The 55,065-nt window shown below is 73.1% G+C and carries 62 protein-coding genes (2 of these 62 cut by a window edge); 42 read left to right on the top strand and 20 right to left on the bottom strand.

What is annotated here, in order from left to right; genetic code table 11:
• Nucleotides 1-35 carry the start of a redox-regulated ATPase YchF gene (gene ychF, locus BLASA_RS04065; protein ID WP_014374743.1) on the bottom strand. 1,039 nt of this gene lie to the left of the window's left edge, so the window shows 35 of its 1,074 coding nt (coding positions 1-35); the start codon lies at nt 33-35; its stop codon lies beyond the left edge, outside the window.
• A gap of 24 nt (nt 36-59) precedes the next feature.
• Between ychF and BLASA_RS04060 the strand changes: the two genes are divergently transcribed.
• Nucleotides 60-683: a GDSL-type esterase/lipase family protein gene (locus BLASA_RS04060; RefSeq protein WP_014374742.1), complete on the top strand. Its 624-nt coding sequence runs from the start codon at nt 60-62 to the stop codon at nt 681-683.
• A gap of 56 nt (nt 684-739) precedes the next feature.
• Here the strand turns inward: BLASA_RS04060 and BLASA_RS04055 are convergent, their stop codons facing one another.
• The 4 genes from BLASA_RS04055 to BLASA_RS04040 all read right to left on the bottom strand — a co-directional run bounded on the left by BLASA_RS04055 (nt 740) and on the right by BLASA_RS04040 (nt 4,449).
• Nucleotides 740-1,384 (bottom strand): response regulator, encoded by a 645-nt coding sequence (locus BLASA_RS04055; RefSeq protein WP_041775592.1) that lies wholly within the window; start codon nt 1,382-1,384, stop codon nt 740-742.
• Between the two features lie 73 nt (nt 1,385-1,457).
• Entirely contained in the window at nt 1,458-2,711 is a 1,254-nt protein-coding gene (locus tag BLASA_RS04050) for a sensor histidine kinase (RefSeq protein ID WP_014374740.1), read from the bottom strand.
• On the bottom strand, nt 2,708-3,541 hold the full coding sequence (locus BLASA_RS04045; RefSeq protein WP_014374739.1) for an ABC transporter permease: 834 nt from the start codon (nt 3,539-3,541) through the stop codon (nt 2,708-2,710). Before BLASA_RS04045 ends, BLASA_RS04050 begins: the two co-directional genes overlap by 4 nt.
• Nucleotides 3,538-4,449, bottom strand: a complete 912-nt coding sequence (locus tag BLASA_RS04040) for an ABC transporter ATP-binding protein (protein WP_051004820.1) — start codon at nt 4,447-4,449, stop codon at nt 3,538-3,540. Before BLASA_RS04040 ends, BLASA_RS04045 begins: the two co-directional genes overlap by 4 nt.
• 163 nt (nt 4,450-4,612) lie before the next feature.
• Here BLASA_RS04040 and BLASA_RS04035 point away from each other — a divergent pair, with 163 nt between their 5' ends.
• The 4 genes from BLASA_RS04035 (at nt 4,613) to BLASA_RS04020 (ending at nt 8,744) form a co-directional block, all read left to right on the top strand.
• Nucleotides 4,613-6,118 (top strand): AlkA N-terminal domain-containing protein, encoded by a 1,506-nt coding sequence (locus BLASA_RS04035; protein WP_014374737.1) that lies wholly within the window; start codon nt 4,613-4,615, stop codon nt 6,116-6,118.
• Nucleotides 6,118-6,669: a methylated-DNA--[protein]-cysteine S-methyltransferase gene (locus BLASA_RS04030; RefSeq protein WP_014374736.1), complete on the top strand. Its 552-nt coding sequence runs from the start codon at nt 6,118-6,120 to the stop codon at nt 6,667-6,669. The genes BLASA_RS04035 and BLASA_RS04030 overlap by 1 nt, the downstream gene beginning before the upstream one ends.
• Before the next feature lie 132 nt (nt 6,670-6,801).
• Nucleotides 6,802-7,908, top strand: a complete 1,107-nt coding sequence (locus tag BLASA_RS04025) for a DNA recombination protein RmuC (RefSeq protein ID WP_014374735.1) — start codon at nt 6,802-6,804, stop codon at nt 7,906-7,908.
• A gap of 200 nt (nt 7,909-8,108) precedes the next feature.
• Nucleotides 8,109-8,744 carry a DUF6542 domain-containing protein gene (locus tag BLASA_RS04020; protein WP_014374734.1) on the top strand — a complete coding sequence of 212 codons (636 nt, stop codon included), beginning with the start codon at nt 8,109-8,111 and terminating at the stop codon, nt 8,742-8,744.
• Between the two features lie 74 nt (nt 8,745-8,818).
• On the opposite strand, the gene BLASA_RS04015 is transcribed toward BLASA_RS04020, so the two are convergent.
• The gene (locus BLASA_RS04015) at nt 8,819-9,790 is read right to left on the bottom strand and encodes a 4-hydroxy-3-methylbut-2-enyl diphosphate reductase (RefSeq protein ID WP_014374733.1); all 972 of its coding nucleotides are present in this window, start codon (nt 9,788-9,790) and stop codon (nt 8,819-8,821) included.
• Between the two features lie 142 nt (nt 9,791-9,932).
• Here BLASA_RS04015 and BLASA_RS23280 point away from each other — a divergent pair, with 142 nt between their 5' ends.
• The 3 genes from BLASA_RS23280 to BLASA_RS04000 are packed head-to-tail and all read left to right on the top strand — an operon-like array spanning nt 9,933 to nt 12,698.
• Nucleotides 9,933-11,171 carry a hypothetical protein gene (locus BLASA_RS23280; protein WP_014374732.1) on the top strand — a complete coding sequence of 413 codons (1,239 nt, stop codon included), beginning with the start codon at nt 9,933-9,935 and terminating at the stop codon, nt 11,169-11,171.
• 55 nt (nt 11,172-11,226) lie between these two features.
• The gene (xseA, locus tag BLASA_RS04005) at nt 11,227-12,486 is read left to right on the top strand and encodes an exodeoxyribonuclease VII large subunit (protein ID WP_014374731.1); all 1,260 of its coding nucleotides are present in this window, start codon (nt 11,227-11,229) and stop codon (nt 12,484-12,486) included.
• Nucleotides 12,483-12,698 (top strand): exodeoxyribonuclease VII small subunit, encoded by a 216-nt coding sequence (locus BLASA_RS04000; protein WP_014374730.1) that lies wholly within the window; start codon nt 12,483-12,485, stop codon nt 12,696-12,698. Before xseA ends, BLASA_RS04000 begins: the two co-directional genes overlap by 4 nt.
• Before the next feature lie 7 nt (nt 12,699-12,705).
• Here the strand turns inward: BLASA_RS04000 and BLASA_RS24810 are convergent, their stop codons facing one another.
• Both BLASA_RS24810 and BLASA_RS03995 read right to left on the bottom strand, forming a co-directional pair.
• A complete protein-coding gene (locus BLASA_RS24810; RefSeq protein ID WP_166486465.1) occupies nt 12,706-12,858 on the bottom strand; it encodes a hypothetical protein in 153 nt (50 codons plus the stop codon).
• A gap of 242 nt (nt 12,859-13,100) precedes the next feature.
• A complete protein-coding gene (locus BLASA_RS03995; RefSeq protein WP_051004819.1) occupies nt 13,101-13,730 on the bottom strand; it encodes a DUF4245 domain-containing protein in 630 nt (209 codons plus the stop codon).
• A 143-nt stretch (nt 13,731-13,873) separates the two neighbouring features.
• Here BLASA_RS03995 and glpX point away from each other — a divergent pair, with 143 nt between their 5' ends.
• On the top strand, nt 13,874-14,917 hold the full coding sequence (gene glpX / locus BLASA_RS03990) for a class II fructose-bisphosphatase (RefSeq protein ID WP_051005128.1): 1,044 nt from the start codon (nt 13,874-13,876) through the stop codon (nt 14,915-14,917).
• A gap of 183 nt (nt 14,918-15,100) precedes the next feature.
• Here the strand turns inward: glpX and BLASA_RS25770 are convergent, their stop codons facing one another.
• Both BLASA_RS25770 and BLASA_RS03980 read right to left on the bottom strand, forming a co-directional pair.
• Complete coding sequence (locus BLASA_RS25770) at nt 15,101-15,367, bottom strand: DUF1707 SHOCT-like domain-containing protein (RefSeq protein ID WP_014374725.1); 267 nt, start codon at nt 15,365-15,367, stop codon at nt 15,101-15,103.
• 55 nt (nt 15,368-15,422) lie between these two features.
• On the bottom strand, nt 15,423-16,100 hold the full coding sequence (locus tag BLASA_RS03980) for a hypothetical protein (protein ID WP_014374724.1): 678 nt from the start codon (nt 16,098-16,100) through the stop codon (nt 15,423-15,425).
• A 170-nt stretch (nt 16,101-16,270) separates the two neighbouring features.
• On the opposite strand from BLASA_RS03980, the gene BLASA_RS03975 reads away from it, so the two are divergent.
• The 4 genes from BLASA_RS03975 to BLASA_RS03960 all read left to right on the top strand — a co-directional run bounded on the left by BLASA_RS03975 (nt 16,271) and on the right by BLASA_RS03960 (nt 21,741).
• Nucleotides 16,271-17,686, top strand: a complete 1,416-nt coding sequence (locus tag BLASA_RS03975; protein WP_014374723.1) for a class II fumarate hydratase — start codon at nt 16,271-16,273, stop codon at nt 17,684-17,686.
• Nucleotides 17,687-17,787: 101 nt separating this feature from the next.
• The gene (locus tag BLASA_RS03970; RefSeq protein ID WP_014374722.1) at nt 17,788-19,104 is read left to right on the top strand and encodes a citrate synthase; all 1,317 of its coding nucleotides are present in this window, start codon (nt 17,788-17,790) and stop codon (nt 19,102-19,104) included.
• 152 nt (nt 19,105-19,256) lie between these two features.
• The gene (locus tag BLASA_RS03965) at nt 19,257-19,448 is read left to right on the top strand and encodes a hypothetical protein (protein ID WP_014374721.1); all 192 of its coding nucleotides are present in this window, start codon (nt 19,257-19,259) and stop codon (nt 19,446-19,448) included.
• A 640-nt stretch (nt 19,449-20,088) separates the two neighbouring features.
• Nucleotides 20,089-21,741, top strand: coding sequence for an NlpC/P60 family protein (locus tag BLASA_RS03960; RefSeq protein WP_014374720.1), 1,653 nt, complete (start codon nt 20,089-20,091; stop codon nt 21,739-21,741).
• Here BLASA_RS03960 and BLASA_RS03955 read toward each other — a convergent pair.
• The 9 genes from BLASA_RS03955 to BLASA_RS25765 form a co-directional block, all read right to left on the bottom strand.
• On the bottom strand, nt 21,734-22,516 hold the full coding sequence (locus BLASA_RS03955; RefSeq protein ID WP_014374719.1) for a hypothetical protein: 783 nt from the start codon (nt 22,514-22,516) through the stop codon (nt 21,734-21,736). The two genes, BLASA_RS03960 and BLASA_RS03955, sit on opposite strands and share 8 nt — an antisense overlap.
• Nucleotides 22,513-22,860 carry a hypothetical protein gene (locus BLASA_RS03950; protein ID WP_014374718.1) on the bottom strand — a complete coding sequence of 116 codons (348 nt, stop codon included), beginning with the start codon at nt 22,858-22,860 and terminating at the stop codon, nt 22,513-22,515. The genes BLASA_RS03955 and BLASA_RS03950 overlap by 4 nt, the downstream gene beginning before the upstream one ends.
• Nucleotides 22,861-23,247: 387 nt before the next feature.
• Nucleotides 23,248-24,351 (bottom strand): hypothetical protein, encoded by a 1,104-nt coding sequence (locus BLASA_RS03945; protein WP_014374717.1) that lies wholly within the window; start codon nt 24,349-24,351, stop codon nt 23,248-23,250.
• Between the two features lie 75 nt (nt 24,352-24,426).
• Complete coding sequence (locus tag BLASA_RS03940; RefSeq protein WP_014374716.1) at nt 24,427-24,933, bottom strand: hypothetical protein; 507 nt, start codon at nt 24,931-24,933, stop codon at nt 24,427-24,429.
• A 201-nt stretch (nt 24,934-25,134) separates the two neighbouring features.
• Nucleotides 25,135-25,452 (bottom strand): carbon storage regulator CsrA, encoded by a 318-nt coding sequence (gene csrA / locus BLASA_RS26195; protein WP_014374715.1) that lies wholly within the window; start codon nt 25,450-25,452, stop codon nt 25,135-25,137.
• Nucleotides 25,453-25,542: 90 nt separating this feature from the next.
• The gene (fliW, locus tag BLASA_RS03930; RefSeq protein WP_014374714.1) at nt 25,543-25,986 is read right to left on the bottom strand and encodes a flagellar assembly protein FliW; all 444 of its coding nucleotides are present in this window, start codon (nt 25,984-25,986) and stop codon (nt 25,543-25,545) included.
• A complete protein-coding gene (flgL, locus tag BLASA_RS03925; RefSeq protein WP_014374713.1) occupies nt 25,986-26,867 on the bottom strand; it encodes a flagellar hook-associated protein FlgL in 882 nt (293 codons plus the stop codon). Before flgL ends, fliW begins: the two co-directional genes overlap by 1 nt.
• 5 nt (nt 26,868-26,872) lie before the next feature.
• Nucleotides 26,873-28,273: a flagellar hook-associated protein FlgK gene (gene flgK, locus BLASA_RS03920; RefSeq protein WP_014374712.1), complete on the bottom strand. Its 1,401-nt coding sequence runs from the start codon at nt 28,271-28,273 to the stop codon at nt 26,873-26,875.
• A gap of 91 nt (nt 28,274-28,364) precedes the next feature.
• Nucleotides 28,365-28,850 carry a flagellar protein FlgN gene (locus BLASA_RS25765; RefSeq protein WP_014374711.1) on the bottom strand — a complete coding sequence of 162 codons (486 nt, stop codon included), beginning with the start codon at nt 28,848-28,850 and terminating at the stop codon, nt 28,365-28,367.
• Nucleotides 28,851-29,052: 202 nt separating this feature from the next.
• Here BLASA_RS25765 and BLASA_RS03910 point away from each other — a divergent pair, with 202 nt between their 5' ends.
• The 28 genes from BLASA_RS03910 to BLASA_RS03775 all read left to right on the top strand — a co-directional run bounded on the left by BLASA_RS03910 (nt 29,053) and on the right by BLASA_RS03775 (nt 52,581).
• The gene (locus BLASA_RS03910; protein WP_014374710.1) at nt 29,053-30,015 is read left to right on the top strand and encodes a sigma-70 family RNA polymerase sigma factor; all 963 of its coding nucleotides are present in this window, start codon (nt 29,053-29,055) and stop codon (nt 30,013-30,015) included.
• A 131-nt stretch (nt 30,016-30,146) separates the two neighbouring features.
• Nucleotides 30,147-31,001 (top strand): flagellin, encoded by an 855-nt coding sequence (locus BLASA_RS03905; protein WP_014374709.1) that lies wholly within the window; start codon nt 30,147-30,149, stop codon nt 30,999-31,001.
• A gap of 139 nt (nt 31,002-31,140) precedes the next feature.
• A complete protein-coding gene (fliD, locus tag BLASA_RS03900) occupies nt 31,141-32,502 on the top strand; it encodes a flagellar filament capping protein FliD (protein ID WP_014374708.1) in 1,362 nt (453 codons plus the stop codon).
• A gap of 46 nt (nt 32,503-32,548) precedes the next feature.
• Nucleotides 32,549-32,935, top strand: a complete 387-nt coding sequence (fliS, locus tag BLASA_RS03895; protein WP_014374707.1) for a flagellar export chaperone FliS — start codon at nt 32,549-32,551, stop codon at nt 32,933-32,935.
• Nucleotides 32,932-33,351 (top strand): hypothetical protein, encoded by a 420-nt coding sequence (locus tag BLASA_RS03890; protein ID WP_014374706.1) that lies wholly within the window; start codon nt 32,932-32,934, stop codon nt 33,349-33,351. Before fliS ends, BLASA_RS03890 begins: the two co-directional genes overlap by 4 nt.
• A gap of 452 nt (nt 33,352-33,803) precedes the next feature.
• Nucleotides 33,804-34,151 carry a flagellar basal body rod protein FlgB gene (locus BLASA_RS03885; RefSeq protein WP_014374705.1) on the top strand — a complete coding sequence of 116 codons (348 nt, stop codon included), beginning with the start codon at nt 33,804-33,806 and terminating at the stop codon, nt 34,149-34,151.
• Nucleotides 34,152-34,153: 2 nt separating this feature from the next.
• A complete protein-coding gene (gene flgC / locus BLASA_RS03880; RefSeq protein WP_014374704.1) occupies nt 34,154-34,558 on the top strand; it encodes a flagellar basal body rod protein FlgC in 405 nt (134 codons plus the stop codon).
• Nucleotides 34,558-34,872 (top strand): flagellar hook-basal body complex protein FliE, encoded by a 315-nt coding sequence (gene fliE / locus BLASA_RS03875; RefSeq protein WP_014374703.1) that lies wholly within the window; start codon nt 34,558-34,560, stop codon nt 34,870-34,872. Before flgC ends, fliE begins: the two co-directional genes overlap by 1 nt.
• Entirely contained in the window at nt 34,872-36,464 is a 1,593-nt protein-coding gene (gene fliF, locus BLASA_RS03870; protein ID WP_014374702.1) for a flagellar basal-body MS-ring/collar protein FliF, read from the top strand. Before fliE ends, fliF begins: the two co-directional genes overlap by 1 nt.
• Nucleotides 36,461-37,519 (top strand): flagellar motor switch protein FliG, encoded by a 1,059-nt coding sequence (fliG, locus tag BLASA_RS03865; protein ID WP_014374701.1) that lies wholly within the window; start codon nt 36,461-36,463, stop codon nt 37,517-37,519. Before fliF ends, fliG begins: the two co-directional genes overlap by 4 nt.
• On the top strand, nt 37,512-38,345 hold the full coding sequence (locus BLASA_RS03860; protein WP_231839547.1) for a FliH/SctL family protein: 834 nt from the start codon (nt 37,512-37,514) through the stop codon (nt 38,343-38,345). Before fliG ends, BLASA_RS03860 begins: the two co-directional genes overlap by 8 nt.
• Complete coding sequence (locus tag BLASA_RS03855; RefSeq protein ID WP_014374699.1) at nt 38,342-39,652, top strand: FliI/YscN family ATPase; 1,311 nt, start codon at nt 38,342-38,344, stop codon at nt 39,650-39,652. Before BLASA_RS03860 ends, BLASA_RS03855 begins: the two co-directional genes overlap by 4 nt.
• Before the next feature lie 124 nt (nt 39,653-39,776).
• Entirely contained in the window at nt 39,777-40,229 is a 453-nt protein-coding gene (locus BLASA_RS03850; RefSeq protein WP_014374698.1) for a flagellar export protein FliJ, read from the top strand.
• A complete protein-coding gene (locus BLASA_RS03845; protein ID WP_014374697.1) occupies nt 40,217-41,173 on the top strand; it encodes a transglycosylase SLT domain-containing protein in 957 nt (318 codons plus the stop codon). Before BLASA_RS03850 ends, BLASA_RS03845 begins: the two co-directional genes overlap by 13 nt.
• Nucleotides 41,170-42,537 (top strand): flagellar hook-length control protein FliK, encoded by a 1,368-nt coding sequence (locus tag BLASA_RS03840; RefSeq protein ID WP_014374696.1) that lies wholly within the window; start codon nt 41,170-41,172, stop codon nt 42,535-42,537. Before BLASA_RS03845 ends, BLASA_RS03840 begins: the two co-directional genes overlap by 4 nt.
• A 30-nt stretch (nt 42,538-42,567) precedes the next feature.
• A complete protein-coding gene (locus tag BLASA_RS03835) occupies nt 42,568-42,999 on the top strand; it encodes a flagellar hook assembly protein FlgD (protein WP_014374695.1) in 432 nt (143 codons plus the stop codon).
• A 41-nt stretch (nt 43,000-43,040) separates the two neighbouring features.
• Nucleotides 43,041-44,282: a flagellar hook protein FlgE gene (locus tag BLASA_RS03830; RefSeq protein ID WP_014374694.1), complete on the top strand. Its 1,242-nt coding sequence runs from the start codon at nt 43,041-43,043 to the stop codon at nt 44,280-44,282.
• 224 nt (nt 44,283-44,506) lie between these two features.
• On the top strand, nt 44,507-44,788 hold the full coding sequence (locus tag BLASA_RS03825; RefSeq protein WP_014374693.1) for a flagellar FlbD family protein: 282 nt from the start codon (nt 44,507-44,509) through the stop codon (nt 44,786-44,788).
• A gap of 3 nt (nt 44,789-44,791) precedes the next feature.
• A complete protein-coding gene (locus BLASA_RS03820; RefSeq protein WP_041775587.1) occupies nt 44,792-45,562 on the top strand; it encodes a motility protein A in 771 nt (256 codons plus the stop codon).
• Between the two features lie 28 nt (nt 45,563-45,590).
• A complete protein-coding gene (locus BLASA_RS03815; protein WP_014374691.1) occupies nt 45,591-46,490 on the top strand; it encodes an OmpA/MotB family protein in 900 nt (299 codons plus the stop codon).
• Entirely contained in the window at nt 46,487-46,972 is a 486-nt protein-coding gene (locus BLASA_RS03810) for a flagellar basal body-associated FliL family protein (RefSeq protein ID WP_014374690.1), read from the top strand. Before BLASA_RS03815 ends, BLASA_RS03810 begins: the two co-directional genes overlap by 4 nt.
• 160 nt (nt 46,973-47,132) lie before the next feature.
• Nucleotides 47,133-48,128, top strand: a complete 996-nt coding sequence (locus BLASA_RS03805; RefSeq protein ID WP_014374689.1) for a flagellar motor switch protein FliM — start codon at nt 47,133-47,135, stop codon at nt 48,126-48,128.
• Nucleotides 48,125-48,865, top strand: coding sequence for a flagellar motor switch protein FliN (gene fliN / locus BLASA_RS03800; protein WP_014374688.1), 741 nt, complete (start codon nt 48,125-48,127; stop codon nt 48,863-48,865). The genes BLASA_RS03805 and fliN overlap by 4 nt, the downstream gene beginning before the upstream one ends.
• Before the next feature lie 238 nt (nt 48,866-49,103).
• Complete coding sequence (locus tag BLASA_RS03795) at nt 49,104-49,535, top strand: FliO/MopB family protein (RefSeq protein WP_014374687.1); 432 nt, start codon at nt 49,104-49,106, stop codon at nt 49,533-49,535.
• Nucleotides 49,532-50,362, top strand: coding sequence for a flagellar type III secretion system pore protein FliP (gene fliP / locus BLASA_RS03790; protein ID WP_014374686.1), 831 nt, complete (start codon nt 49,532-49,534; stop codon nt 50,360-50,362). The genes BLASA_RS03795 and fliP overlap by 4 nt, the downstream gene beginning before the upstream one ends.
• A gap of 2 nt (nt 50,363-50,364) precedes the next feature.
• Nucleotides 50,365-50,640, top strand: coding sequence for a flagellar biosynthesis protein FliQ (gene fliQ / locus BLASA_RS03785; protein ID WP_014374685.1), 276 nt, complete (start codon nt 50,365-50,367; stop codon nt 50,638-50,640).
• 5 nt (nt 50,641-50,645) lie between these two features.
• Nucleotides 50,646-51,410, top strand: coding sequence for a flagellar biosynthetic protein FliR (gene fliR / locus BLASA_RS03780; protein ID WP_014374684.1), 765 nt, complete (start codon nt 50,646-50,648; stop codon nt 51,408-51,410).
• Between the two features lie 22 nt (nt 51,411-51,432).
• Nucleotides 51,433-52,581 carry an EscU/YscU/HrcU family type III secretion system export apparatus switch protein gene (locus BLASA_RS03775; protein ID WP_014374683.1) on the top strand — a complete coding sequence of 383 codons (1,149 nt, stop codon included), beginning with the start codon at nt 51,433-51,435 and terminating at the stop codon, nt 52,579-52,581.
• Nucleotides 52,582-52,710: 129 nt separating this feature from the next.
• Here the strand turns inward: BLASA_RS03775 and BLASA_RS03770 are convergent, their stop codons facing one another.
• Entirely contained in the window at nt 52,711-53,982 is a 1,272-nt protein-coding gene (locus BLASA_RS03770; protein ID WP_014374682.1) for an IS110 family transposase, read from the bottom strand.
• Nucleotides 53,983-54,344: 362 nt separating this feature from the next.
• On the opposite strand from BLASA_RS03770, the gene flhA reads away from it, so the two are divergent.
• Nucleotides 54,345-55,065: the 5' end (the start) of a flagellar biosynthesis protein FlhA gene (gene flhA / locus BLASA_RS03765; RefSeq protein WP_014374681.1), read on the top strand. The gene runs 1,325 nt beyond the window's last position; only the first 721 of its 2,046 coding nucleotides appear in the window; the start codon lies at nt 54,345-54,347; its stop codon lies beyond the right edge, outside the window.

Below are 55,065 nucleotides of genomic sequence, written 5' to 3'. Positions count from 1 at the left end.
TTGGGCAGGCCGACGATCCCGATGGTGAGGCTCACGGGAGTCCAGCCTAGTTTGCGACCGTGCCGTCCCCCGATCTCCGCGTCTGCTTCTTCGGTGACTCGCTGACCGCCGGGGTCGGAGACGACGCCGCACTGGGCTGGGTCGGACGCGTGGTGGCCGCCGCGCGCCGCGCCGGCACCGACCTCACCGGCTACAACCTCGGTGTCCGGCGGGAGACCTCCCAGGACGTGCAGGCCCGCTGGCTGGCCGAGGCCCGACCGCGGCTGCACCAGGGCGACGGCCGAGGCGTGGTCCTCGCCGTCGGGGTCAACGACACCACCGTCGACGGCGGGCAGCGGCGGGTGCCGCAGTCCGGGACCTTGCGCGCGGTGCGGCTCGTCGCCGACCAGGCCGGCGAGCAGGGGTGGCCGCTGCTGGTCGTCGGGCCCACCCTCGTCCGGGACGACCAGCAGAACCGGCGCATCCTCGACCTGTCCGAGGCCATCGGCACGCAGTGCGCCGCAGTGCATGTGCCCTACGTGGAGATCGGCACCGGCCTGCAGGACGACGAGTGGCTGCGCGAGGTCGCCGCCCGCGACGGCGCCCACCCATCCGCGCGTGGCTACGAGCGGCTGAGCCGCGTGATCGGTCCCGTCTTCCTGGAGTGGCTGGGCGCCGTGGCAGAAGACGCCCGAATCGCCTAGCAGGACACCCCGCACCAGCCGTACTCGCCGGACGGCGCGCAGGTCCGGCTACCCGTTCATCGCCCTGCACCAGGCCCCGGCAGGAGCCCCCGCTCCACCGCCACCATCACCGCCCGCGTCCGGTCGTCGACACCCAGTTTGGCGAAGACGCGCAGCAGGTGGGTCTTGACCGTCGCCTCCCCGATGAAGAGCTCCCGGCCGATCTCGGCGTTGGTGAGCCCGCGCGCCACCCCGGACAGGACCTGCAGCTCGCGGGCCGTCGGCGCATCGACCGCCGGGGCACGCATCCGCGACACCAGCCGGGCCGCCACGGGTGGCGCCAGTACCGTCTCACCGCGGGCGGCAGCGCGCACGGCATCGGCGAGTTGCGGCAGCGGGGTGTCCTTGAGCAGGTAACCGGTGGCCCCGGCCTCGACGGCCCGCACGATGTCGGCGTCGGTGTCGTAGGTGGTCAGCACGAGCACCCGGACCGAGGGGTGGGCCACGCCGATCCGCTCGGTCGCCGCGACGCCGTCCATCCGCGGCATGCGCAGGTCCATCAGCACGACGTCCGGCGCGTGCTCGGCCACGAGCGCCAGTGCCTCCAGCCCGTCGCCGGCCTCGCCCACCACCTCCAGATCGGGCTGGGCCGCCAGCCAGCCGACCAGCCCGCCACGCACCACCGGGTGGTCGTCCACCACCAGCACTCGGACAGTGCTCATGCCTCGACTCCGGTCTCGTTCCACTCCTCGCTCGTTCCTCGCCGCGATGCTCGCTCGACCGTCGTTCTCGCGGTCATCGCGCCGGCACCCGCACCGTCACCCGCGTCCCCTCCCCCGGCGCCGAGGCGACGTCGACGGCCCCGCCGACCTCCTCGGCGCGGTCCCGCAGCCCCGCCAGCCCCACACCCGGCGCGGCCGCCGGGTCGAACCCGACCCCGTCGTCCTCCACGTGCACCGACACCTGAGCGGACTCCCCCTCCCCCACCCGGCCGACCCGCAGCACCACCGCCCCGGCCGACGCGTGCCGGCGCACGTTGGCCAGCGCCTCCTGCGCCCCGCGCAGCAGCACGATCTCCTCCGCGCGCGACAGGCCGGGATCGGCACCGGTGAGCGCGTCGGTGTCCAGCCGGGTGGCGATGCCGGTCTCCCGGCCGAACCGTTCCGCCAGCCGTCCGAGGGCCTCGACCAGGGTGGCGGAGTCCAGCGCGACGGGCGCGAACGCGGCGACCATCGCCCGCGCCTCCGCCAGGTTCTCGCGGGCGACGTCCTCGATCAGCGCCAGCCGCTCCGCGGCGACCGGCGGTGAGCCCGGCAGCGCGGCCGCCGCCGTCTGCGCCAGCACCACGATGCTCGTGTAGCCCTGCGCGAGCGTGTCGTGCACCTCGCGGGCCAGCCGCTCCCGCTCCGCGACGACGCCCTGTTCGCGGTGCGCGGCGGCGAGCTCGGCGCGGGTGGACTCCAAGTCGCGGATCAGCTGCGCCCGCTGCGCGCTCTGCTCCAGCACCCGGTGCACCCACAGCCCCATGGCGAGGCTGAGCACCATGCCGACCAGCGTCTGCCCCGGCCCCCAGAGCGGCTCGTCGCCCCGGGTCCAGGCGATCGACGGGCCGAGGGTCGCGGCGAAGGCCAGCGCAAGGGTCCACAGGACGCCGTCCCGGACCGATTCCACGAGGAACCAGACCAGCGGGTAGCCGAGGAACATCAAGAAGAGCAGGGAGGGCTGCTCCCAGGCGAGCACCCCGAACACGGCCACGTGGACGACGAGGAAGCCCGTCGCCCGCCACGACTCCCGCCCCCCGATCGCCGGGCCGCCCAGGAGCACGTACGCCAGCGCCCACCCGCCCAGCGCTCCGACCAGGACGGCGCGGTCGCCGTCGACGTCCCCGGCCAGGGCCACCGCCAGCGCCAGCGCCAGCGCCACCAGCAGGCCGAACGCGATGTGCAGGACCAGGGCGGTGATCCGCCGGCCCGCCGGGGACAGCGGCGCCCCGCCGTCGTCCCCGGGCGCACCGGGGACGACGGCGGGACCCAGCAGCACCGAGCTCATCGCTCGCCCTGGCGCCAGCGGAACGTGCGCACGCAGACCATGGCGCCGATGATCACCCATGCGACCAGGATCAGCGCCGTCCGGCCGTGCTCCCATCCCCCCGCGATCTCGAACGCACCGGCCCCCTCGGGCAGGAACGCCGACCGCATGCCCTGGGTCAGCCACTTCAGCGGGAAGAGAGCGGCCACCTGCTGCATCCACCCGGGCAGCTCCAGGAAGCCGAAGAAGACGCCGGAGAGGAACTGCAGCACGATCGCGAAGGCGGTGATGGCGGTGGCCGCCGAGGTGGCGCTGCCCGGCAGCGCGGAGACCGCGATGCCCAGCACCGTGCCGGCGAGCGCACCGAGCGCCGCCACCCACAGGAACGTGACCCAGTGCCCGAGGTCGACCGGCATCGGCACGTCGTACCCGTAGCGGGCCACCGGCAGCAGCAGGGCCAGCTGCGCCGTCGTGGTGACCAGCACCTGGCCGGCCTTGCCCGCGAAGTAGGCCACCGGCGGGGTGCCGAACAGCTGCAGCCGCTCCAGCTGACCCGTCTCCCGCTCGGCCGCGACCGCGGTGCCGACCGCCTGGAAGCTGGTCAGCATGATCCCGGTGGCCGCGATCCCGGCCAGGAAGTAGTGCGGGAACGGGATGCCGCCGGGCCGCTCGTCGGCGCCCAGCACCGACGCGAAGATCACCATCATCACGACCGGGTAGGCGAACGAGAACACCACCTGCTGGCGCTCCCGGAAGAACAGCCGCAGTTCCAGCCGCACCCTGGCGAGCGCGATGCGGGCGGCCGACGGCGGAGCGGGACGGACGGTGGTGGACAGGACGGCGGCGGTCACCGGGGGTCTCCTTCGGAGTCGGTGGGGACCGCGCCGACCAGCTGGAGGTAGACGTCCTCCAGGCCGGGGCGGGTGACGGAGAGGCCGGGCACCTCGTGCGGTGCGGTGGCCAGCAGGTCGCGCAGCACGGCGGCCGGGGCCTCGGTGCGCAGCTCGCGCCACCCGCCGTCCTCCCGCCAGCGCACGGTGGCCCGGCGGCGCAGCCGCGCGCCGAGCTCGGCCGGGGGCGCGACCTCCAAGAGCCGGCCGCCGGCGACGACGCCGACCCGGTCGGCCAGCTCGGCCGCCTCGTCCAGGTAGTGGGTGGTCAGCAGCACGGTGGTGCCGGCGGCCCGCAGGTCGCGGACCAGCTGCCAGAACCCGCGCCGGGCCACGGGGTCCATCCCGGTCGTCGGCTCGTCGATGAAGAGCAGCTCCGGGGCGCCCTGCACGCCCAGGGCCACCGCCAGCCGGCGCCGCTGCCCGCCGCTGAGCGCGCCCACGCGGGTGGCCGCCTGCCCGGCCAGGCCGACGGTGTCCAGCAGCTCGTCGGTGGGCCGGGACCTGCCGCGGTAGCCGGCGAAGTGGTCCAGCGTCTCCCGCACCGTCAGCGCCTGTCCGGCGCCCTCCCCCTGGCTGACCACCCCGATCCGGTCCCGCCAGCCCCGGCCGGCCGTCGCCGGGTCCTCGCCCAGCACCCGGACCTGGCCGCCGTCCCGGCGCCGCACCCCCTCGAGGATCTCGATCGTCGTCGTCTTGCCGGCCCCGTTGGGGCCCAGCAGCGCGAAGCACTCCCCGCGGCGCACCTCCAGGTCCACCCCGTGCAGCACGGGGCGCCCTCCGTACGCCTTGCACAGGCCGCGCACCATCACGGCCGGATCCCGGTCGCCGGCCCCGACGGGGAGCGGCGCCACCTCTGTCGTCGTCATGCACCGAGCCTGTCCGCCACCGCACCGGCCCGGGACCGCCGAAGCGCTGGTCCGCCGTCCACCGACCGGTGGACGGATCGGCTCCACCGGCCGGGTGCCGCGGCCCACGGCGGCGTCCGAAATCCGCCAGAAAGGAGCCGGGGGCACTGGCATGCTCGGGGACGTGAACGAGCCCCTCGACCAGGAGCACTGCTACCGCGCCGTCGCCGGCCGGGACGCGCGCTTCGACGGCTGGTTCTTCACCGCCGTGCACACCACCGGCATCTACTGCCGTCCGTCGTGCCCGGCCCGCACCCCGCTGGCCCGCAACGTCTCCTTCTTCTCCACCGCGGCCGCCGCCCAGGGCGCCGGCTTCCGGGCCTGCCGGCGGTGCCGGCCGGACGCCGCCCCGGGGTCACCGGAGTGGGACGTGCGCGCCGACGTCGTCGCCCGCGCCATGCGGCTGATCGCCGACGGCGAGGTCGAGCGCTCCGGCGTCCCCGGACTGGCCGCCCGCCTCGGCTACTCGGAGCGGCAGCTGCACCGGCTGGTCGTCGCGGAGCTGGGCGTCGGCCCGCTGGCACTGGCCCGCGCCCAGCGGGCGCAGACCGCCCGGCTGCTCGTCGAGACGACCGACCTGCCGATGGCCGACGTCGCGTTCGCGGCCGGGTTCGCCAGCGTCCGGCAGTTCAACGACACCGTCCGGGAGGTGTTCGCCACCACGCCGACCGAGCTGCGCCGCGGCCGCCGCGGCGCGCACGGGGGCCCGCCCGGCTGGCTGACGCTGCGGCTGGCCGCCCGGGCTCCCTACTCCGCAGACGAGGTGCTGTTCTTCCTCGGCGCGCACGCGGTCCCCGGCCTCGAGGAGTGGGACGGGACGACGTTCTCCCGCGTGCTCGACCTGCCGCACGGCCCCGCGGTCGTCCGGCTGTCCCCGGCAGCCGACGGCGGCGCGGGGGTGACCGTCCGCCTGCGGCTCGGCGAACTCCGCGACCTGGCGGCCGCGGTCAGCCGCTGCCGCCGGATGCTCGACCTGGACGCCGACCCCGCCGCCGTCGACGACGTCCTGGGCGCGGATCCGGCGCTGGCCCCGCTGGTCGCCGCCGCCCCCGGGCGGCGGGTGCCCGCCTCCCCGGACGCCGACGAGCTGGCCGCGCGCGCCGTGCTCGGCCAGCAGGTGTCGGTCGCCGGCGCCCGCACGCTCACCGCCCGCGTGCTGACCGCGGCCGGCACGCCCCTCGCGGAGCCGGTCGGCACGCTCACGCACGCCTTCCCCCGGCCGGAGGCGCTCGCGGACGCCGACCTGTCGGCGGTGGGCCTTCCCGGCGCGCGCCACCGGACGGTGCACGCGCTGGCCACCGCCCTTGCCGACGGCGCCGTCGCCCTCGGGCCGGGTGCCGAGCGCGCCGAGGCCGAGCGGGCACTGCGCGCCGTCCCCGGGATCGGCCCGTGGACGGCCGCGCTCGTCGGCCTGCGTGGCCTGGCCGACCCCGACGTCTGGCTGCCCGGCGACCTCGCGCTGCGCAGGTCGCTGGCAGCGCTCGGCAGCAGCGACACCGACGCCGCCACCCGCTGGCGGCCGTGGCGGTCCTACGCCGTCCTCCACCTGTGGGCGCTCGCCGTCCCGTCCCTCTTCACCCGCCCGGCCACACCCCTCACCCGTGCACCCGACCTCCCCAGGAGCGCCTGATGACCGCCCTGCTCGACCCCACCGCCCCGCGCGTCCGCTACGCCACCGTGCCGACTCCTCCGGGTCCGTTCACCGTGGTCGTCGGCGCGGACGGCAACGGCCGCGACGTCGTCCTCGCCAGCGGGTGGACCGCGGAGCTCGACGACCTGTGGCCGGTGATCCACCGCGCGCTGCGACCCGGCGGAGCGGACGAGGACCCGCGACTGCCCGTGCTCTCGGCGGTGGAGGCGTTCGTCACCGGCGACGTCACGGCCATCGACGACGTGCCCGTGGCCCAGCGATCCGGCCCGTTCCTCGAGGAGGCGTGGCAGGTGCTGCGCACGGTCCCCGCCGGCCGGCCCGACACCTACGCCGCCTTCGCCGCCCGCTGCGGCCGGCCGGCCGCGGTGCGGGCCGCGGCGAACGCCTGCGCGCGCAATGCCGCGGCCCTGTTCGTGCCGTGCCACCGCGTGCTCGGCTCCGACGGTGGGCTGGGCGGTTTCCGCTGGGGAACTCCGGTCAAGCGCTGGCTGCTGGACCACGAAGCGGAGCACGCCGCCGTTCCCGCCTGACCGCACGAAGGCATAGGAGGGGGCATAGGAGGCTCTGCTTACGTCTGGCGGCTGGGATCCGTAGGCATGGCCTCCTATGCCGCACCGCGGGGCTGACCGGAACTGTCGGCCCCCTCGGGCACTCTCCGGGTCATGGACGCCGCTTCCCTGCTCCTCGGGCTCCTCCTCGGTGCGCTGCTGGCCACCGCCGTCACCCTCGGCGTGGTCACGCTGCTGGCGCGCCGCCGGCCGGAGGACGTCGGCCTCGAACCGGTGCACGAGTCGCTGGACCACCTGCACCGGCTGCTCGCCGGCATGGAGCGGGCCCGCGCGACCGCCCACGGCGAGCTGCGGGAGCAGATGGGCACGGTCGGCCAGGCGTCGGCCCAGCTCAAGCACGAGACGGCGGCCCTGGTCACCGCACTGCGCACCCCGCACGTCCGCGGCCGCTGGGGTGAGGTGCAGCTGCGCCGGGTGGTGGAGGTGGCCGGGCTGATCGAGCACTGCGACTTCGTCGAGCAGCCGTCGGGCACGAACGACGAGGGCGCCGGCGTCCGCCCCGACCTGGTGGTCACCCTGGCCGACGGCCGGCAGGTGATCGTTGATGCGAAGGTGCCGTTCACCGGCTACATCGAGGCCGTCCAGGCAGACGACCGCGCGGTGCGTGCGGAGCGGATCGCGGCGCACGCCCGCCAGCTGCGCGCCCACATCGACGCGCTCGCCGCCCGCCGCTATCCCACGGCCTTCCGGCCGGCTGCGCCGTTCACCGTCCTCTTCGTCCCGTCCGACGGATTCCTCACCACGGCACTGGAGGCCGAGCCCGGCCTGCTCGAGCACGGCTTCGCCCGCGACGTCGTGCTGGCCACCCCCAGCACCCTGCTCGCCCTGCTGCGCACCGTCGCCTACTCGTGGCGGCAGGAACGCCTGGCCCGCGACGCCGACCAGGTCCTGGAGGTGGGCCGGCGGCTGCACGCCCGGCTGAGCACTCTCTCCGGGCACCTGACCCGGCTGGGCTCGGCCCTGTCGACGACCCTCACCCGCTACAACGAGACGATCGGCTCCTACGAACGGTCGGTGCTCACCGCCGCCCGGCGGTTCGACGACCTGGGGATCGCCGAGTCGGCGGTGCCGGAACCGGCCCCCGTCGAGGCGACGGTGCGCACGCTCCGCCCGACGGAGCTGCCCGACCTCCCGGGCCCCGACACCACCGGTCGGCTGGACGTGGTGACCGAACGCGAACGCGACGGCACGTCCGGCTGACCCCGGTCGACCCCGGCCGACCGGCTCTGCCGGGCGACACGTGTGCCCCCCGTGTCACAGGCATCACGCTGTGTCGCTGAACCACCACAGGAAGGCGGCGACGCGGCGTCGTCCTCCCGCCTCGGGGCAGCTCCGGTCGCTACCGTTGCCCGGAAGGTCGGCCAGCCGGGTCGCCCTGCGAAACGGGACGGAGGTGCGCCATGGCCACGGCGAGCACGGCGGGCGCATGGCACAGCGGAGGGCGCCCCGAGCGGCCCTACCCCGCGCGCGCACCGCGCCCGACCGCCGGCGCCGAGCGACCGGGTCGTCCCGCCCGGCAAGGGGCACCGGCCCGCGGCCCTGCCGCGGAAGGATTCCGGGCCGCGGAGCGCGAGTTCCCCCAGGACCGGTTCGACCAGCCGTACCCCGTGCCCCGCCGTCCCGCCGGCGCCCGGCCGGCGGAGGCGCGCGGCCGGGAACGGACCTCGGCCAGCGGCGCCCGGGAGAGCAGGCTGCGTGGCGCGGTCGCCGTCCTCGGCGTCTTCCTGCTGACGTTGGCCGGTTGCGCCGTCGACTCGTTCGTCGGCACGGGGCTGGGCACGATCACCCTCGTCACCCTGGCCGCCGGCACCGCGATCGCCACCTGGCTCGTCCGGCGTCGCGACCTGCTCACCGTGATCGTGGCGCCGCCGCTGGTCTTCGTGCTGGTCGCCATGGCGAACATCAGCCTGGCCCCGTCGGCGACGGTCAACCTGCCCACCATGGCCACCCTGCTGGTGCGCGGCTTCCCGACCATGGCCGTCGCGACCGCCATCGCCGTGGTGCTCGGCCTGGTGCGGCTGGCCGGCCGACGCTAGGCGTCGCCCCCTGAGCACGACGAAGCCCCGGCCCCGCGGACGCGGGACCGGGGCTTTCTCGTGGAACGGGTGGGTCAGTCGGCCGCGGGACCGGCGTCGCGGCGCTTGGCCCGCAGCTCGTGCGGCAGCGCGAAGACCAGCCGCTCCTCGGCCGCCTTCACCGTCCCGACGTCGGCGTAGCCGCGCTCGGCCAGCCAGTCGAGCACCTCGCTGACCAGGATCTCGGGCACCGAGGCACCGCTGGTGACGCCCACCGTCGAGACACCGTCCAGCCAGGCCGGGTCGATCTCGGCGGCGTAGTCGACGAGGTAGGACGCACGCGCGCCGGCCTCGAGGGCCACCTCGACCAGCCGGACCGAGTTGGACGAGTTCGTGGAGCCGACCACGAGCACCAGGTCGCACTCGGCCGCCATCTGCTTCACCGCCTGCTGCCGGTTCTGGGTGGCGTAGCAGATGTCGTCGCTCGGCGGCGACTGCAGGCCGGGGAAGCGGTTCTTCAGCTGGTCGACCGTCGCCAGCGTCTCGTCGACCGACAGCGTGGTCTGCGACAGCCAGACGACCTTCTCGGGGTCGCGGACCTGCACGTTCGCCACGTCCTGGGCGCCGTCTACCAGCTGGACGTGGGCCGGGGCCTCGCCCGCGGTGCCCTCGACCTCCTCGTGCCCGCGGTGACCGATGAGCAGGATGTCGAAGTCGTCGCGGGCGAACCGCTTGGCCTCCTGGTGCACCTTGGTGACCAGCGGGCAGGTGGCGTCGATGGTGCGCAGCTGCCGCGCGGTCGCCTCCTGGTGGACCGCCGGGGACACCCCGTGCGCGCTGAAGACGACGACCGAGCCCTCGGGCACCTCGTCGGTCTCCTCGACGAAGATCGCGCCACGCCGCTCGAGGGTGGCCACGACGTGCTTGTTGTGGACGATCTGCTTGCGGACGTAGACGGGCGCGCCGTGAATCTCCAGGGTCCGCTCGACGGCCACCACCGCCCGGTCGACGCCGGCGCAGTACCCCCGGGGATCGGCCAGCAGGACCCGTCCGCGTTGATCAGCCATGCCCCCATGGTAGGTGGGTCCCGGCGGCGGGCGGGTTCGCGCGGGTGGCACAGGACACGGATGTGACGAGCCCCATCCCTCCGGAGAGCGCATCCTCCCTGGTGGGTGTGTCGGGTCGGGTGTTCTGGGGCACGCTGTCCCCATGGCCCGTGAGATCCCCGAGGTTGTCCGCGCCGCCGCCGGTCTGGCGGCCACCGCGCTCGACGAGGTGCGCAAGCTGCCCGAGACCCTGCCCGGCCTGCCGGTGCGCGTCATCGGCATGGCGATGCAGCACGCGATGAAGGTGCAGCAGACCTACGCCGGGCTGATCGCCCGCGGCGACGAGCTGCTCGTCGGCCTGCGCGGCGACGCCGAGCCGGGCATGGCCACCTTCGACGACGACGAGGCCGCGCCCGCCACCGGCTTCCGGGAGTCCGCCTTCGACCGCGCCCCCTCCGGCACAATCACCGACGACGAGGTGGCCGAACTCCCCGACGACCCAGCGGCCGACGCGGTCGTGGCCGCGGTCGACGACCTGAGCCAGGAGCTGGTGGAGGACCTCGCCGGGGGTGTGGAGGACCTCGCCGGGGGTGTGGAGGACCTCGCCGGGGGTGTGGAGGACCTCGCCGACGGCGCGGCCCAGACCCAGCAGAGCCTGACGGACCTGCCCACCGAGGCGCCCAGCACCGACGAGGTGCTCGACGAGCTGGCCATCGACGAGGCAGTCCCCGAGGTCCCCGACACCGACCCACTGGGTCCGGGTGTCGACGACGCCGTGGCGACCGAGGACGCCGACGCCCTGGAGCAGGCGCTCCTCGAGAACGGGCCCGCGCCGTCGGCCGACGACGTCGAGGCCGACGGTGCCACGAACGTCGACGTGCTGACCCCGGACGGCGAGGTCGAGACCGTCGACGCCGCGGTCACCGACGAGGGGATCGCCGCGGTCGAGGCGCCGCAGGACGACGCGGGCACCGACGAGACGGTGGCGACGACCAACCCGGCTGCCGAGCAGGACGCCGCCGACCAGGAGGCCACCACCGGCTCCGGCGCCGATCGCAGCGGTACCGACACCGCTGACACCGACGCGGCCATCGCCGAGGGTGCGTCGGTGGGCGCCGTCGGGGAGACCTCCGACGCCCCGACCGACGATCCGCAGGGGGGCAGCGAGGTGTCTGGTGCGCAGGCGGCCGGCGCCGCGCCCGTCGACGGCTACGACAGCTTCTCCATCGCCCAGCTCCGCGGACGACTGCGTGGCTACCAGCTGGAGACCGTGGCCGACCTGCTCGCCTACGAGGAGGCCACCCGGGCACGGGAGCCGTACCGGCGGATGCTACGCAACCGGTTGGAGAAGCTCGAGGAGCAGGCGGTCGAGTCCAGCCCGCTGGCGCCGCGCGGCACCTGAAAGAGGACCGGGACGGGGCGCCCGGGGTGTCGGTGCCGTCTGGCACCCTCGGGACGTGACCGCCCCGTCCACCCCGGAAGCCCCCTGGCCGGTGCGCACGGTGGCCCGCAAGGTGGCCGACTGGATCGGCCGGCTGGGTGAGGTGTGGGTCGAGGGCCAGGTGGCGCAGTTGTCCCGGCGGGGCGGCGCGGCCACCGTCTTCCTCACGTTGCGGGACCCTGCGGCCGACCTGTCGGTGCCCGTCACCTGCCACCGCGACGTCGCCGAGCGGCCGGGGCTGGAGCTGACCGAGGGCGCGCGGGTGATCGTCCGAGCCCGGCCCGACTACTACGTCGCCCGCGGTTCCTTCTCGCTGCGGGCCACCGAGATCCGCGCCGTCGGCCTGGGCGAGCTGCTCGCCCGCATCGAGCGGATCCGCCGGCTACTGGCCGCCGAGGGCCTGTTCGAGGCCGCACGCAAGCGGCCGCTCCCGTTCGCCCCCGCCGTCGTCGGGCTGATCACCGGCCGGGACAGCGCCGCCGAGCGGGACGTGCTGGTCACCGCGCGTCGCCGCTGGCCGGCGGTCCGCTTCAGCATGCACAACTGCGCGGTCCAGGGCCCGCAGGCGGCGACGAACGTCATCGATGGGCTGCGCCGGCTGGATGCCGACCCGGCGGTCGAGGTCATCGTCGTCGCGCGGGGCGGTGGCTCCGTCGAGGACCTGCTGCCGTTCTCCGACGAGGGCCTGGTCCGTGCGATCGCCTCCTGCCGCACCCCGGTGGTGACCGCGGTGGGCCACGAGACCGACACCACGCTGGTCGACCATGTCGCCGACGTCCGGGCCGCCACCCCGACCGACGCGGCGCACCGGATCGTGCCGGAGATCGGTGAGCAGCGGCAGCTGGTCGCCGGCCTGCGCGCCCGGGCCCGGCACCTGGTCGCCGCACGCCTGGACCAGCAGGAACGCTGGCTGGAGTCGGTCCGCACCCGCCCGTCGCTGGCCTCGCCCGAGCGGCTCCTGCACGGCCGGGCCGACGACGTCCTCGGGTTGCGCACCCGCGCCCGCCGGACGCTCGTCCACCGCGTCGAGGGCGCCGAACGCGACCTGGAGCACGCCCGGGCACGGGTGGCGGCCCTGTCGCCGGCGGCGACGCTGGAGCGCGGCTACGCCGTCGTCCAGCGGCACGACGGCTCACTGGTGCGCGACCCCGCCGAGGTGGCCGACGGAGAGCAGCTGCGCATCCGCGTCGCCGGCGGCCGGCTGGCCGTCCGGGTGGACCGCGCCGACGATCCCGACACCGCGGCTCCCAGCCCCCACGAGGAGGATTCCCCATGAGCACGACCGAGGAGCCGACCACCACCTACGAGCAGGCCCGCGAGGAGCTCGCCGACGTGGTGCGGCAGCTCGAGGCCGGTGGCCTGACGCTGGAGGAGTCGCTGACCCTGTGGGAGCGGGGCGAGGAGCTGGCCCGGCTGTGCCAGCACTGGCTGGACCGGGCCCGGGAGCGGCTGGCCGCCGCCGCGCCCGACGACGCCGCGGAGAGCTGACCGGGGCTCAGGCGGGGGGACGCAGCTCCCCGCCCGGGGCGACCACGAGGCCGGCGTCGGCGAAGGCGGCCAGCACCCGGTCCACCCGGCGCTCCAGCATCGGGGAGGCGGCATCGACGGACTGCCGAGCCGATCCGTCGTCGAGACAACGCGCCAGCACGTCACGCAGCTGTGCAGCGCGTGTTGGCTGCGCCGCCGGAATCCGGGTGACCATCCCGCAGGGGCACGACCCGCCGGTGGCCGGAGCCCGGTGATCACTACGGGGGCAATCCTCGCGTGGCGACATCTGCATCTCCTCGGGAACGGTGTGCCGTCGGTGAGCCCACAGCGTCCCGCCGCCGGCGGCGCACGGCCGCTCGACTCTCCCGAAGGTCATCAGGTCGTGACCTGGGCCACTGGCGACTACCCCGCGTAGGGCTCCACCGCCGCCGCGACCGCGGTCAGCTCGTCGTCTCCGGCCGAACCGGTCACCACCAGGGTGATGCCGTCGTCGACCCGGGAGAGCGCCGTCTCCCCGCGCTGGGTGGTCGAGCGGGACCACTCCGCACCCTCGATCTCGAGATCCCCGGCTTCGGTCGCGCCGTCGAGCACCCCCCGCACGGCCTCGGCGTCGGAGTCGTCGCTGACCACGAACCCGGCATAGGCCCCGGAGGGGGTCACGTAGCCGATCTGCACCGTCACCGGCTCGCCCTCGCCGGCGTTCCCCGCATCGGTGCGCACACTCGTCGGCCGGTACTCCTCGTCGAGGTCGGGCACCAGGAGGGGGTAGTCGGCCCGCAGGTCGGCCAGCCGGAGCGTGTTCGCCAGGTCGATCTCGCGCACCGGGTCCTCCGGATTGTGCAGGAAGGCCTGCCAGCCGACGACCAGCAGGCAGATCACCACCAGCGGCAGCAGGGACCGGATCATGTTCGCCGCGCTCATCCGGTTGGCCCGCTCCACCGCGGACGCCGGCGGGGGCGGCACCTGCTCCTCGGGCGCGACCACATCCTCGGGGACGTGGGGACGCTGGCTCGTCGGGCCGATTCCGGTCATGCCCCTAGGATCGCAGGAGAGCTCTCCCACACCGCCGCCCAGCGTCCGTGCGGCCTCCCACCGGCGCAGATGCGCCGGGAGTGGCCGGGGCCAGGCGTCGCCACCACCCGGTGGTCCAACCAGGAGGTCCTGTGTCGCTGCCCCTGCCCGATGGTCCCGTCCCCACGTCCGGCTCCGGCCGCGGCTTCAGTGCCGACCGTCCCGCTCCTGACCGCAACCTGGCCCTCGAGCTGGTGCGGGTCACCGAGGCCGCCGCGATGGCTGCCGGGCGCTGGGTCGGTCGTGGTGACAAGAACGGCGGTGACGGCGCGGCGGTCGACGCCATGCGCGCCCTCATCGGCACGGTGAGCATGAAGGGCGTCGTCGTCATCGGCGAGGGCGAGAAGGACGAAGCCCCGATGCTCTACAACGGCGAGCAGGTGGGTGACGGCAACGGCCCGGAGTGCGACGTCGCGGTCGACCCGATCGACGGCACCACCCTGATGGCCAAGGGCATGCCCAACGCCATCGCCGTCATGGCCGTCGCCGAGCGGGGCGCCATGTACGACCCGTCGGCCGTCTTCTACATGGAGAAGCTGGCCACCGGTCCGGCGGCGGCCGACGTCGTCGACATCACCGCGCCGGTCGCGGAGAACATCCGCCGCATCGCCAAGGCGAAGAAGAGCTCCGTCGGCGACGTCACCGTCTGCATCCTCGACCGGCCCCGCCACGAGCAGCTGGTCCAGGAGGTCCGCGAGGCCGGCGCCCGGATCAGGTTCATCACCGACGGCGACGTGGCCGGCGCGATCGCCGCCGCGCGCGAGGGCACCGGCGTCGACCTGCTGCTGGGCATCGGCGGCACGCCGGAGGGGATCATCACCGCCTGCGCGCTCAAGTGCATGGGCGGGGCGCTGCAGGGCCGGCTGTGGCCCAAGGACGACGAGGAGCGGCAGAAGGCCCTCGACGCCGGGCACGACCTGGACCGGGTGCTGCACATCGACGACCTGGTGCGCGGCGACGTCTTCTTCGTGGCCACCGGCATCACCGACGGCGAACTGCTGCGCGGCGTGCGCTACAGCGCCGGCGGGTGCACGACGCAGTCGTTGGTCATGCGCTCCCGGTCGGGCACCATCCGCTCGATCGACAGCCTGCACTCGCTGGAGAAGCTGCGCGCCTACTCCGCGGTCCCGTTCGACCGGGAAGGCTAGTCAGCGCTCGGCCAGGCGGTCCGGCAACGCCCGCCACCGGCTCGCCGACTCCCCCCGGCGCGAGGCTGCGCAGCCGGAGGTCCCCGAACACCGTCTTCGCGTGGACGACGACCAGCGGGGTGCCCGCCAGGCGCTGGACCGGCGCGAGGTCGACCCGCCGGTCACCGAACACGGTCCGGCCGATCAGCTCCGCGTCGACTCCTTCGGCCACGACCACGTCGACGGTGCCGAACACGACGCTGAGGTGCAGGTCGATCCGCTCAGCGTGCGTGCGCAACCCGCGCGGGTCCAGCCGGATGTCGCGTAGGCGGCCTCGGCGCGCCCGCCGAACTCGTCCAGGTCGATCCGGCCCTCGCCGACGGCCGTCTGCAGCTGCGCGACGACCGCTTCGCGGTCGGCGCCCGAGGCCCGCACGGCGAGGCTGGGTGGGGTGGCGTCGTGCTCGCTCACGGACGCCGACGGTAGTCCAGTGACGGTGTGCACGGGAGCGCTCCGGCGCCCTCGCTCACTCCAGCTCGGTGCACGCCATCACCGTGAAGGACTTCACCCGTCCGCCGCAGGTGCTGCCGTACTCCTCGTAGTCCGACAGCGGCGGGGAGTCGTACATCAGGTCGTCGCAGGACTGCAGGTCGCCCTCGAAGCAGGCCCCGGCGTAGGCGTTCAGCGTCTCGTCCGGCCCGAGACCGGTCGGCTCCACCGGGGGGAACTGCTCGACGGCCTCGCCGGGCATGCCGCCGTACCAGCCGCCCATCCCCTCCTCGCCCAGCATGCCGCCGAGCATCGCGTCCATCGACTCCTGGCCGCCCTCGACCATGCCCTCGCGGACGCCCTCGGTGATGCCCGGAGCCAGCTCCTCGCCCATCGCCCGGCCGATGTCCTCGGCAGTGCCGATGAACACCGCGCTCACCAGGAAGGTGGCGGCCACGGCGCCGGCGGCGACCCCGGCCAGCGCCGCACCGGCGACGGCCCGACGGGTACGTCCGGTGACTCCGGCGGGTGCACCCGCTGGGGTCGGGGCGACCGGGCCGGCCGGCTGCCAGGAGGGCGTCGACGTCGCCCAGTCGGGCACCGGCTGCGTACCGGGCGCCGGCCACGCCGTCCCGGGGGCCGGCCAGCTCGGCGGGGTATCCCCGTGCGCGGTCGGCGACGGACCCGGCCCGGGCGTCGTGGGCTGCTGGGACATGGGGCGCTCCTCGGGGCTCGCGCCGTACCGACGCTGTGACGACGGGCGCCTCGGGCGCCCCGACGTCGTGATCGGCGGCCCGCACCGAGGGCGGCACCGACGGGTCGCCCCGGGAGTGTCTAGGGTCCCGTGCGGAGCACTGTCACCATCCACACCACCGGGAGCACAGCGTGGCCCAGCAGAACGGCGCAGCGCAGGACGGCGGGGACTTCCGCATCGAGCACGACTCCATGGGAGAGGTCCGCGTCCCCTCCTGGGCCAAGTGGCGGGCGCAGACCCAGCGCGCCGTCGAGAACTTCCCCATCTCCGGCACCCCGATCGAACGCGAGCTGATCGGCGCGCTGGCCGCCATCAAGGGGGCGGCCGCGGCCGTCAACGCCGATCTCGGCGTCCTCGACCGCGAGATCGCGGGCGCGGTCACCGAGGCCGCCGGCAGCGTGGCAAGGGGCGACTGGGACGACCACTTCCCGATCGACGTCTTCCAGACCGGATCGGGGACCTCGAGCAACATGAACACCAACGAGGTCATCGCCACCCTGGCCACCGAGGCCCTCGGCAAGCCGGTGCACCCGAACGACCACGTCAACGCCTCCCAGTCGTCCAACGACGTCTTCCCCTCGGCGATCCACATCGCCGCCACCCGGGCCGTCGTCGCCACGCTGGTGCCGGCGCTGCAGCACCTGGAGGCCGCCCTGCAGCGGAAGGCCGAGGAGTTCGCGGAGGTCGTGAAGAGCGGCCGCACCCACCTGATGGACGCCACCCCGGTCACCCTGGGCCAGGAGTTCGGCGGCTACGCCGCGGCGGTGCGGTACGGCGTCGAGCGGCTCCAGGCGTCCCTGCCCCGCATCGGCGAACTGCCGCTCGGCGGCACCGCGGTCGGTACCGGCATCAACACCCCGCCCGGCTTCGCCGCCGCGATCATCGAGAAGCTCGCGACGCAGATGGAGCTGCCGCTGTCGGAGGCGCGCGACCACTTCGAGGCGCAGAGCTCCCGCGACTCACTCGTGGAAGCCTCGGGCCAGCTGAAGACCATCGCGGTCGGGCTGATCAAGATCGCCAACGACCTGCGGTGGATGGGCTCGGGCCCTCGCACCGGGCTGGGCGAGATCCAGCTGCCCGACCTGCAGCCGGGCAGCTCGATCATGCCGGGCAAGGTCAACCCGGTGATCCCGGAGGCGGTCATCCAGGTCGGCGCCCAGGTGATCGGCAACGACGCGGCGGTCACCTACGCCGGCACCACCGGCGTCTTCGAGCTCAACGTGACGCTGCCGCTGATGGCCCGCAACGTGCTGGAGTCGATCCGGCTGCTCGCCAACGTCAGCCGGCTGCTGGCCGACCGCTGCGTCGACGGCATCGTCGCCAACGTCGAGCAGTGCCGCGAGTACGCGGAGTCCTCCCCCTCGATCGTGACGCCGCTGAACAAGTACATCGGCTACGAGGAGGCGGCCAAGGTCGCCAAGCAGTCGCTGGCCGAGCAGAAGACGATCCGCCAGGTCGTGGTGGAGCGTGGCTACGTCGAGCAGGGCAAGCTCACCGAGCAGCAGCTCGACGAGGCGCTCGACGTGCTCTCGATGACCCACCCGTGAGCCATCGGCGTGGCGGGGCGGACGGCAAACAGGGCTCCGCCTCGCCACGCCGCGCGACGTCGGGCCGCGATCCGGGCGCGGGGGCGCTAGCGTCGCTCCTGATGACTGAGACACAGAGCGCCGCCGCAGCCGGCTCCGCCGACGTGGCCCTGCGCTACCCCGGTGGAGAACTGCCCCTGCCGCTCAAGCGCGGCACCGAGGGCGCCGACGGCCTCGACACCAGCAAGCTGCTGGCGACGACCGGCAAGGTCGCGCTGGACATCGGCTTCGTGAACACCGCGTCGTGCACCTCGGCGATCACCTACATCGACGGTGACGCCGGGATCCTGCGCTACCGCGGCTACCCGATCGACCAGCTCGCGGGCAAGGCCGGCTTCCTCGAGGTCAGCTACCTGCTGATCTACGGCGAGCTGCCGACCGCCAGCCAGCTCGGCGAGTTCGACCAGCGGATCCGGCGGCACACCCTGCTGCACGAGGACCTCAAGCAGTTCTTCAACGGCTTCCCGCGCGACGCGCACCCGATGCCGGTGCTCTCCTCGGCCGTCAGCGCGCTGTCGACCTTCTACCAGGACTCGCTGGACCCCTTCGACGAGGAGCAGGTCGAGATCTCGACCCTGCGCCTGCTGGCCAAGCTGCCCACCATCGCGGCCTACGCCTACAAGAAGTCGGTCGGCCAGCCGTTCCTGTACCCGGACAACTCCTGCGGGCTGGTCGAGAACTTCCTGCGGATGACCTTCGGCTTCCCGGCCGAGCCCTACGAGCAGGACCCGGACCTGGTCAAGGCGCTGGACATGCTCTTCGTCCTGCACGCCGACCACGAGCAGAACTGCTCGACGTCGACCGTCCGGCTGGTCGGCTCCTCGCACGCCAACCTGTTCGCGTCGGTCTCGGCGGGCATCAACGCGCTGTTCGGGCCGCTGCACGGCGGGGCCAACCAGTCGGTGCTGGAGATGCTCGATGCCATCAAGGCCGACGGCGGGGACATCCCGCGCTTCGTCGAGCGGGTGAAGAACAAGGAGCCCGGCGTCAAGCTCATGGGCTTCGGGCACCGGGTGTACAAGAACTACGACCCGCGCGCAGCCATCGTGAAGTCGACGGCGGACACCGTGCTGGACAAGCTGGGCGGCAACAACGAGCTGCTCGACCTCGCGCGCCAGCTCGAGGAGATCGCGCTGCAGGACGACTTCTTCGTCGAGCGCAAGCTCTACCCGAACGTCGACTTCTACACCGGGCTGATCTACCAGGCGATGGGCTTCCCGACGCGGATGTTCACCGTGCTGTTCGCCCTCGGCCGGCTGCCCGGCTGGATCGCGCAGTGGCGGGAGATGATCGCCGACCCGACCACGAAGATCGGGCGTCCCCGGCAGCTCTACACCGGCGCGACCGAACGGGACTTCGTCCCGCTCGACGCGCGCTGAGGAGGGACCCCGTCCTCCCACCGCTCGCACGCTCGGGGCGGTGCCCTGGACGGGGCCGCCGGGCCGGGTGATCCTCCGGGGTCACCCGGCCCGTTGCGTCCCCGGGCGCGGTCCCTACGGTGGGTGTGCCCCCGTACCCGAGAGGACCCCGCATGGCCGAGCCCCCCGGCGAGGACGTCCTCGTCCTGCCGCCCATGCCCCTGGCCACCGGTCAGCTGCTGGAGCCGGAGGGCGACGGTCCCCCCGTCCGGATCACCAAGCTGGAGTTCGTCATCTCCACCGAGGACGGCGACGAGCTGCGGATCCCGCTCGTGCACCGGCACGGCGCCTGGTGGGCGCCCTGACCGGCCGTCCGCGCCGGGGGTGATCCCCGGCCCGCGCGGCCGGTGCTGAGGGCCGGACGACGGCCGCCCCGCACTTCCCCCGAGGTTCACCCCACTCCGAACGGGGGATCCGTCCGATCCCATTCTTCAAGCACTCCCGACGGCGTGTCGATGGATGTGTGCGAGCTCCTGACCCCTTCGGCCCCAGGAGCCCCATCCGTACCGACGACGACGCCCGGGGGACGCCGTGCCTGCATCGCGTACGCCCACGCGTGCCGCCACCCCCCGCAGGGCGGCCACCCGTTCGGCGCCGGCCCGTGCCGCCACCGGGCGCTCGGCGCCTCGCCGGTCCCCGGCGCACAGCTCGGGCCGTCCGCCCCTGACTCCGGCGGATGCCCAGGCCCTGCGTGAAGCCCTGGCCCTGCGCGAGGCCCTGGCCGTGCGTCCCGGCGTCACCGCCGAGCAGCTGGCTGCCGCCCGTGCGGCCGTGGCCGCCCGTGCCGGTGCCGAGCGCACTCCCCGGAGCGCCGGTACGCGCCCCGCGACCAGCGCGCGCGGGACGGCCGGCTCACGCGGCACGACCCGGGCTCGCACCGCGGCGCGTCGGGCCCCGAGCCGTTCCCGGTCCAGCGATCGCCCCCGCACCCGCTGGTCGACCCGCTTGGGCGTCGTCGCCACCAACGCCCTCCTGCTACCTGCCGTCCTGGTGCTCGTGCTCCCCGGCGCCACCGCGCCCCAGGGCGCCGGTCCGTCGCTGGACCCGACCGCGCTGGCGCTCACCGCCCGCAGCTCCCTCCTCGAGCAGGCTGACCGCTACCACCTGCTGGCCCAGGTCGCCGACCAGCGGCGCACCGAACTCGCGGACGCGCTCGCCGCGGAGCAGACCGCCCGCGACGCACTCGCCGCGCAACAGCTCTCCGTGGGCACCGGCGCGGCGGCGCTCTACCGGGCGACCGCGGCCGCCCGCTACCCGGTGCTCGGGCTGGACACCGACCAGCCGGGCGCCACGTCGGGCGTCCTGTACGCCCAGTCGCTGGCCGACCGGGCCGACCGGGATCTGCAGGGCACCGTGGTCCGGGCCGAGCGCGGCGCCCTCCGGCTGGAGGCCGCCGGACTCCGCGTCTCCGACGCCCGCGCCGCGCTGGCCACGGCGGAGCGGCGCGCGGGCGACGTGCTCCGGACCGTCCGCGCGAAGGTGGCGGACCTGCCCACCGAGATCTCCGGCCGCCTCGCCGGCCTGGCCGCCATCCCGGCGGCCGGAGCGCAACAGCAGCGCAACACGGCCGCGACGCAGCGCTGGCAGGACTACCTGGGACGGCTGGCCGCCGCCGGGATCGAGCCACCTCCCGCGGGCGCTGTCGCCGACCCGGAGCAGCTGCCGGCCGGCATGTCCCCCGCGCTCGATGCCGACGGGCGGCCGATCCCCGGCGTGGCGTGGGCCGTCGTCGGGAACGCGCCGGTCACCGTCCTGCCCGCCGAGACCGTGGCCGCGGTGAGCAACGCGCTGTCCCAGCTCGGCAAGCCCTACGTCGCCGGCACCACCGGGCCGGAGACCTACGACTGCGGCGGGTTCGCCGCCGGCACCTGGCTGCTCGCCGGGTACGCGCTGCCCGCCACCCCCGAGGAGCAGTGGGCGACGGGTGCCGCCGTACCGGTCCGCGACCTCCAGGTGGGCGATCTCGTCTTCTCGCCCAGCCGGCGGGACGTCGGCATCAACCTCGGTGCGGGCGACGTCATCGGCGCGTCCGCCGCGACCTACCAGGTGGGCGTCCGGTCGCTGGCCGCCGACGCCGTCGCCGTGCGGGTCCCCCTCGGGGCCTCCGCCGAGGCCAACCCGGCCCTGCCCACCACCGCGGTCACCGGCGCCTGCGGCGCCCCCCTGCCCGAGCCGGGCCCGGTGCGCCCGGAGTGGGGCGGCTGGGCCAACGGCCACATCCCCGCCCAGGCACTGTGCAAGCTGGCGGTCGCGGGCCACGCGCTGCGCTGCGACGCCGCTGCCTCCTACGCCCGGCTGGACGCGGCCTACGCCGCGGAGTTCGGCACCCCGCTGCGGATCACCGACTCCTACCGGTCCTTCGGCGGCCAGGTGGCGGCGTACTACCGCAAGCCGGCACTGGCCGCCGTGCCCGGCACGTCCAACCACGGCTGGGCGCTGGCGATCGACCTCGGCGGTGGCGTCAACGTCGCCGGCAGCCCGCAGTGGACCTGGATGGCGGCCAACGCCGCGCGCTTCGGGTTCGTGCAGCCCGACTGGGCCGGACCCGGCGGCGAGAAGCCCGAGCCGTGGCACTGGGAGTACGGCTACATCAGCTGAGAGCGGAGCTGATCCAGGGCAGGTCGACGACGCGGTGCCACGGCAGCGTCACGCTCGCCTCGCTGGCCTGACCGGCCAGCCGGCGGGCCACCCCGGGACCGGCGCAGGCGACCGGCCGGTGCGGCGTCACGACCACGTGCATGTCGGGCAACGACAGCCCGGCGGCGGTGATGCGGTGCAGCATCAGGTCGGGCGCGACCAGCGCCGACGACGCGAGGACCGGCGCCCTGGGGTGCGACCACAGCGCCAGCGGCCCCTCCACGCGCAGTTCCAGGGGCACGTCGTGGGCCCGCCCGGTCGCCGCGGAGCGGGTCCGGTGCAGCTCGACGGTCCGGGCGGACGGGGACGGCTCCCACGGGACGGCGATCTCACCGCGCACGACGACCACGGCCCAGCCGACCGCGGTCTGCGCGGCGTCGCACCAGTCGAGGACGGCGATGCCGGTGCCCGCTGCGGCGGCGTCGGTGACCGGACGCCGGGCCACCCAGCTGCGCAGGGCGGCGGCGATGCCGGCCGCCGTGGCCGGTACGCCGGCGCGGCTCATGTCGTCGGCGAGGTCGGTGAGCGGAACACGCAGGGTGTGCTCGTCCTCCTCGACGTGCAGCGCGGTGCCCGCGCCGGGGCGACGGACCAGCGACAGGTGCAGCCCGGGCGCGGCGAGCCGGGGCAGCAACTCGGCGGCGACCTCGTGCAGGTCGGCGACGTCGATCGCGGCGGCCCGGCGACGGTGGAAGAGCCGGCCCGACGGTGCGGTGCCGAAGAGGGTGGTGGTCATCGGGAGCCCCCCACGCCGAGCAGGGTCGGCAGCGGGGCGGGCAGGCCCGGAAGGGTGTGGACGGCGGCCAGCTCGGCCGGGCTGAGCCGGACCGGGAGCACGTCGTCGTCCCAGCCGGTCGCCAGGCGGACCCGGGCGGTCGACGCCGGCCAGACCGCCTCACGAGCGGCGGCCACGTGCAGTTCGGTGAGCACGTCCTCGAGGTGGACGGCGGTCACCGGGTGCATCGAGCGGTCCTCCAGAGCGGCCCGCACCGTCGTGGCCAGCAGCTCGCGGGCGGGTGCGTCGAGCCAGTGCGGCACGAGCGTCGGGGATCCGGCGTCGCCGGCCGGGAGTGCGGTCACCGGGCGACCCCCCGGTACCACGGTCCGGTGGCCTGCCCTGCCCGGTGGGCGTGGCGGCGGATGCTCGGACGTGGCGTCACGTGGTGGATATCGGCAGGCCCGGATCGCGATCGACCCCTCACCGGCCTCTTTTCCGGGATCGGCCCGCAATCCGCGCGTGTCCGCTCCTGGTGCGGGCGTCGCGCCCCACGCGCCACCGGACCGGAGGCGGGCGCGCGGACGGCCGGGAACGGCGTGGTTCCGCACGCTCCCGGACGGGACGACGAGCGGCACCGCGCCGATCCCGGCGAGCGGCTCCGTGGCGACAGGTCAGCCCGTGCGGCAGCGCACCACCGCAGGAGCGGGGGGAAGACCGCACGAGTGAAGGACCGGAGGCTGCCCGCCCCGCTACTCGGCGAGTTCGGCCAGCCGGTGCTTGAGCGCCTTCTCGACCCGGTCGGCGTAGACGTTCATGTTCCGCACCGAGGTGTTGAGGTCGCTCGAGAGCTGGGTCTTGGTCTGCCCACCCCAGGTGGTCAGGTACCAGGTGGCCCAGCCCAGCACGTTGGGCTGACCGGCGCGCTGGTCGGGCCGCGCGGCCGGGTCCGGGGCGCAGGCCGCGGTGAGCGCGTGGGAGAGCAGGGTCTGCTCCGCCTCCCCCATGATCTCGTCGGGCGCCTCGGAGGAGTCCGGCAGGAGGATCTCGGTGGCATCGGGCGCGCCGTCGAGCGACTGCAGGTTGCGCAGGCCGTTGAGCGTGGCCACCGTCTGGGAGTTGCGGCGCAACGTGGCGACGCTCTGGCCCATGTAGGCGGCCAGCTCCTTCTCGGAGGGCCGGCGCTGATACTCGGCCATGAAGGCGGCGATCGCCTTCTGCTGCTTGTGCTCGGTGTCCGCGGCGGTGCGGCCGTGGGCGTTGCGACCCAGGTCGTGCACCCACTTGGACAGCTGGGTGGCCAGGAAGGCGCCGAACGGGACCGACTTGGTCTCGTCGTACTGCGCCACGGCCTTGAGGACCCACTCGAAGACCTGCTGGCCGAGGTCGTCGGGGTCGGGAAGGTGCAGCCGGATCGTGCTCATGTTGCGCTGCAGCCGCTTGAGGCTGACCGGCCCGTAATGCCGGCAGAGGTCGGCGAGGAACTCCGGCGGCAGGTCCCGCGGGGCCCGCCGGCGGACGCCGGTCTCGGCGCGCAGCCCCACGGTCGTGATCCCCTGGCCGGTGCACCACGCCTTGACCCAGTCCGCGAGCACGGCCGCCGAGCCGCACGCACCGTCCACCCGGTAGAGGCCGTCACCCTGGTCGTAGCTGACGGTCACGCCGTCAGGCAGCACCCGGCGGAACTCGTCGAGCGGGAGTTCCCGGTCGACCCGGAAGTGCACCCGGTCGCGGGGGGTGATGGGCGCCAGCGCCCATCCCTCGGCTTCGGGAAGCCCGCCGAACACCAGGGGCTCCCGGCTGCGGATCCGGTCGTCGGGGGTCGGAGGGGTCGGGGACGGAATGCGGTCGGGCATCGGTACTCCTGGGGGCACTACGGGGAAGAAGGGGTGCCGAAAGGGCCGGCGCCGGCGTACCACTCGCCGACGCCGTCAGGCCGGGATGCGCTCCCCGGGACCGGGCAGCCGGGGGGACGGGACGGGCCAGGCCGGCGCCGGGGAGCCGGGCAGCGTGTCCAGGAGGTCGGCCGTCAGGGCATCGGCCCGGGCGGCGCCCGCGGCGGCGTGCTCCAGCAGCGCGGTGGCCGCGGCGCGCTCGGCACCGCTGGGCTCGGCCGTGTAGACCGGCATGTGGTCGTAGAGCGAGGTGAAGATCGCCGACACGAACGCGTAGGCGGCCTGCGCCTGCGGCGAGAACTTGGCGACGGCCGTGCGCGGACCGAGGTCGACGCCGACGGTCACCCGGACCACGCGGTCGTCCTTGCTCAGCCCCGTGACGGCGACGACCACGTCGTCGTGCTCGGCGGCCAGCGCCGCCAGCGCCGCGAGGCACTTGCGGGTCGCGCCGCGGCGCGGCCGCAGCTGCACGTGGACCACCACGGACTCCGGCTCGTCGGCCTGGTCGCCGGCCACCGAAGCGGTGAATGCGTTGCGTGCCATCTTGATCGCCCCCTGTCACTTGCTTGGGGAGAAATCTGCCGCATGCACCCAGCGAACGTGGAACACAACTCGCTGTGTCCGACGCAGTTGTCGGGGGAAAGGTTCGGCAATAGTTGCCCGTGTCGTGGCCGCCTCGAGCGTCGCGGCCGTCAGATTGGCACGGTCTGCCGAGCACCACCCCGGTGCCGCCGTGGAGTTCTGTCAGTCCACTGGGCGCGCCGCCTGCACGGCGTCGTCCTCGGGAGCTCCCGGCCCCTCGACGCCGGCTCCGACGGCCTCGGCCTCGGACAGTGCCGTGGGCGCGAACGCCGCGAGGGCCCCGAGCGTGTCGGCGGTGACCTGCGCGGCGAGGAGGTTGGCCTCCGCGATCTGCCGGTAGACCTCCTCGCGGTGGATGGCGACCTCGCGGGGAGCCTTGAAGCCCAGCCGGACGGTACCGCCGCGGACCTCGACGACATGGATCTCGATGTCGTCGCCGATGCGGATCGTCTCGCCGACGCTGCGGGTGAGTGTGAGCACGGGTACCCCTCCATGGGTGTGTGATGGCCGTCCTGGCGTGCCCACCGCGAGGCGGGCGCTGGCAGCCGCGTACCGACGCGGCCCCTGAGGTTATCGGCGCAGGCGCCGCCGAAGAGGAAGGGTTCCGTCGCTCTGGACGACCTGCCGGGCGCGGCCCGTCGCGGATGCGACGACGACCGGGGCGCGCAGGTTGGCCGTCGCCTCGGCGACGTCGCCGTCGGGCACGCTGACCAGGCAGAACACCCGCGCGTCGGCCACGTCGCCCAGCCCGAGCTCCACCCGGACCGCGGCCGGCACCACGGGCGCGTACTCCGGGAAGAACTCCCGGGCCGGCACCGCGAGGAACCGCGGGCCGTCGACGGCGACCGACTGCAGCCAGAACAGCAGCCCGGCGGTGTCCCCGGCGACCAGGACGTAGTCGTGGTGACGGCGGAACCCCGGCAGCGGCTCGGCGAACGACAGCACCTGGACCGGGGGCGGAGCCGGTGCCGTCGTCGTCGGGTCCACCGCGGGACTGTCGGCGAGGACGGTCATCAGCGCAGGTAGTCCATCAGCGTCGGCGAGATGGCCTTCGCCGTCGCCTGCAGCGCCGCCTGGTAGCCGACCTGCTGCATCTGCAGCCGCATGATCGTGTTCGGCAGGTCCACGTTCTCGACCTCGCCGAGCCGGGTCTCCAGGGACAGTGCGAGGTCGGTGTTGATCTGCTGCTCCCGCTCGACCCGGGCCGCCCGGGCACCGACGTCGGCGACCCCGCCGAGCATCCGCTTCATCGCCGCGTCCAGGTCCACCAGCCCCTGGTCGAGGGAGGCGGGGTCGGTGACGAGGTCATCGGCGATCCGGGCGACCACGGCGAACAGGTCGGCACCGGCCGGCCCGAAGGCCTCCGGACCGGTCAGGTCCACGCGGACCTCCTCGGTGAACGAGACGCGCCGCAGGACGTCGGCCCCCCCGATGCCCTGGAAGGTGCCGGCATCGCTGTACGCCGTGGTGCCGGTGGTCACCCCACCGAAGATGGGGCGCCCCTGGACGGTCGTGTTGGCCAGGCCGAGCAGGCTCTCCCGCAGCGACGCGACCTCCGTGGCCAGCGCCCGCCGGCTGGCCTCGGACGAGTTGCCGGTGCTCGCGCCCTGCACGGTGAGGTCGCGGACCCGCCGGGTGACCTCGAGCATGTTCTGCAGCGTGGAGTCGGTGATCGACAGCCAGCTGTCGGCGTCGGAGATGTTGCGGCCGAACTGCTCGACGGCAGCCTGCTCCGACCGGGTCTGCATCGCCTTGTTCGTGCCGGTCGGCGAGTCGGACGGCGCGTTGATGAGCTTGCCCGAGGTGAGCTGCTGCTGCAGCTTGCCGAAGGCGTCGAGGTTGCGGTTGAGGCCCTGCAGACTCGTGAGGGCGACCGCCTTCTGCGTGATGCGCACTCAGATCACAGCCCCACGCGGCCGGTGCGGTTGATCAGGACGTCGAGCATCTCGTCGATCGCCGTGACCAGCCGCCCCGCGGCCGAGTACGCGTGCTGGAAGGACAGCATGTTGGTCATCTCCTCGTCGAGGTTGACCCCGGCCACGGACTCCCGGGCGGCGTCCACCTGCCCGGTGATGACCGACTGGATGCCGAGGTTGCGCTGCGAGACCGCCGACTGGACACCCAGCTCGACGATCATCTTGCGGTAGGCCGCGTCCGGCGAGGTCACACCGTTGCCCAGCTGGGACAGCTTGTCGGCGTTGCCGCGGTCGAGGTTCGGGGTACCGGGGCCGACGGACGATGCCGCGATCTTCTGCGGGTCGGTGAGGGCCACGGTGATGGACGACGCCGTCAGCGGCCCGCCCGAGGAGCCGATCAGCGCGCCGCCCGGCAGGCCGTCGAGGTCGTAGCCCTCGGCGTGCGCGGTGTTCAGCGCGGTGGCCAGCGACGAGGCGACGCCGTCGAGCTCGGCCCGGTAGGTGGGAAGGACCGAGTTCAACGCATGCAGCTGCCCTCCGGCGGTGCCGCCGACAGTGACCGGGAGCCCTCCGGTGGCGGTCACGACGCGCAGCGGGTCGCCGGCGGTGCCGGTGGGGTCGATCGTGCCCTGGACCGCGAGCTTCGACGCGGCCCCGCCGGAGACGAGCGTGACGCTGCCGACGACCACGTCGACGACGCCACCGTCCCGCGGCCGCACCGACACACCCACCTGGTCGGCGAGCTTCATGACCAGCAGGTCGCGCTGGTCGGTGAGGTCGTTGGCCGGCAGACCGCTCTGCGAGGCGCGCAGGATCGCGGTGTTCAGGCGGGCGATCGTCTCGGCTGCCGCGTTGACGTCGTCGACGAGGACGCCGAGGTTCTCGCGGGTCTGCTGCCACTGTCCGTCCAGCTGCGCGCTGCTGAAGTGCAGGCCGCCGACGAGCGTCTCGAGCCGCTTGAGCACCTGCCCGCGGGCGGCCGGGTCCTCCGGCCTGTTGGCCACGTCCTGCCAGCCGCGCCACATGTCGGCCATGAGGTTCTGCAGGCCGGTGGTACCGGGCTCGCGGAACGCCTGCTCGACCAGCTCGAAGGCGTCGGTCTCGGCGGTCAGCTGCGCGCTGTTGGCGTGCTCGGTGTGTCCGCGGCCCTCGAGGAACGTGTCGCGGATCCGCGTCACCTCGTCGGCGTTGACGCCGCCACCGATACCGCTGCTCGTGGAGTAGAACGCCGGGACGGCGCCGCCACCGATGGCCCGCATGTCGACGCGCTGGCGGGAGTACCCGTCGGTGTTGACGTTCGAGATGTTCTGACCGGTGACGTCGAGCGCCCGGCGCTGCGCCCACAGGGACGTGGTCGCCGTGTTGAGAAGGCTGAAGGTGCTCATCGCTGCTCCGCAACGCTGCTCCGCAGGGGAACCGGATGCCTCCGGCGTTCCTGCACGGGAAAGGATCCGGACGCCGTCGGCGGGTTCATCGTCAGAGTGCTCCGTCCAGGGTGACCGCGCGGTGCGTGCCGTCGGAGTGCCGACCGGTCGCCCCGTACGTGCCGGCCGACGATGCCCGGGTCTGCAGGAGCGCATCCCCGATGGCGGACAGGCCGCCCTCGATCAGCTCCCGGTTGGCGTCGGACAGGCTGCGCAGGTCGGTGATCAGCACCAGGAGCGCCTCGTGGTGCTGGGCGAGGAGGTCGTTCCACGGCGCGGGCGCCACGTCGGCCACCTGGCGCAGGGAAGGGTCGGCCGCCAGGCCGAGCTTGACGGCGATCGCCTCGGTAGCCGCGGATCGCTCCACCTCGAGGGTGCGCAGCTGGTCGAGGATGACCTCGATCTCGTGCGCGATGCGCGCCAGCCAGCGGGTCTTGCCGGTGAGGATCAGGTACTGCTTCTCCTCGGCCTTGAACAGCAGCAGGTCCAGGAGCTCCTGCTCCCGCCACAGCAACGTCGACAGGTGCTGGTAGTCCACGTGTCCACCGCCTTCCGTCGTCTCGCTCGTCGCCCTGCGGTCGGCCGTGGCCCGAGGGCCCAGGCCGGAACCGCCGTCGCAGCTGCCATCGGCACCGGCCCGGAGCGGGTCAAGCCGAAGCGCGGAACTGGGGCTCGAGTTCCGATGGAGATCTGCCGACGGGCGGTGCCGAACCGGCCAGGGGCCGCCGAGAGATACGGACGTGACCCCAGTCCGTTCCCTCGCGACCGAGCGTTCCCTGCGTGACCGGTCCGCGCACGACCGGCCGCTGCACGAACGACCCCAGAACGGCCGGGTGCCCAACCCGGTCAAGGGCCGGTCCCCGCGGGAGGTGGATGCGCTCGTGACCGAGCACCTCCCGCTCGCCGCCTTCGCCGTCAACGCGGTGGCCTCCCGCATCTCGCTGCCCAGCCACGTCAGCCGCGAGGACCTGCTGTCCTGCGCGCACGTGGCCCTCGTCGAGGTCGCCCGCCGGTTCGATCCGGCTGCGGGGGCATCGTTCGCGACCTACGCCCTGGCCCGCCTCCAGGGAGCCGTGCTCGACGAGCTGCGCTCCGGGGACTGGGCCAGCCGATCGGTGCGGGCCGCGGCCCGGCGCACCGACGCCGCCGCCGACGCGCTCACCATCAGCCTGGGCCGGCCGCCCACCCGGGAAGAGCTGGCCACCAGCCTCGGCATCGCCCGCAGCGAGCTCGACCACCTCCAGGTGGACGTCCACCGCGCGGTGATGGTCAGCATCGACGCGGAGGCCGGACCCGACGGCACCTCCCTCGACCTCCCGGACACCGGCGAATCCCCCGAACGCGCGGTGCTGCGCGGCGAGCGCGCCCGGCACCTGCACGAGGCCATCCGTGCGCTGCCCGACCGGCTGGACGAGGTCATCGAGCGCAATTTCTTCGGTGATGAATCCCTGACCGACATCGCGGAGGACCTCGGGGTCACCCTCTCCCGCGTCTCGCAGATGCGGGCGCGGGCCCTGACTCTCCTGCACGCGGCGATGAGCGAGGTGTGGGACGGCCGGGCCGTCGCACCGGACGGTGGCGTCCGTGCGCGCAACCAGCAGCTGGCCTACGTCGCCCGGGTGGCCGGCCGCAACGGGACACCGGCCGCTCAGCAGCGCACCGCCTGGTCGACCGCACCCGACGGCGCCGCCAGGACCGCCTGATCCCCCGTCCGGAAAGAATCTGTCCGCTCGACTCAAGACCCCCCGGCCACCGGCCGAAGACCTTTCATGTACGGCCCGCAGCACGGATGCAGCGGGAAGACCGAGTACGACCCCGTCCAAGGAGGAACATCATGGGTCTGCGCATCAACCAGAACATCGCGGCGCTCAACGCTCACCGCAACCTGTCCATCACGGACACCCAGATGAGCAAGTCGCTGGAGAAGCTCTCCTCCGGCTTCCGGATCAACCGCGCCGCCGACGACGCGGCCGGCCTGGCGATCTCCGAGGGCCTGCGCTCGCAGGTCGGCGGGCTCAAGGTCGCCGTGCGCAACGCCCAGGACGGTGTTTCTGTCGTCCAGACGGCGGAAGGTGCCCTCACCGAGGTTCACGCCATCCTGCAGCGCGTGCGTGACCTCACCGTGCAGGCCTCCAACACGGGTGCGGTCAGCCCGGAGGCTGCGGGCTACATCGGCAAGGAGATCACCGAGCTCGGTGCGGCGCTCGGCGATATCGCCTCGCGTACCGACTTCAACGGGACCAAGCTGCTCCAGGGCGACGGTGCCGGCGGCGCGCTCGCGCTGAGCTTCCAGACCGGTGCCAACGGCGGCGAGACCGTCACGGTCAACATCGAGGACATGACGGCGGTCGCTGCCGCCATCACGGCTGTGGGCACCAGCGTGACCGGTGACGGCACGACGGCGTACGCCAACTCCACCGCCGACCTGGCCAGCATCGACGGCCAGATCAAGACGGTGTCGTCGGCTCGCGCCACCCTCGGCGCCTCGCAGAACCGGTTCGAGAGCACCATCAACTCGCTCAACGTCGCGGTGGAGAACCTCTCCGCGTCGGAGAGCCGGATCCGTGACGCCGACATGGCGCAGGAAATGGTCGGGTTCACCCGGGCCCAGATCCTGTCCCAGGCCGGCACCGCGATGCTCGCGCAGGCCAACCAGGCCTCGCAGGGCGTCCTCTCGCTGCTCCGCTGATCCCGATCGGCTGAGTAGCTGAGGGCACCGTTCCTCAGCACCACCCCGGGTGAGGGGGGAGGCCCTCGGGCCTCCCCCCTCACTCACTTACCTCCACGCCCCGCCACCACCGTCCCGTCGACGCCCAGGAGCAGATGACATGACGATGAGCATGAGCATGGGTCTGGTCTCCGGGATGGACACCGGGTCGCTGGTCACCCAACTGCTGGCCGTCGAGGCAGCCCCGCAGAGGGCGCTCAAGGACCGGCTCTCGCTCGCCGAGAACACCGCCGGTGCCTACCGCAAGCTCAACTCCTCGCTGCAGTCCCTGAGCGCCTCGGCGCAGACGCTGCTCAAGCCGGAGACGTGGACCAGCGCCAAGGGCACCAGCTCCGCCGGCAGCGTGGCCATCACCGCAGGCGCGACCGCCTCCCCCGGTTCGCTGACCTTCACCGTCGCGTCGGTCGCGGCCACGCACTCCACGGTGAGCACCCCCCGCTGGACCTCGACGACGACGGCAGCGAACATCACCGACATCGAGGTGAAGAGCCTCGACGGCACGACCAGCAAGGGCATCATCACCCTCGACGGCACGGAGTCACTGGACCAGGTCGCCGCCAAGATCAACGCCCGCAGCGATCTCGGCCTCGTGGCCTCCGTAGTACAGACCAGCGCCAACGAGTTCGCCCTCCAGATCAACGCCGCGACCTCGGGCAAGGACGCGGCCTTTTCCCTTGCCGGGACCACGACCTTCAAGGCCACGACCGTCGGCCAGAACGCCGAACTCAAGGTCGGCACGACCGCCGACGCCTACTCGGTCACCTCCGCCAGCAACGTGTTCGAAGGCGTCCTCAGCGGGTCCACGATCACGGTGAGCACGGTGGAGACCACACCCGTCACCGTCAGCGTCGTCGCCGACCCCGAGGCCGTCACCGGCAAGGTCTCCGCGTTCATCGATGCGGTGAACGCGACGCTGAAGGAGATCAAGTCCTCCGCCGACAACGCCCCCGGGAGCCGGGCCGTATTGCGTGGCGAGTACGCGGTCACAGCGATCAGCGGGCGACTCCTCGACGCCGTCGCCCGGGCCGTCGGCGCGAACGGCTCCCCCGCCCAGATCGGCATCGAGCTCACCCGCGAGGGCACGGTCACCTTCGACGAGGAAAAGTTCACTTCAGCCCTGAAGGACAACCCCTCTCTGGCGCGGGCTCTCCTCGCGGGAACCCCCGCCGGCAAGGATGCAAACGGCGGCGACGTGGCCGCTGTCCCCGGAATTGCCGAGCGACTGCGGACGGTCGCCGACATCGCGTCGGACACCACGACCGGCACGTTGACCTCGCTCGCCAAGGGCCAGGATTCAATGGCCCGCGACATCCAGGACCGCATCGCCGACTGGGACATCCGACTGGCCAACCGCAAGCTGGCGCTGACCCGCCAGTTCACCGCCATGGAGACGGCGCTGAGCTCGCTGCAGAATCAATCCAACTGGTTGGCCGGCCAGCTCGGCTCGCTGCCCTCGGCCTGATGACCGCCCCATCCGCACACCTTCTCGCTCCAGGAGCCGTTTCCCGATGAGTGCCGCCTCCCTCCGCGCCCGCTACCTCGGTGACACCGTCGCCACGAGTTCGCCCCAGCAGATCCTGGTGATGCTGTACGACCGGCTGGCCCTCGACCTCCAGCGCGCCCAGGAGGCGGTCGCCGGCGGGGATCGGTCTCGTGGGAACGACGAACTCCAGCACGCCCAGGCGATCGTGATGGAGCTGCTCTCCAGCCTGCGGGTAGACGCCTGGGAGGGCGGCCCCCGGCTGGCGGGTCTCTACAACTGGCTGCTCGGGGAGCTCGTGCAGGCCAATCTCAAGCAGGACGCCAACCGGATCGCCTCCTGCCGCCAGGTCGTGGAGCCGCTGCGCGACGCCTGGCGCCAGGCCGCCATGTCCATGGCCGGCTCGGTCTCATGAGCGGCATCCCGCCGGTGGCCGGCTCGGCCACCGCGGGCTTCGGCCACAACCCCTACCCGGGCGGGGGCACGGCTGCCGACGAACACGACCGCCGGCGATCGACAGCGAACTGGCAGCGGGCCCTCGACGAGCTCGAGGGCGACGTGCTGGAGGCCCAGTCTGCACTTGCCCGTGGCCGAGCCGAGGAGATCGCCGCCTGGGGCCGACGCACCGAGGACTGGGTGCCGCCGGCGGACCTCGGCCCGATCCCGACCGACCTGCGGGAGCGCGCCGCCCAGCTGCTGCAGCACCAGCTCGCCGTCGCGGAACAGCTGGTCGAGCGGATCCTGCAGTCGCAACGTCAGCGCGACGTCGCCGCCCGCATGTCCTACGCGCCCAGCCGGCCTGTCGCCTCCTTCGTCGACCGAGCCCTGTAGAGACGTCCCCGGCTCCTGCGCTCCCGGCCTCCGTCACGGAGGACCGGGAGCGCTGTCGTTTCCGGCTGGCACGAGCTCGGAGCTCCCACCGCTCCGTCGTCCTCACCCTGAGGTCGCCGTCCTCACGGTGCAGCGCGAGGACGGCGACCCGACGGTGCGGATGGCGGGCGTCTGCCGCCGCCGCATCCGCAGGGCGACGCCCTCCGTCCCGGTCGGCCAGGACACGGCGAGGTCACCGCTGGTCACATCCGCCACGGTCACCCCATCCGGTCGCTGCCGTCCCTCGTGTGGCGGACCTGCGGTCAGGCCTCGGCGCCTCGGTGCCGATGACGTGTCTGCACGGAGAGCACCACCTTCGCCACGGATCGGCGGCCCCGCACTCGCTCGCGAGTGCTCTTCCGCCTACCCCGGAGGTCGATCGTGTCCTGCTCCACCCGTCGGCGAGCCGCCCGATGATCGGCGACTCCACGATGTCGGTCCTGCATTCGGCCCTCGCGGGCCTCGCGCAGCGGCAACGCGTCACCGCCGACAACATCGCGAACGTCAACACGCCCGGCTTCCTGGCCGGGCGGACGGACTTCGAGACGTCGCTGCGCGGCGCGGTGCGGAGCGGATCGACGCCGGCGATCTCCGGCGGCACCACCCTCCGCTCACTGGAGCCGACCAACACCAACGGCAACAACGTCAACCTCGATGCGGAGACGGTCATCGCCACCGAGACCGGGCTGCGCTACCAGCTGGCACTCAACGCGCTCGACGGGAAGTACAACTCGATGCGCACGGCCCTGAGGACGTCCTGACCATGAGCATGTTCCAGGCACTGAGCATCTCGCAGTCCGGCCTGATGACCCACCGGAAGTGGCTCGACGCCGCCGCCGACAACATCGCCAACATCAACACGGTGCGGCGCACCGACGAGGACGCCTTCCAGGAGCGGCTCGTCGTCGCCCAGGCCGTCGACTACGGCACCGGCGAGGGCGGCGTGCGCGTCGCGCGCGCCGAGTTCGGCGACCCCGAGGGCCGCATGGTCTACGAGCCCGACCACCCGCTGGCCGACGCGGAGGGCTACGTCAAGTACCCCGACATCGACCTGGGTGACCAGATGACCCACATGATGATGGCGCAGCGCGGCTACCAGGCGAACCTCGCCGTCGTCGAGCGGGCCACCAACGCCTACCAGGCCGCCCTGCAGCTCGGGAAGCGCTGATGACCATCCCGCTCGGCGGTATCCCGCCCGTCGGCATCGGCGCGGTCACCGGCGTCGCCGGCAGCACCCGCGGCACTCCCGCGACCGAGGGCGCCGACGGCTTCGCCGCCGTCCTCGCCTCCACCTTCGACAAGCTCCAGGCCACGCAGTCGGTGACCTCCGAGCTGGCCGTGCAGGCCGCCACCGGCGACCTGAAGGACGTGCACGACTACATGATCGCCAGTGCTGAGGCCGGCCTGGCGACCGAGATGGTCGTGACGATCAAGAACCAGGCCGTCGCGGCCTTCAACGAGATCATGAGGATGCAGATCTGATGAATTCGGCGCTCGCCGGGACGCTGGAGCGTGCCCGCTCCACGTTCGACGCGATCAACCTGGGGCAGAAGGTCGTCATCGGCCTCCTGCTCGCCGGGCTGACCCTCGGCGGGTTCTTCTTCTACAGCTGGATCACCACGCCGACCCAGGCCCCGCTGTTCTCCAACCTGGCCGCCTCCGACGCCTCCGCGATCGTCGAGGAGCTCAACGCCCAGGGCGTCTCCTACGAGCTCGCCGACGGTGGGAGCACGATCATGGTGGCCAAGGACGCGGTCTACGACCTGCGGCTGAGCATGAGCGGCAAGGGCCTGCCGGCCGGCCAGGACACCGGCTACGCCCTCCTCGACGAGCAGGGCATCACCACCAGCGAGTTCCAGCAGCAGGTGACCTACCAGCGGGCGCTGGAAGGCGAGCTGGCCAACACGCTGGAGTCGCTGGCGGGCGTCAACTCCGCCGTCGTCCACGTCGCGCTCCCCGAAGACGAGGTCTTCGTGACCGAGGAGGCCGAGCCCACCGCATCGGTCCTGCTCGACCTGGCTCCCGGCACGGCGCTGTCCGGCGAGCAGATCCAGGCCGTCACGAACCTGGTCTCGTCCAGCATCCAGGACATGGACCCCGACCAGGTCACCGTCGCCGACTCCAGCGGCCAGGTGCTCTCCTCCCCCGGCCAGGGCATCTCCGCCGCCGCCGGCGACGCGCGCTCGCAGGTCGAGCAGGAGTACGAGAACCGCCTCGCCGCGAACGCCCAGCAGATCCTCGACCAGGTGGTCGGTGCCGGGAACGCCGTCGTGTCGGTCCGTGCCGACGTCGACCTCAGCCAGCGCAACACCACCACCGAGACCTACGACTTCCAGGAGGGCACGCCGCCCATCTCGGAGCAGACGACCACCGAGACCTACGAGGGTGGCGGTGCCCCGGTCGGAGGCATTCTGGGTCCGGAGAACATGCCCGACGCAGCCGAGAACGCCGGTGGCGGGGAGTCCAACTACGAGAAGGAGTCCACGACGGCCAACAACGCCGTCGGGAAGACCGTCGAGGTGGTCGAGGGAGCCCCGGGGGCGCTACGCCGGCTGACCGTCTCGGTCGTCATGGACGACGCCGTCGCCGGCAATCTCAACCAGCAGCAGATGACCGAACTGATGACCAACGCGGTCGGCCTGGACCAGGCCCGGGGCGACGAGATCACCGTCGCCGCGATGCCCTTCGACGACACCGCGGCCGAGAACGCCGCCGCGGCGATGGAGGCGGCGCGCGAGGCCGAGGCCGGCGAGCAGATGTGGTCGATGATCCGCACCGGTGGCATCGCCGCGGGGATCGCGCTGGTCGTCCTGATCGTCTGGCTGCGGTCGCGCCGCCAGGAGGACGTCGAGGAGGACTACGAGCCGCTGGAGCTCGACGACGACATGCTCGCCGAGCTGGACCGCCTGCGGGTGTCCAGCGTCCGGCAGGAGGTCCAGGCCGACAACGCCGCGCTCGAGCTCGAGGCGGCGCAGCGGGCGAAGGTGCGGGGAGAGATCTCGTCGATGGTCAACGAGCGTCCTGACGAGGTCGCGGCCATGCTGCGCGGCTGGCTGAGCGAGAGCAAGCCATGACCCTCGCGAGCATCCCCGCCATGCCCGGGGCGGTCGTCGCCACCCCGCCACGGCCGGAGCTGCCGGGCCTGCGCAAGGCCGCCGTCTTCCTCGCCCAGATGAGCAAGGAGGAGGCCGGCGTGCTGCTGGCCCAGCTGCGGCCGCGCGAGGTCGAGGCGATCACCCGCGAGCTGATGAAGCTCGGGTCGGTGGAGCTCGACGACGTCGACCACGTCATGCGCGAGTTCCACGGCCTGATGACCGCCCAGCAGTTCATCGGCCGCGGCGGCGTCGACTTCGCCCGGGAGATCCTCGCCGCCGGCCTCGGCCAGGACAAGGCCGAGAACATCCTGTCCCGGCTGAACGTCGTCTACACCGAGGTGCCGTTCGCCTCGCTGCGCAATGCCGACGTCCGCCAGCTGGTCACCTTCCTCAAGGACGAGCACCCGCAGGTCATCGCGCTCGTGCTCGCCCACCTGACGGCGGCCCAGTCCGCCGAGGTGCTGTCGGGTTTCGCGCCCGAGCAGCAGGCCGAGGTCGCGCACCGCATCGCCACGATGGACCGCACGTCCCCGGAGATGGTCCGGCTGGTCGAGGAGGAGCTCGGCCGCCGGATGGGGTCGATCCTGGCCCACCAGGACATGACCACCGTGGGCGGTGTCGAGACCCTGGTCGAGATCATCAACCGCTCCCCGCGGCCGACGGAGCGCTCGATCCTCGAGTGGCTGGACAGCACCGACCCGGAGCTGGCCGACCAGGTCCGGTCGCAGATGTTCGTCTTCGAGGACATCGTCACCATCGACGACCGCTCCCTGCAGCTGGTGCTGCGCGAGGTGGAGGCCAACGACCTGGCCACCGCGCTCAAGGGTGTGCGGCCCGACGTGCAGGACAAGATCCGCCGCAACCTCTCCGAGCGCGCCGCCGAGAACCTCGCCGAGGAGATCGAGCTGCTCGGCCCGGTGCGCACCCGCACCGTCGAGGAGGCCCAGGCCAAGGTGGTCGCGGTCATCCGCACCCTCGAGGAGCAGGGTGTGCTGACCATCAACCGCGGCGGGGACGATGACTTCGTTGCGTGAAGGTGCGGTGCTGCGCGGCGGTCCGGCCGCGCAGGCCCGGCCGTACCGGGAGGTCATGGCCGAGCGCGCGTTGACGCCGGCCGCCGCGGTACCGGTGGCCCGCGAAGCCATCGAGGAGCTGCCGGTCGCGGCGGTCCCGGCCGCGCCGGCGCCGTCGGCACCGGTCCCGGTGCAGCCCTCCGCCGTGGAGCGACGGACCTCGGTGCGGCGCGCCGAGGACCGGCCGGTCGCCGGGGGCAAGCCCTCGTTCCGGCTCGGTGACGTCTACGCCGAGGAGCTCGCACGGCTCCGGGCGCAGGCCCGCGCCGAGGGCTTCGCCGCCGGCCACGCCGAGGGCCTGCTCGCCGCCGAGTCCGTCGTCGCCGAGGTCGGGCGGGACGCCGAGCAGCGACTCGCCGAGGTGCAGGCGCGCTGGGAGCGCCGGCTGGTCTCGGCCACCGCTGCCCTGGGCGCGGCCGCGCGGCAGCTGGAGGAGACCGCGCGACCGGTCGCCGACGACATCCGCGAGTCGATCGTCGGCACGGTCGTGACCCTGGTGGAGGACATCCTCGGCCGCGAGCTCGCGCTCGCCGACGACCCGGCCATGGACGCCGTCCGCCGGGCGCTGACCTTCTGCCCCGCCGACGCTCCCGCCGTCGTCCGGCTGCACCCGGACGACCTGGCGGAGGTGCCCGCCGAGGCGCTCGCCGAGCTGCCCGGCACCGTGCGCGTCATCGGCGACCCGTCGGTGGAGCGGGCCGGCGCGATCGCCGAGTCCGGGCCGCGCCGCATCGACGCCCAGCTCGGGACCGCGCTGCAGCGCGTCCGGGCGGTGCTGGGCTCGTGAGCGTCCCCGCCACCGTCCTCGAGCGCGCCCGCGCCGCCGCGCGGCCCCAGGTCACCGGCGTCGTCACCGGTGCGATGGGCCTGACGCTGAGCGTCGACGGCGTGAGCGCCGCCGTCGGCGACCTGGTGGAGATCGACCCGACCGGGAAGCCGCTGCTGGCGGAGGTCGTCGCGGTGGGCCGGGACCGGCTCACCTGCATGCCGCTCGGGGGGCTGTCCGGCGTGCACGCCGGCGCACCGGTCCGCGCGACCGGCCGCCCGCTGCAGGTCCCCGTGGGCGAGGCGCTGCTGGGCCGTGTGCTCGACGGGCTCGGCCGTCCGGTCGACGGCGGGCCGCCGCTGGGCGGCCTGGCCTCCTGGGTCGACCTGGAGACCCGGACGCCGCACGCCCTCTCGCGCGCCCGGGTGGCGGAGCCGCTGACCTTCGGGGTCCGCGCGCTGGACACCCTGGTGCCCTGCGGCAAGGGGCAGCGCCTGGGCATCTTCGCCGGCTCCGGCGTCGGCAAGTCCAGCCTGCTCGCCCAGATCACCCGCGGCACCGATGCGGACGTCCGCGTCATCGGGCTGATCGGCGAGCGTGGCCGCGAGGTCCGCGAGTTCATCGAGGAGAACCTCGGCCCGGAGGGGATGGCCCGCACGGTGGTCGTCGTCGCCACCTCCGACGAGCCGCCGCTGGTCCGCCTGAAGGCGGCGTTCGTCGCCACCCGCATCGCCGAGGCCTTCCGCGACGAGGGGCGGGACGTCCTGCTGCTGATGGACTCGATCACCCGCACCGCCATGGCGCAGCGCGAGGTCGGTCTCTCCGCCGGTGAGCCACCGGCCACGCGCGGGTACCCGCCGAGCGTCTTCGCGATGATGCCGCAGCTGCTGGAGAAGGCGGGCACGGGCGCCACGGGCTCGATCACCGGCCTCTACACCGTCCTCGTGGAGGGCGACGACCACAACGAGCCGATCGCCGACACCGCCCGGTCGATCCTCGACGGGCACGTCGTGCTCACCCGCACGCTGGCCACGACCGGCCACTTCCCCGCCATCGACGTCCTGGAGTCGATCTCCCGCGTCGCCGGCGCGGTGGTACCGCCTGCGCAGATGGCCGACGCCCGGGAGGTCCGCCGGCTCATGGGTGCGCTGCGGGACGTTCGGGAGCTGATCGAGATCGGCGCCTACCAGGCCGGCAGCGATCCCCTGGTCGACCGCGCGCGTCAGCTGGCGCCGACCATCGACGCGTTCCTGCAGCAGCCGATGGGTGAGTCGACCCCGCCGGCCGAGGCCTGGGCGTGGCTGCAGCGGATCGTGAGAGGCGCATGAGCCGGCCGCCCACTGACCACGCGCTCTCGGGCATAGGAACCTGTGCATACGGTTTGAGCGCCATCTCCGTAGGCATAGGTTCCTTTGCCTACGAGGGGATGGCGACGGCGCACGAGGGTGCCCGGTGAAGCAGACTCGTTTCCGGCTGCAGCCGGTCCTGGAGCTGCGCCGCACCGAGGAGCGCACCGCGGCGGCCTCGGCGGCCGCGGCCGCCACCGCGGCCGCCGAGGCCGACCGGCGCGCCACGGAGCACGAGACGGCACTCGGCAGCGCCGAGCTCCCGCGCACCATGCCCGCGGGCTCCTTCGTCGCGGCGATGGTGCTGCTGCGCACCGCCGCCACCGACGCCGCCGACGCGCGGGCGCTGGCGACCGCGTCGGCCGAGCAGGCGGAGGCCGTGCGGGCGGAGTGGACCGCGGCCGCCCAGCGCACCAAGGGCCTCGAGCGGCTCGCCGAGCGGCACCGTCTGGCCCAGCAGCACATCGCCGACGTGGCCGAGGAGCGGGCGGCCGACGACCTCGTGACCGGCCGGGCCGTCCGGGTCGCCGGCCTCAGGGGGCCGACGTGGAGGGACTGAGCGCGGTCCAGGCCCGGATCACCGAGATCCAGGCCCGCTTCCAGCCGGTGGCCGCCGCCGCTGCCGGCTCGGCGAGCTGGGCCTCGGTCGCTCGCTCCGCCGGTCTGACGGGGAGCTCCTCGGTGAGCACCTGGTCGACGGCCGGTGGCACCGCGTCGGAGAGCGCCGTGGTGAGCGAGGCGCAGAAGTACCTCGGCGTCCCCTACCTCTGGGGCGGCACCGACCCCAGCAAGGGGCTGGACTGCTCCGGCTTCACGAAGCTGGTCTACGGGAACCTCGGCATCGAGCTACCCCGCACCTCCTCCCAGCAGGCCACCGCCGGCACGGCCGTCGCCTCCCTGGCCACCGCCCGCCCCGGCGACCTGGTCTTCTTCGACCACTCCTCCTCCCGGGCCGGCATCGACCACGTGGGCATCTACATCGGCAACGGCCAGATGGTCGCCGCCCCGCAGGCCGGTGAATCGGTGAAGGTGCAGCCGGTCGGCACCCCGGCGCTCATCCGCCGGGTCCTCCCGGAGGCGGCGGCCGCTCCGGCCCTGCCGGTCGCGGCCGGTGGTGCGCTCGCCGGTGTGCCGTACGCCGACCTGTTCTCGCGGGCGGCCAGCAGGCACGGCGTCGACGCCTCGCTGCTCGCCGCGGTCGCCAGCCAGGAATCCGGCTTCGACTCCTCGGCGGTCTCCCCGGCCGGCGCCCAGGGCCTCATGCAGTTCATGCCGGCCACCGCCAAGGGTCTGGGCGTCAACCCGCTCGACCCGGGCTCGGCCATCGACGGCGCCGCGAAGTACCTCAGCAGCCTGACCAGGCAGTTCGGCTCCACCGACCTGGCACTGGCGGCCTACAACGCCGGACCCGGCACGGTCAGCCGCCACGGGGGCATCCCGCCCTACCCCGAGACCCAGAACTACGTCCGCTCCGTGATGAGCAAGGCAGAGGCCTACCGATGACAGCTCCCGTGACCGTCGCCGCCCCAGCTGCACGGGCCGCCCCCGGCCCGTCCTCCGGCGGCGGGTCGACCGACAGCGCCGCGCCGTTCGCCTCGGCGCTGGACGGCGCACTGGCCGGCGGCCGCGCCCCGCTCCGCGACGCCACCTGCGGCGGTGGCAGCCAGCAGGCGCCCGGCGACTCCGCCACCGGCGGCGAGGCCGAGGAGAGCATTCCCGTACCGGCCGCCGACGCCGCGGCGGCGGGCGTGGCGGCGGCGCTGTGGGCCATGACGCTCGCCGGCGGCGCTGCCGCGCCGTCGGCCGAGGTGACCGGCGTCCCCGTCTCCGGTACCTCCGTGTCCGGTGTTCCCGCCCTGGGGGCCGTGGCCCTCGGGACGGTTCCGACGGGCGAGGCCGCGGTCGCCCCTGCCGCCCCGGCCGCCACCACGGCAGTTCCGGCGCCTGGCGCCGGGGCCGTCCCCGCCACCGCCGTGCCCGGGGCGTCCGTCGATGCCGCCACGGCTCCGGTCCCCGCCGGCACGCCCGCCACCGGCACCCCTGCCGCTGCGACGTCGCATGCCGCCACCCAGCTCACCGTGGTCACCGTGGCGGCGGCCGGCCCCACCTCGGGAGTCCCGGGCGCCGGAGCCACCCAGCCGGCCGCGGCCCCCGCTGCCGATCCGGCGGGCGGCACCGCGGCGCCCGTGCCGGTGGTCGCCGTGCCCGCCCCGTCCGCCGGCGGCACCGGCGCCTCCGGGAGCGACGGCCGGCCGGACGAGGAGCCGGCGGCCACCGCGGCCGCTGCTCCTGCCGCCGGCGAGCCCGACACCGCCGTTCCCCCGATCACCGGCTTCCCGGCGCCCGCCACCGGCCCGGTGACGGCTTCCACCGCGGTCGGCGGCACCGGTGCCGCGACCGGTACGGACGCGACGCAGCCGGTCTCCGGCCAGGTCGCCCGCCAGGTGGCCGTGCTCAGCAGCGCCGGCAACGGCTCGCACACCATGACCCTCGTCCTCACTCCGGAGAACCTCGGTCCGGTCGAGGTCCAGGTGACCGTCAACCAGGGCAGCCTCGACCTGCACCTGCGGGGCGCCCACGAGCTGGGCCGGGCGGCCCTCCTCGATGCCCTGCCCGAACTCCGCCGCGACCTGGAGGCCGCCGGGCTCAGCCCCTCGCGCGTCGAGGTGGACGCGGACTCCGGTGGGTCGTGGCTGGCCAAGCACGCCGCCGAGCAGCAGGCCCAGCAGGGCGCCGGTGAGCGCGGTTCCCAGCAGAACCAGCCCGGTGAACGGTCACGGTCATGGGGTCGTCCTGCCGATAGCGGAGAAGGGCGACCCCAGCCCACCACCCGATCCACGTCGTCCGGCGTGGACGTGCGCGTCTGAATTGGAGGCCGACGACCGATGCCGGACGCAGTGAGCGGCACCGTCCCGAGCGGGCCCACGTACTCGGCCATGACCGCCGTGGACCGCGGCGACCAGATGGGGAAGGACACCTTCCTCAAGCTCCTGGTGGCGCAGATGAAGTACCAGGATCCAGGCAACCCGGCCGACACGAACCAGCTGATGGCGCAGACGGCGACCTTCAGCCAGGTGGAGAAGCTCGAGGAGATCGCCAAGCAGAACGCCTCGATGCTCGCGCTGCAGCGCTCGAGCAGCGCCGGCGCCATGGTCGGCCAGACCGTCACCTACACCGACGAGCGCGGCGCCGCGACGACCGGCGTCGTCAGCTCGGTCCGCCTGGGGACGGACACGTCCGAGGCGGTGGCGACCATCGGCGGCGTCGCCGTGCCGCTGGGCCGGATCACCGACGTCGGCATCCGCCCGGCCAGCCCCACCACCCGCTGACCCGCCGCCCCCTTCCCCACTCCACCCGGAGGAGACCCCCGATGCTCCGCTCCATGTTCTCCGCCATCTCCGGTCTGCGTGCCCACCAGACCAAGATGGACGTCACCGGCAACAACATCGCCAACGTCAACACGGTCGGCTTCAAGAGCAGCTCCACCGTCTTCCAGGACACGCTGTCCCAGGTCGTGCGCGCCGGCGGCGCCCCGGCCGCCGAGCGCGGCGGGACGAACCCCGCCCAGATCGGCCTCGGCGTCAAGCTCGCGGCCATCACCACCAACTGGACGAACGGGGCGACGCAGTCGACCGGCCGCTCGACCGACTTCATGATCGAGGGCGACGGCTTCTTCGTCACCACCGGCGCCGCGGGTGAGCAGCTGTTCACGCGGGCCGGCTCGTTCGACTTCGACGCCAGCGGCCGGCTGGTGACGCCCGACGGTGGCGTCCTGCAGGGCTGGGTGGCCGACGCCGACGGCGTCATCAACGCCAACGGGCCCATCGGCGACCTCACCGTGCCCTACGGCCAGATCGTGAACCCGTCGGCGACCGCCTCCGGCCTGCTCGAGGGCAACCTCGACGCAGCCGCGCCGGTCCCCACGTCCGTGCAGATCCCGACCACGATGTACGACGCCCAGGGCGTCGAGCAGCGGGTCACCTACACGATCACCAAGACCGCCACGGACACCTGGAACCTGACCGTCCAGAACGGCGGCGGCCCCCCGCTGACGCTGACCAACGCCGACGGCACGCCGTTCGACGGGAACGTCACCTTCGACACCGCGGGCACCATGCTGACGCCGGTCGGCGGTATCGCGTTCGACCCCGCCGACGTGGGCTGGCCGGGTCCGGTGGCCGTCGAGCTCGGCTCGATCAGCCAGTTCGCCGGTTCCAGCGAGGTGACCGCCCCCGAGCAGGACGGCTATGCGCTGGGCTCCCTGCAGTCCTTCCAGCTCTCCAACGACGGCACGATCATGGGCGTCTACTCCAACGGGCTGCGCCAGCCGCTGGGGCAGCTCGCCATGGCAGCGTTCAACAACCCCAGCGGTCTGGAGAAGGCCGGCAACTCCTCGTTCCGGGTGGGCGACAACTCGGGTGTGGCGATGATCGGCATCGCCGGCGCGGGCGGCCGGGGCGTCCTCACCTCCGGCGCGCTGGAGATGTCCAACGTCGACCTCTCCGAGGAGTTCACCAGCCTGATCGTCGCCCAGCGCGGTTTCCAGGCCAACAGCCGCGTGATCACCGCCTCCGACGAGATCCTCCAGGACCTGGTCAACCTCAAGCGCTGATAGCGGACCTCCGTCCGGCCCACCACTCGCGAACGCGTGGTGGGCCCCCGGAGGAAGGCCACCGGACGGCCCGGTCACCCCTGGAGGTGACCGGGCCGTCCGTCACCTGGCCTGCGCAGCCCTCCGGCCAGGGCTTTTCGGCTCAAGGAAGTTCCTTCCCGGGCCGATGAGAACAGGGCCGTTCCCGCCCGTTCCCGGGCCCCACCGAGCAAGAGGACCGACCCGTGATCCGAGTGACGCGCCTGAACGGCGACCAGTTCGCACTCAACCCCGACCTGATCGAGAAGGTCGAGGGCCACCCGGACACGGTGGCCTTCCTGGTGGACGGCACCAAGTACGTCGTGCGGGAGAGCGTGGACGAGGTCCTCCAGGAGATCCGCGAGTACCGCGCCGGCATCCTCGCCATCTCCTACGAGATGGACCGAGGCACCTACCGCTCGTTCGCGCCCGAGAAGCCGTCCCGCGACTCCTCGGTCGTGCCCTTCCCGGTCCGAGAGGAGCGCTGACCCGTGGATCCAGCCACTCTCATGGGGTTCATCCTCTCGATGGTCGCCCTCCTGATCTTCATGGTCATGGAGGGCGCCGACCCGACGTCCCTGCTCTTCCTCCCGGCGATCATCCTGGTCATCGTCGCCACCTTCGGTGCGGCCATGTCCGGGCAGACCATGGACGACCTCAAGAAGATGCCCGGCTGGTTCACGATGGCGGTGATGCCGGCCAAGGTGCCGCCGCCGACCGACCAGATCCGGACCCTGGTCTCCCTCGCGGAGAAGGCCCGCAAGGAGGGCCTGCTCGCGCTGGAGGCGCAGGTCAAGGCGATCGAGGACCCGTTCCTGCGGCGCGGCCTGCAGATGGGCATCGACGGCACCGACCCCGAGGAGCTGCGCGCGGTCCTGGAGAGCGAGATCGCGGCCAAGAAGTCGGAGGACAAGGTCGCCGCCAAGTTCATGAACACGATGGGCGGCTACGCCCCGACCATCGGCATCGTCGGCTGCATCGTCGGCCTGATGAACGTCATGGGGAACCTGAGCAACCCCGAGGCGCTGGGCCCGATGATCGCCGCGGCGTTCGTCGCCACCCTGTGGGGCGTCATGGCCGCGAACTTCTGGTTCCTCCCCATGGGAGCCAAGATCCTGCGGGTCAGCGAGCTGCAGGCCGCCCAGATGGAGCTGCTCGTCGAGGGCATCACCGAGATCCAGGCCGGCACCAGCCCGCGCGCCGTCCGGCTCAAGCTGACCTCCCTGGTGCCTCCGGGCTCCATCGCCAAGGAGGCGGCGTGACCACGCCCACGGCCGCCGGGGGTGCGCCGTGAGCACCGGGCACGGCCGCCGCAAGGCGAAGAAGCACGAGGAGGAGGAGCACGAGAACCATGAGCGGTGGATGGTGTCCTACGCGGACATGATGACGCTGCTGTTCGTGCTGTTCGTGGTGCTCTTCGCGATGAGCCAGGTCGACAAGGACAAGTTCGCGGCCCTGGCCAAGGGGCTGGCCGCGAGCTTCGGCGGGCCGATCTCGGTGACGCCGGCGGCAACCCCCGAGGGCTCGGTGCTCGACGGGCTGCCCGGGGTCATCGACATCGCGTCGGCGATCCCGCCGGACCCCAGCGTCCAGCAGGCGCAGGTCGAGCAGGCTGCGGCCCAGGCCGCGATCGAACGCGCCGAGCGCATCGCCGCCGAGGCGCGGCAGGCCTACGACGACCTGGCGGCTGCCCGGGAGGCGATCCAGGAGGCCCTGGCGGCCGCCGGCCACGCCGGCGCGGCGCGCTACGAGATCGACGAGCGCGGGCTGGTCGTGCACATCGTGGCCGACCAGGTGCTCTTCGACGCCGAACGCGCCGTCCTCCGGCCCGAGGGCGCCGCCATCCTCGACGCCATCGCCCCCACGTTGACCGGGCTGCCCAACCAGCTGGGCATCGAGGGGCACGCCAACCACCTGCCGGTGACCCCCGGCGGGATGTGGCCGTCGAACTGGGAGCTCTCGGCCTACCGCGCCACGACCGTCGTCCGTCATCTGGGCGGCCGGGGCGTCCCGCAGCCCCGCATGTCGGCCAACGGCCACTCGTCGACCCGGCCGCTGGTGCCCGAGTCCGACCCCGATGCGATCTCGGTGAACCGCCGGGTCGACATCGTCGTCCTGTCCACCGCCTCGGCAGAGGCCAACGCGCTGCTGCCGGGGATCGACGCCGCCCACCAGGGAGTGACCGAATGAGCAAGAAGGACAAGAACGCCCCCGCCGACGGCGAGGAGACCGACGGCAAGGGCGGGACGAAGAAGCTCGTCATGCTGATGGCCGTCGCTCTGCTGGCCGGAGCCGGCGCCGCCTACTTCTTCCTGTTCGCCGGCGCCGGGAAGGCCGAGGCCGAGGCCGAGCTAGTGTCCAGCGACACATTCGTCCCGCTCAGCCCGGTGGCGGTCAACCTGGCGGGCGGCGGCTACCTGAAGATCGGCGTCGCCCTCGAGCTCACCGAGGAGGGTGCCGCCGGCGGCGGTCACGGAGGCGGCGGGCCGGACGGCTCCAAGGCCACCGACCTGATCATCTCGACCTTCTCCCAGGCCCAGCCGGCCGACGTCGTCGGTGCCCGGGAAGCGCTCAAGGAGGCGCTCGAGCAGAAGATCATCGAGGCCTACACCGACCACGACGGCGTCACGACCGTCATGGGCATCTACTACACCGAGTACGTCACGCAGTAGCGACCGCAGGGACCACGGCGGGGCACCCTCCGAGCACGGAGGGTGCCCCGCTGCGTCACATCCGCACCACCCGGCTCCACCGGCCCCACGCTTCCCACCCGGCCGGCGGCATCGCGGGCACCGGTCAGGGTGCCCCCGCTCCCCGCCGATGAGGGGTTGCGTGACCACCCCCGAGACCGGACCGGCCCCGGCCGCCGCGCCGGCCCCGGCCGCCGCTCCTCCCGCCCCCGCCGGCCACAGCCTCCGCAGTCGGCGCGGAGAGCCACGGACCTACGACTTCCGCCGCCCGACGAAGCTCTCCCGCGAGCACGTCCGGGTCATGCAGATCGCCCAGGAGGCGTTCGCCCGTCAGGCGACGACCATCCTCACGACGTTCCTGCGCGCCGGCGCCCGGCTGGAACTGGACGGCATCGAGCAGTTCTCCTACGACGACTACATCGGGACGCTGCCGAACCCCTCGTTCATCTCGACGTTCTCCATGGAGCCGCTCGTCGGCAAGGGGCTGCTCGCCTTCCCGCTCGACATCGCGATGGCGATGGTCGACCACATGCTGGGCGGCTCGGGCGTCGCGAACCAGCCGAACCGGCCGATGACGGCGATGGAGACCACCATCACCAACCACCTGCTGGAGCGGCTGCTCGGCGAGTTCGCCACCTCGCTGTCCTCGGTGACCGAGATCCAGCCGGTGCTCATCGGGCGGGAGTACAACCCCCAGCTCGCCCAGGCCGCCGCCGGCTCGGACACCGTCATGGTGGCCAGCTTCGCGATGGCCGTCGGCAGCCGGGAGGGCGAGGCGACGGTCGTGCTGCCGTTCTCCTCCTTCGCCCAGGCCCTGAACAACGCGGCCTCCCCCCAGCTGTCGGAGTCCGCACGGCTCAAGCGTCAGCGTGCCCGTGAAGCGCTGATCGAACGGCTGAACCTGGTGCCGGTCGACGTGAGCGTCCGCTTCGCGCCGCTCACCGTCTCCTCCTCCGACCTGCTCTCCCTCGCCGTCGACGACGTCCTGCTGCTCCGGCACGCCCGAGACAGCCCGCTGGAGGTCACGACCAACGACGTGACGTTCGCCTACGCGATCGCCAGCAACCACCGGCGCCGACTGGCCGCCTCGATCGTCCCCACCCCGCACGCTCCGCACGCCGCGAAGGACTCCGCATGACCGCGCCCCGCACCGACTCGCAGGACTCCCAGACCGTGACGGAGGTCGTGGCCGCGGCCGCGCGCGCCGCCGCGAACCTGGTCCCCTCCAGCTCCGTGCTGACGGCGGGTGCACCGGTGAGCGACCCGGACACGGTCCCGCTGCCCACGTCCGCCGCGGTGGCGGTGACCGCCGGCCTGTCCGGAGAGGTCTCCGGGGACGTCGTGCTGGTCGTGTCCGGTGACGTCGTGGACGCCCTGCAGAACTCCCCCGTCGGTCACCTGGACGTCGCCTCCGCGCTGCGCCCCGCCCTGGAGGCCGCCGCCGCGACGCTGGGCCGGGTGCGCGTCGCGTCCGAGCGCACCGAGGAGCCGGTGGCCGCTCTCGACGGTTTGCGCGACAAGGGCATGTTCGTCGCCGTCCCCCTGCTGGCCGACGGCGAGCACCAGGCGACCTTCGCCCTGCAGGTGACCCTGCCCGCCACCCGCAACCAGCGCGGCAGCCTCGAGCTGCTCCGGCACGTGGCCATGGAGGTCACCGTCGAGATCGGCCGGACCCGGATGACCGTGCAGGAGTTGCTCTCGCTGCACCCCGGCGAGGTCGTGGAGCTCGATCGCGCGGCCAGCGCGCCGGCCGACCTGCTGGTCAACGGCACGCTGATCGCGCGTGGCGAGGTCGTCGTCGTGGACGAGGACTTCGGGCTGCGGATCAGCGAGATCGTCACCGACGCGGCCGAGCTGGGCCAGGCGGCGTCGTGAACGAGCTCGCGAGTTCACGCAGGTACGGAGCACCTCTGGTCACAGAGCTGCCGACCGCCAGCGAGGTGGCCCCCGTGAACGAGCTCGCGAGTTCACGCAGGTACGGAGCACCTCTGGTCACAGAGCTGCCGAGCGCCAGCGAGGTGGCCCCCGTGAACGAGCTCGCGAGTTCACGCAGGTACGGAGCACCTCTGGTCACAGAGCTGCCGAGCGCCAGCGAGGTGGCCCTGTGACCTGGATGGTCATCCGGCTGTTCCTGTCGCTGGCGCTCATCGGCGGCGTGCTGTGGTTCGCCACCCGGCTGGCGAAGAAGAAGGGCCTCGGCCAGGGCAACGGCCTCATCCAGGTGGTCGCCCGGCAGCGCATGGGCCGCACCAGCTCGGTGAACGTGGTCCGGATCGCCGACCTCGTGCTGGTCATCGGCGCCACCGAGGAGCAGGTCACCCTGCTCGCGGAGGTCGACAGCGACGCGGTGGACGCCGCACTCGGCGAGGGCCGGGCCCCGGCGCGGCTGCGTGCCGCCGAGGGGCCGGCCGAGGAGAACCCCCCGATCCCGGCGATCCCGGCCGCCCGCTCCGGTGACGGCGTGCTCGCCGGCACCGTGCTCGACCGGCAGGGCTGGGGCACCCTGGTCGATGAGCTCCGTGAGCGGACGGTCCGCCGGTCATGACGGCCATCCCCCGCCCGCTGCCGCGCACGCCCGGCCGCGCCGCCGTCGTCCTGCTGCTGACCCTGCTGGCCACGGTCGTGGCGGTCCTGCTGGCCGACCCTGCGTCGGCCGTGCCGACCGCCCCCGTCGCACCGACCGCGCCGACCGCGCCGGTGCTCGACGGCAACGTGGACATCTCGATCGGGGACGGCTCGCCGAGCAGCTCGATCACCCTGATCCTGGCGATCACGGTGCTGTCGGTGGCGCCGTCGGTCCTGCTCCTCGCGACCTCATTCACCAAGATCATCGTGGTGCTCGGGCTCACCCGGAACGCGCTGGGCATGGCGACGTCGCCGCCTAACCAGGTGCTCACCGGGATCGCCCTGTTCCTCACGCTCTTCGTGATGGGGCCGGTCTTCTCCGACATCAACGAGCTCGCCGTCCAGCCCTACATGGACGGCGCGATGAGCGTCTCCCAGGCCTACGACGCCGGTGTGGGGCCGCTGCGCGAATTCCTCCTCGCCAACACCCGCGAGGACGAGCTGAAGCTGATGATCGGGCTCTCCGGCGAGGAGGCGCCCGCCGACGCAGCCGCGGTCAGCATGACGACGCTGATCCCGGCGTTCGTGCTGTCGGAGCTGAAGAGCGCGTTCATCATCGGGATGGTCATCTTCATCCCGTTCCTGGTGCTCGACATGCTCGTCAGCGCCTCGCTCATGGCGCTCGGCATGATGATGGTCCCGCCGACCATCGTGTCGCTGCCCTTCAAGCTGCTGCTCTTCGTCGTCGTCGACGGCTGGGCGTTGATCACCACCGCGCTGGTGGGTTCGTACGCGGGAACGGGGTAGCGATGAGCGACGCCGACGTCACACAGATCGCCGCGGCCACGATGATGGTCGCCGCCAAGGTCGCCGCCCCCATCCTGCTGACCGCCCTGCTGGTCGGCTTCCTGATCTCGCTGTTCCAGGCGGCGACCCAGATCCAGGAGGCCACGCTCTCCTTCGTCCCGAAGATGATCGCCGTCGCGATCGCCCTGCTGGTCACCGGGAACTGGGTGCTGTCCGAGCTGGTCAGCTTCACCCACAGCTTGTTCGACCAGCTGCCGGCACTGCTCGACCGGACCTAGCCGGCATGGACCTCTCGGTCCCGGCGGTCACGCTCGCCGCCCTGCTCCTCGGCACGGCGCGGGCCGCCGGCTTCGTCCTGCTCGCCCCGCCGTTCAACTCGCGGGTCATCCCGGGTGCGGTCAAGGGTGCTCTGGCGCTGGCACTGGCGGTGCTCCTGTCGACCCAGATCGCGCCGACGCTGCCCACGCCGACGGCCGGCTTCTTGCTCGTCACCGCGATCACCGAGGTGATCATCGGCGCCGGCCTGGGCTTCGTCGTGCAGGTGCTGTTCACCGCGGTGCAGATGGCCGGCGACATCCTCGACGTGGCCGGCGGCTTCTCGTTGCAGCCCGGCTACGACCCGTTGGCGATGACCCAGAACAGCTCGCTCGGCAAGCTGCACTACATGCTGGCCAGCACGCTGCTGTTCACCAGCGGCGGGCACCTGCTCATGGTCAAGGGGTTCGCCACCTCCTACGAGGGGCTACCCGTCGGCGGCGACGTCCCCACCGACCAGCTCGCGGCGGTGCTGATCACCGCCTTCTCCATGATGTTCCTGGCGGCGCTGCAGATCGCCGGGCCCATGGTGGCGGTGCTCCTGCTGGCCGACGTCGCGCTGGCGCTGCTGAGCCGGGCCGCCCCCGCGCTCAACGTCTTCACCCTCGGGTTCCCGGTGAAGATCATGCTGACCCTGGCGATGCTCGGGCTCACCTTCCCGCTGCTGCCGCCGGCCCTGGACAGCCTGCTCGAGCACGGTGTGCGGGCCATGATCTCGCTGCGCAGCGGCTGATGGCCGATCGGACGGCGGCCTGATGGCCAAGGACGGACCGGGCGGTGAGAAGACCGAGAAGCCCACTCCCCAGCGCCTGAAGAAGGCGCGCAAGGACGGGCAGATCCCGCGGACCCAGGAGCTGGGCACCTGGCTGGGCGTGGCCGCCGCCAGCTTCCTGCTGCCCATGCTGGTGGGCAACGCCTTCGAGGCGGTCCAGGAGCTGTTCGTGCACGTGGCCACGGTGGCCCGGAATCCGGAGATCACCGCCGTCACCCGACTGGTGGGAACGGCGCTGATGACGTTCCTGACCACGCTGCTGCCGACCGCGATCGCGCTGATGCTCGTCGGCGTGGCGTCGTCCGCCGCCCAGGGCGGGGTGCACGTCACCGCCAAGCCGATGAAACCGACGATGAAGAAGCTCAACCCGTTCCCGGGCCTGAAGCGCATGTTCGGCACCCAGGGCCTGTGGGAGACGTCGAAGGCGCTGATCAAGACGGCCGCCCTGGCCACGGTGGTCATCGTGACCAGCGACCGGGCGCACGCGCTGGTGTCGTCGGCGGGCGCGCTGCCGCTGTCGGCGGTCGCGGCGACCTTCACCGACTCCGCCATCCTCATGTTCCGCGTCGTCGCGGTCACCGGGCTGGTCCTCGCCGTCGCCGACTACGTCGTCGTGCGGGCGAAGATGATGAAGCAGCTGAAGATGAGCAAGTACGAGATCACCCAGGAGCACAAGCAGGCCGAGGGCGACCCCTACATGAAGGCCCACCGCCGGGGGGTGCAGCTGGCGATGTCCCGCAACCGGATGATGAGCGAGGTCGCCGAGGCCGACGTCCTGCTGGTCAACCCGACCCACGTCGCGGTCGCCCTGAAGTACGACGCCGCCCAGGGCGCGCCCCGCGTGGTGGCCAAGGGTGCCGGGGCGGTGGCGGCGAAGCTGCGCGAGCGGGCGACGGAGGCCCGCGTGCCGCTGGTCCAGGACATCCCGCTCGCCCGGGCGCTGCACGCCTCCTGCGAGCTCGGCCAGGAGGTGCCTCCGCAGCTGTTCACCGCCGTCGCCCGCGTGCTGGCCTTCGTCATGCACCTCGGCGCGCGCGGGGTGCGCGGCGGCTTCCACCGCCCCGGCTTCGAGGCCCCCGACACCTCGGACCTGCCCAAGGCCGGCCGGCGCCGTCCGTCCGTCGCGGCCTGAACCCCGTGATGATCAGGTCGCCTGGTCATTCCGGGTCCTGACCCGAAAATGACTGGGGTACGGGCGAACGGAACCGACGGCTCGGCCTTGGGGCTGCGCCGAGTCGGGGACGGGCGAACGCTTGTGGGGTTAGGCGGCTGGGGTGAGGGTGACGGTGTAGCCGAGGGCTTCGAGCTGGTGAACGTGAGCGCGGCGTCGCCGGTCGGGGTCGGTTCGTTTGGCGTGGAAGTCCGAGCCGAGGTCGACGAATCGGGCGTCGGGATCAGACAGCAGATGCCAGATGATCACCAGCATGGAGCGGCCGACGGCGACCATGGCCTTCTTCCCGCCGCGGCGGCGGGCCAGGCGGCGATATCGCTCGCCGAGGAAGGTGTCGGTCTTCGCCGCGCCGGCGACGGCCTCGCCGATGACTTTGGCCAGGTAGCGGTTTCCGTGGCCGGTGCTGCCGGCGCCCTTCTTCTTGCCGGCCGATTCCTTGGTGCCGGGGGCGAAGCGGGCCCAGGCGCACAGGTGCCCGTCGGTGGGGAACCGACTCATGTCCAGGCCGATCTCGGCCAGGATTGCGCTGGCGGCGACGCGGCCGATGCCGGGGATCTCATCGAGCTTCGCCACCGCGTCGGTGAAAGGGGCGACCATCTCCTCGATCATCACCTCGAGCTCGGCGATGTCGGCTGAGAGGCCGTCGATGCGGGCCAGCATCGTGGTCAGCAGCCGGGCGTGGTGATCGGTGAAGTAGCCGGTGAACGCCTCTTCCAGGTCGGTGAGCTTGGCGCGCATCCGGCCCCGGGCCAGCGCGGCGAGCACCTTGGGGTCGCGGGTGCCGGCGATCAGCGCGGCCAGCATGTCCCGCCCGGAGGCGCCGAAGATGTCGCTGGCCACCACCGACAGCTTGATCTGTGCGTCTTCGAGCAGCTTCTCCACCCGCTGCTTCTCCGCGGTACGCACCTCGACCAGATCGGCGCGGTAGCGGGTGACATCGCGCAGCCGGCGGATCTCCGGCGGAGGCACGAAGCTGGGCCGCAGCATGCCGCGCTCGGCCAGCTTGGCCAGCCACACCGCGTCCAGCTTGTCGGTCTTGGGCCGGCCGGGCAGGTGCTTGACGTCGCGGGCGTTGACCAGCTTCGGGTTCAATCCGCGGGCCTCGAGCAGGTAGTACGGCGGCTTCCAGTAGTCGCTGGTGGCCTCCATGACCACCTCGCTGACGCCCAGCCCGGCCAGCCGGTCGGCCATCACCAGCAGTGAGCGGGTCATCGTGCGATAGGTGACCACCTCCTGCATCCGCTTGCCCGGCCGGGTCGGATGCGGCACCCGCACACAGCACACCAGCTCGGCCTTGCCGATATCCAGCGCCGCCACCCGGGCGACGATCTCCTCGACCTGTTGATCTTCCTGAAGCACCATGACCTCCTCGCTCTCACCGACCCCTCGGGGGGCCGCCCGCGAGGACTGCTGGGCAGGACGAGCAATCTGATCCGCGTGCTCGAAGCGACAAGGAAGCGCCCACGGCGCAGCCCTCGGCACCCTGCTGGCTCACGACCTCCCACGATCAGGGACAACCGGCGTCGGCGGGCGACCCGACACACATTTTCAGCGCGGAACGCGCGGCCGCCAAGGCCAAGGATGCTGGCTCAGCGCCGACCGTGAGCCAGGACCCCTGATGGTGGGCCAGGACGGCGGCGGGCCGCCCCGGTACCGGCCGCGCACCGGGCTGCCGATGAGGGAGGGGTGAGCCAGCGTCCGTCGTCCGCGTCCGGAGGGGCCCAGTGAAGGCCCTCGGCAAGGCCGCCGTCCCGATCGGCGTCGTCGCCATCGTGCTCATGCTGGTGGTGCCGCTGCCGGCGGCGATGATGGACCTGCTGATCGGGCTGAATCTCGCCGTCTCGCTGCTGATCCTCCTGGTCGCGATGCAGATCCGGAAGCCGCTGGACTTCGCGGTCTTTCCGTCGCTGTTGCTCATCGCGACGCTGTTCCGGCTGGCCCTGAACGTCTCGTCGACCCGGCTGGTGCTCACCGACGGCTACGCCGGGAAGGTGATCGAGGCCTTCGGCCACATCGTCATCGGCGGCTCGCTGGTCGTGGGCCTGGTGATCTTCCTGATCCTCACGATCGTGCAGTTCGTCGTGATCACCAACGGTGCCGGCCGGGTGGCCGAGGTCGGCGCCCGCTTCACCCTCGACGCCATGCCCGGCAAGCAGATGGCCATCGACGCCGACCTGAACGCCGGCCTGATCAACGAGGCGCAGGCGCGCAGGCGCCGCCACGAGGTCACCGCCGAGGCCGACTTCTACGGCTCGATGGACGGTGCGTCGAAGTTCGTCAAGGGCGACGCGATCGCCGGCATCATCGTGACGCTGGTGAACCTGATCGGCGGCTTCGCGATCGGGATGATGCAGCGCGGCCTGGCCCCGGCCGAGGCGGTCAGCACGTACTCGCTGCTGACGGTCGGCGACGGCCTGGTGTCGATGATCCCGGCGCTGCTGATGT

Source organism: Blastococcus saxobsidens DD2 (genome assembly GCF_000284015.1).
Classification (GTDB): domain Bacteria; phylum Actinomycetota; class Actinomycetes; order Mycobacteriales; family Geodermatophilaceae; genus Blastococcus; species Blastococcus saxobsidens_A.
Note: the sequence above shows the minus strand (reverse complement) of the source record. Positions and strands in the feature narration are given on the sequence as shown.

Coding starts and splice junctions, on each gene's coding strand:
- fliN (WP_014374688.1), top strand. CDS start 48,125: ATGACCGCGCCCCGCACCGACTCGCAGGACTCCCAGACCGTGACGGAG.
- BLASA_RS03770 (WP_014374682.1), bottom strand. CDS start 53,982: ATGGTGCTTCAGGAAGATCAACAGGTCGAGGAGATCGTCGCCCGGGTG.
- BLASA_RS03995 (WP_051004819.1), bottom strand. CDS start 13,730: ATGACCGGAATCGGCCCGACGAGCCAGCGTCCCCACGTCCCCGAGGAT.
- BLASA_RS23280 (WP_014374732.1), top strand. CDS start 9,933: ATGGCCCGTGAGATCCCCGAGGTTGTCCGCGCCGCCGCCGGTCTGGCG.
- BLASA_RS03890 (WP_014374706.1), top strand. CDS start 32,932: ATGAGCGGCATCCCGCCGGTGGCCGGCTCGGCCACCGCGGGCTTCGGC.
- BLASA_RS03955 (WP_014374719.1), bottom strand. CDS start 22,516: ATGACCACCACCCTCTTCGGCACCGCACCGTCGGGCCGGCTCTTCCAC.
- BLASA_RS03795 (WP_014374687.1), top strand. CDS start 49,104: ATGGTCATCCGGCTGTTCCTGTCGCTGGCGCTCATCGGCGGCGTGCTG.
- BLASA_RS03905 (WP_014374709.1), top strand. CDS start 30,147: ATGGGTCTGCGCATCAACCAGAACATCGCGGCGCTCAACGCTCACCGC.
- fliR (WP_014374684.1), top strand. CDS start 50,646: ATGGACCTCTCGGTCCCGGCGGTCACGCTCGCCGCCCTGCTCCTCGGC.
- BLASA_RS04040 (WP_051004820.1), bottom strand. CDS start 4,449: ATGACGACGACAGAGGTGGCGCCGCTCCCCGTCGGGGCCGGCGACCGG.
- BLASA_RS03940 (WP_014374716.1), bottom strand. CDS start 24,933: ATGGCACGCAACGCATTCACCGCTTCGGTGGCCGGCGACCAGGCCGAC.
- fliG (WP_014374701.1), top strand. CDS start 36,461: ATGACCCTCGCGAGCATCCCCGCCATGCCCGGGGCGGTCGTCGCCACC.
- BLASA_RS04020 (WP_014374734.1), top strand. CDS start 8,109: ATGGCCACGGCGAGCACGGCGGGCGCATGGCACAGCGGAGGGCGCCCC.
- fliQ (WP_014374685.1), top strand. CDS start 50,365: ATGAGCGACGCCGACGTCACACAGATCGCCGCGGCCACGATGATGGTC.
- fliP (WP_014374686.1), top strand. CDS start 49,532: ATGACGGCCATCCCCCGCCCGCTGCCGCGCACGCCCGGCCGCGCCGCC.
- BLASA_RS03830 (WP_014374694.1), top strand. CDS start 43,041: ATGCTCCGCTCCATGTTCTCCGCCATCTCCGGTCTGCGTGCCCACCAG.
- BLASA_RS03965 (WP_014374721.1), top strand. CDS start 19,257: ATGGCCGAGCCCCCCGGCGAGGACGTCCTCGTCCTGCCGCCCATGCCC.
- flgK (WP_014374712.1), bottom strand. CDS start 28,273: ATGAGCACCTTCAGCCTTCTCAACACGGCGACCACGTCCCTGTGGGCG.
- BLASA_RS03980 (WP_014374724.1), bottom strand. CDS start 16,100: ATGTCCCAGCAGCCCACGACGCCCGGGCCGGGTCCGTCGCCGACCGCG.
- BLASA_RS04000 (WP_014374730.1), top strand. CDS start 12,483: ATGAGCACGACCGAGGAGCCGACCACCACCTACGAGCAGGCCCGCGAG.
- fliW (WP_014374714.1), bottom strand. CDS start 25,986: ATGACCGTCCTCGCCGACAGTCCCGCGGTGGACCCGACGACGACGGCA.
- BLASA_RS03970 (WP_014374722.1), top strand. CDS start 17,788: ATGACTGAGACACAGAGCGCCGCCGCAGCCGGCTCCGCCGACGTGGCC.
- BLASA_RS03945 (WP_014374717.1), bottom strand. CDS start 24,351: ATGCCCGACCGCATTCCGTCCCCGACCCCTCCGACCCCCGACGACCGG.
- BLASA_RS03775 (WP_014374683.1), top strand. CDS start 51,433: ATGGCCAAGGACGGACCGGGCGGTGAGAAGACCGAGAAGCCCACTCCC.
- fliD (WP_014374708.1), top strand. CDS start 31,141: ATGACGATGAGCATGAGCATGGGTCTGGTCTCCGGGATGGACACCGGG.
- BLASA_RS04025 (WP_014374735.1), top strand. CDS start 6,802: ATGGACGCCGCTTCCCTGCTCCTCGGGCTCCTCCTCGGTGCGCTGCTG.
- BLASA_RS03885 (WP_014374705.1), top strand. CDS start 33,804: ATGATCGGCGACTCCACGATGTCGGTCCTGCATTCGGCCCTCGCGGGC.
- BLASA_RS03810 (WP_014374690.1), top strand. CDS start 46,487: ATGAGCAAGAAGGACAAGAACGCCCCCGCCGACGGCGAGGAGACCGAC.
- flgC (WP_014374704.1), top strand. CDS start 34,154: ATGAGCATGTTCCAGGCACTGAGCATCTCGCAGTCCGGCCTGATGACC.
- BLASA_RS04050 (WP_014374740.1), bottom strand. CDS start 2,711: ATGAGCTCGGTGCTGCTGGGTCCCGCCGTCGTCCCCGGTGCGCCCGGG.
- fliF (WP_014374702.1), top strand. CDS start 34,872: ATGAATTCGGCGCTCGCCGGGACGCTGGAGCGTGCCCGCTCCACGTTC.
- BLASA_RS04030 (WP_014374736.1), top strand. CDS start 6,118: ATGACCGCCCTGCTCGACCCCACCGCCCCGCGCGTCCGCTACGCCACC.
- fliE (WP_014374703.1), top strand. CDS start 34,558: ATGACCATCCCGCTCGGCGGTATCCCGCCCGTCGGCATCGGCGCGGTC.
- fliS (WP_014374707.1), top strand. CDS start 32,549: ATGAGTGCCGCCTCCCTCCGCGCCCGCTACCTCGGTGACACCGTCGCC.
- BLASA_RS03840 (WP_014374696.1), top strand. CDS start 41,170: ATGACAGCTCCCGTGACCGTCGCCGCCCCAGCTGCACGGGCCGCCCCC.
- BLASA_RS04055 (WP_041775592.1), bottom strand. CDS start 1,384: ATGAGCACTGTCCGAGTGCTGGTGGTGGACGACCACCCGGTGGTGCGT.
- BLASA_RS04015 (WP_014374733.1), bottom strand. CDS start 9,790: ATGGCTGATCAACGCGGACGGGTCCTGCTGGCCGATCCCCGGGGGTAC.